A 56,452-nucleotide genomic window follows, 5' to 3' on the forward strand; every position below is an offset into this window, starting at 1 on the left:
GCCGGCGCCCGGCAACGCAGCCTCGGGCGCCGCGGCGCCGGCCGCCGCGACCCCGCCGACCCCCGCCGCGCCTGTGCCCGCGCCCGCGCCCGCCCCGCCCCCGGAGAAGGCACCGGATAAGTGACGGTGGCCCGGTTGAAGGTCAGAACCGCCGCCGCCCCCCGCGAGCGCGACGTGCCCCGGCAGGACATCCGTTCCCGTCCGACCCGCCTGAAGGATCAGGCGGCCGAGGCCGCGCGCGCGCCGGCAGCGTCGGCGGTCCACGGCGAACGCGCGATCTCCTCGGCGAGCCGCTACGGCCTCGACGCCTTCGCGTTCTTCGTCGCGAACCTGCAGACCGGGTTCGGCCCGTTCCTGGCGGTCTACTTCTCGCAGGCCAAGTGGACCCAGTCCGACATCGGCTTCGCCCTGACGGTGGGCAGCCTCGTGGCGCTCCTCGGCCAGGTGCCGGGTGGCGCCTTCGTCGACGTCGTGCGCTCGAAGCGCTTCGCCGCCGCCGTGGCGGTCATCGGGATCGCCGGCAGCGCCTTCGCGCTGGCGGTCTGGCCGAGCTTCCTGATCGTGCTCCTGGCGATGGCGCTCCACTCGGCCGCGAGCTGCGTGCTGACGCCGGCCATCGCGGCGATCAGCATCGGCCTGGTCGGGCGCGCCCGGGCCGGCGAGCGCCTTGGCCGGAACGCGAGCTTCGCCGCCCTCGGCAACGCCCTCGGCGCGGCCGGCATGGGCGCCATCGGCTACTACCTGTCGAACGGCGCCGTCTTCTACCTCACCGCCGCCCTCGGGATCCCGACGGTGATCGCGCTGGCGCGCATCCGCGCCCAGGACATCGATCCGGGCGTGTTCAAGGAGCCGGCCCAGGCGGCGGCGGCCTCGACGGCGCCCGCGTCCGGCCAGGACGGCATCCGCGCGCTCCTGACCAACCGCGGCCTCCTGTGCTTCGCGGCCTGCATGGTGCTGTTCTTCCTCGCCAACGCCGCGATGCTGCCCCTCGTCGGCAGCGTCCTGACCCTGCGGGCGAGCGAGACCGCGACCGCGTTGGTGGCGGCCTGCATCATGGTCCCGCAGGCCGTCCTCGCGGTCAGCGCCCCGGCGGTCGGCCGGGCCGCCGAGCGTTTCGGCCGCTACCCGGTGCTGCTGTTCGGCTTCGGCGCCCTCCCGGTCCGCGGCCTGCTGCTCGCCTACACGACTAACCCCTACGGCCTCGTCGCCATCCAGGTGCTCGACGGGATCTCGGCCTCGGTGCTGGGCGTGATGGTACCGCTGATCGTGTCGGACCTCACCCGCGGCACCGGCCGCTTCAACCTCGCCCTCGGTGCGGTCGGGACCGCCATGGGCATCGGCGCGGCCCTCTCGACCTCGCTCGCCGGCATCATGGCCGACCATCTCGGCAGCCACAGCGCCTTCCTGGGGCTCGCGGTCGTCGGCTTCGCGGCCTTCATGCTGGTGGCGCTGATCATGCCGGAGACGCGCCAGCCGGAGCGCGCGGCCTGACCCGGCGCGGCATCGGATTCGCTTGGGTGTTTCCAAGCCGCTCAAGCGGCGTTCAGGTTCTGCGGATAAAAGCGCGACGAAGGTGCGAGCCGGTGAAACATATGGCAACGCTCTCGCGTTGCCGCTGCGGGTCAGACTGCGCCCGCGCTGCACTCCGCCTCAGCCCGTAAGCCAAAGCCGCGCGAATACGGAATGGTCACCGCGATGGAAGAGCTGCACCGATACGCCGACAGGCCCTTCGCCTTCGTCGGACGGTATCTCCGGCGCCGCTGGCTGCCGCACCTGGTCATCCTGATCTCGGTGCTCGGCGCCGTCGGCTTCTCGGTCTCCACCGACTACGCCCTGAAGGGCGTGGTCGACGCGCTGACGAAGGGTCCCGGCCCCGACAACACCGTGATCTGGGGCGCCCTGGCGGTCCTGATCGCCTTCATCGCCGCCGACAACATGCTCTGGCGCGTGGCCGCGCTGACCGGCGCCTTCACCTTCGTGGGCATCACGGGCGACATCCGGCGCGACCTGTTCCGGCACCTGACCGGCCACTCCCCGACCTTCTTCTCCGACCGCCAGCCGGGCACCCTGGCGTCGCGGATCACGGCGACCTCGAACGCGATCTTCACGGTCGAGAACATGTTCGTGTTCAACGTGATGCCGCCGACGGTCGCGGCCTTCGGGTCGATCGCCTACATCGCCACCGTCAACCTCACCATGGCGGGCATCCTGGCGGGCGTGTTCGCCGCCGTCGTCGTGCTGATGTTCAAGATGGCCGCGGCCGGCAAGCCGCTGCACCACGACTTCGCCGCCAAGGCCGCCTCCGTCGACGGCGAGATGGTCGACCTCGTCGGCAACATGTCGCTCGTGCGCGCCTTCTCGGCGTTCAAGCGGGAGGGCCAGCGCTTCGAGGGCACCGTCGCCACCGAGATGCGCGCCCGCCGCTCGTCCCTGCTCTACCTCGAGAAGCTGCGCATCGTGCACGCGGTGCTCACCGTGCTCGCCGTGTTCGGCCTGCTCTACTGGGCGATCCAGATGTGGGAGGCCGGCCAGGCGACGAACGGTCAGGTGGTCCTCGTCTGCACGCTCGGCATCCGCATCCTCGCCGCGACCCGCGACCTCGCGGTGGCGCTGGTCGACGCGACCCAGCACACCGCCCGCCTCTCCGAGGCGCTGCACACCCTGCTCCAGCCCCACGACCTCGTGGACCATCCGGAGGCGCAGCCGCTCAGCGGCCAGGGCGCCAAGATCGAGTTCGAGCACGTCGCGTTCAGCTATCCGGACGGGCGCCCCGTCTTCACCGACTTCGACCTCGTCATCGAGCCCGGCCAGCGCGTCGGCCTCGTGGGCAGGTCGGGCGGCGGCAAGTCGACCCTGTTCTCGCTGATCCAGCGCTTCTACGACGTGCAGAGCGGCGCGATCCGCATCAACGGCCAGAACATCGAGCGCGTCACGCAGGAATCCCTGCGGGAGGCCATCACGGTCGTGCCGCAGGACGTCTCGATGTTCCACCGCTCCCTGCGTGAGAACATCCGCTACGGCCGGCCCGAGGCGACCGACGAGGAGGTCTGGCAGGCGGCCGAGGCGGCGCACTGCACCGACTTCATCAAGGCCCTGCCGGAAGGCTTCGACACGATCGTGGGCGATCGCGGCGTGAAGCTCTCGGGCGGCCAGCGCCAGCGCATCGCCATCGCCCGGGCGATCCTGAAGAACTCGCCGATCCTGCTGCTCGACGAGGCGACCTCGGCGCTCGACGCCGAATCCGAGCAGGCGATCCGTCACGCCCTCGCCAACCTGATGAAGGGCCGGACCGTCATCGCGATTGCGCACCGCCTCTCGACGCTGCAGGATTTCGACCGGATCGTCGTGCTCGACGGCGGCCGCATCGCGCAGGACGGCTCGCCCGACAAGCTGACCCATCTCGACGGCTTCTTCCGGGAGCTGATGAAGAAAGAATCCATGGCGATGGCGCTCGCCGCCGCGTGATGATCCTTCTCGCCGAGCGGACGCACCGCAGCTGTCTTTGCGAGCGCAGCGAAGCAATCCAGTGAGGCACGCGATGCCCGAGCGTGGCGCATCCCTGGGTCGCTGCGCTCGCGATGACGGTGCGGATCGAGTGACGGCCCGGCGGCCGGCGCACGCCGGCCGATCGTCGCGCGGGCACAGCCGCTCCGGTTCCCACGCCCGCCCGGCACTGCTAGATCACCGCGCGGCCGGACCGGACCTTGCATCGCCTGAGACGTCGCGAACCGGCCCGGTTCCGACGCAACGCGACGCCCGAGCCCGACCGTGCCCGACCTTGCCCACGTCATCCGGGAGATCTCCGAGGAGATGGCCCAGCGCCCCGACCGGGGCGCGGTCGCGGACTACATCCCAGAGCTCGCCCGGGTCGATCCCGGCCAGTTCGGCCTGGCGGTGATCGACGCCGAGGGGCAGGTCTTCACCGGCGGCGACAGCGAGACGCCGTTCTCGATCCAGAGCGTGTCGAAGGTGTTCACGCTCACCCTCGCCCTCGGAATGGTCGGCGACCGCCTCTGGAAACGGGTCGGCCGCGAGCCCTCGGGCAATCCGTTCAATTCCATCGTGCAGCTGGAGCGGGAGCGCGGCGTGCCGCGCAATCCCTTCATCAACGCGGGCGCGATCGCGGTCACCGACGTGATCCTCTCGGGCCACGAGCCCCGCGAGGCGCTGGGCGAGATCCTGCGCTTCATGCAGTTCCTGGCCCAGGATTCCAGCATCACCATCGACGAGACGGTGGCGGCTTCGGAGAAGCGCACGGGCTTCCGCAACACCGCGCTGGCCAACTACATGAAGTCGTTCGGCGTCCTCGACAATCCGGTCGACTACACGCTCGGCGTCTACTTCCACCACTGCGCCATCGCGATGAACTGCCGCCAGCTCGCGCGGGCCGGCCGGTTCCTGGCGCATAACGGCGTCAACCCGTCGACCGGCCACTCGGTGGTCTCGGCCGAGCGCGCGCGCCGCATCAACGCGATCATGCTGACCTGCGGCCACTACGACGGGTCGGGCGAGTTCGCCTACCGCGTCGGCCTGCCGGGCAAGAGCGGGGTCGGCGGCAGCATCCTGGCGATCGCGCCCGGCAAGGCGTCCATCGCCGTCTGGTCGCCCGGCCTCGACGCGGCGGGCAATTCCCATCTCGGCCGCATCGCCCTGGAGCGGCTGACGCAGCGCATGGGCTGGTCCGTCTTCGGCGCCTGACGGCTCCGCCGCGCGGCCCGCGTCGCGCCCCCTTGCGCGCTGCACGCTTCCGCGGCACTGCGCCGGCGGGGCGCCGCGGCGCCGAGACGAGGCTCACCGGCATGGCGACGCGTACGGCAGTCCGGGCTTCCGACGAAGGTCTCGATCCCGGCGCCATCCTGGCCCGCCTCGACCGGCTTCCGGCGACGCCGTCGGTCTGGCGCCTCGTGGTGCTGCTCGGCCTCGGCTTCTTCTTCGAGCTCTACGACCTGCTGTTCACCGGCTACGTCGCGCCGGGCCTCGTCAAGGCCGGGATCCTCACGCCGACGACCCCGGGCCTGTTCGGCGCCAGCGGCGTCGCGAGCTTCGTGGCGGCCCTCTTCACCGGCCTGTTCATCGGCACCATCGCCTGCGGCTGGCTCGCCGACCGGTTCGGCCGGCGGGCGATCTTCACGTGGTCGCTGCTGTCCTACACCGCCGCCAACGTGGTGATGGCCTGCCAGAGCGACGCCTTCGGCCTCAATCTCTGGCGCCTGATCGCGGGGATCGGCCTCGGCCTGGAGATGGTGACGATCGGCAGCTACCTGTCCGAGCTGGTGCCGAAGGCGATCCGGGGCCGGGCCTTCGCCCTGTGCCAGGGCATCGGCTTCACCGCCGTGCCGGTCGTGGCGTTCCTGTCCTACCTGCTGATCCCGGCGGCACCCCTCGGCATCGACGGGTGGCGCTGGGTGGTGCTGATCGGCGCCTCGGCGGCGATCGTGGTCTGGTGGATGCGGGCGGGCCTGCCGGAGAGCCCGCGCTGGCTCGTCGAGCACGGCCGTCTGGCGGAGGCCGAGGCGGTCCTGCGGCGGCTGGAGGCGCGGATCGCGGCCGAGCACGGCGGCGCGCTTCCCGCACCGGCCGCGCCGGAGCCGGTGCAGCCGCGCGGCGCGTTCCGCGACATGTGGGTCCAGCCCTACCGGCGCCGCGCCCTGATGATGGCGGGGTTCAACGTCTTCCAGACGGTCGGCTTCTACGGCTTCGCCAACTGGGTGCCGACCCTCCTGGTGGCCCAGGGCATCACGGTGACGTCGAGCCTCGCCTACACGGCGCTGATCGCGCTCGCCGCCCCGGTCGGGCCCCTGATCGGCCTCGCCATCGCCGACCGGTTCGAGCGCAAGCACGTCATCGTGGCCGCCGCCCTCCTCTACATCGCCTGCGGCCTGGCCTTCGCGCAGACGCGGGACGTCACCGTCATCGTGGCGCTCGGCATCGGCCTGACGCTGGCCTCGAACGTGATGTCGTACAGCTTCCACGCCTATCAGGCCGAGCTGTTCCCCACGGGCATCCGGGCCCGGGCGGTCGGCTTCGTCTATTCCTGGAGCCGCTTCTCGGCGATCTTCACCGGCTTCGTCATCGCGTTCGTGCTGCGGGAGGCCGGGACGCCGGGCGTGTTCCTGTTCATCTCGGCGGCGATGCTGGCCGCGGGCCTGCTCGTCGGGCTGCTGGGGCCCCGGACGCGGGACGTCGCGCTGGAGAAGATCGCGGGGTGAGGCCCGTGAGGAGCACAGCTCCCGGCAAGCCGAATCCGTGCTAACCTCGGGCATGGTCGCTCAGCCGAGATCCCGGATGACGGTCGACGAGTTTCTCGCCTGGGCCGAGGGGCAGCCGGGGCGCTTCGAGCTGGTCGATGGCGAGGTGTTCGCGATGTCGCCGGAGCGCGTTCGGCATGCCGAGGTCAAGGCGGCCACCTATCTGGCGCTCCGGTCCGCACTGAAGCAAGCGGGGAGCGCCTGCTACGCGCTGCCGGATGGCATCAGTGTTCGCGTCGATCGGGATACGGTCTTCGAGCCCGACGCCCTCGTTTACTGCGGGATGCGCGCTGACCCCGATGCGACCGAGATCACCGATCCCGTCATCGTCGTCGAGGTTCAGTCGCCGGGCACACGCGCGGTGGACTCGGGCCTGAAATTGACCCGCTACTTCGGTCTGGAGAGCGTCATCCACTATCTGATCGTGGATCCGGTGAAGCGTCTCGTCATCCATCACCGCCGCGCGCAGGGCGGCCTGATCGAGACCCGCATCGCGATCCGGGAGACGCTGGACCTGACGCCCCCCGGCCTGCGCCTGCCCGTGCCGGAGCTGTTCGCCGACCTCGCGCCCGCCGACGACGGCGCTTGATCCGATCCGAGGCGGATGCCACAGCGGCGCGAACGCGAATCAGGACGCCCGGATGACTGCACCCCTCGATCTCCTCGTGCTCGGCAACGCGATCGTCGACGTGATCGCCCGCACGGACGACGCCTTCCTGTCGGCGCAGGGCGTCACCAAGGGCGCGATGCAGCTCATCGACGAGCCGCGGGCCGAGGCGCTGTTCCAGGCGATGGGACCGGCGACGATCGTGTCGGGCGGCTCGGGCGCCAACACCGCGGTCGGCGCGGCGCTCCTCGGGGCCAAGACCGGCTTCGTCGGCAAGGTCCGGAACGACGAGCTCGGCGGCCTGTTCAGCCACGACCTCAAGGCGACCGGCGTCGACTTCGCCGTCCCGGCCGCCGCCGAGGGGCCGGCCACCGCCCGGTGCTTCGTGCTCGTGACGCCGGACGGCGAGCGCACGATGAACACCTATCTCGGCGCCTGCCAGGGCCTGTCGCCCGACGACGTCGACAAGGCGCTCGTGAGCGCGGCCCGCGTCGTCTATCTCGAGGGCTACCTGTGGGATCCGCCGGCCGCCAAGGACGCGTTCCGCAAGGCCGCGCAGCTCGCCCATCAGGCGGGCAACGCCGTCGCGCTGACCCTCTCGGACGCGTTCTGCGTGGGCCGCTACCGCGACGAGTTCCTCGGCCTCGTGCGGGACGGCAGCATCGACATCCTGTTCGCCAACATGGCCGAGCTGCAGAGCCTCTACGAGACCGAGGATCCCGAGGCCGCCGTGGCGGCCCTGCGCGACGAGCGCAACGCCCGCGGCCGGCACCTGCTCGGCCTCGTCACGCGCTCGGCCGACGGCGCCCTGGTGGTTCAGGGCGGCGAGGTCCGGGCCGTCGAGGCGAGCCCGGTCCAGACCGTGGTCGACACGACCGGCGCGGGCGACCTGTTCGCGGCCGGCTTCCTGGCCGGGCACGCCCGCGGGCTCGACAACGTCGCCAGCGCCCGCCTGGGCACGCTCGCGGCCGCCGAGGTCATCCAGCACATCGGCGCCCGCCCGCAGGCGGACCTGGTCGGCCTGGCCAAGGCGCGCGGGCTCCTCTGAGCCGGCGCGCCGGGCGCGCGGTCGGAGATCCGCGTCCGCGCCGATCCGGCGCGCTCAGGCCGCGCGGACGGTCGCGAGGAAGCGCGTCACCTCGTCCCTGAGGTGGCCGGACCGGTTCGACAGCTCCGAGGCTGCCGTGAGAACCTGATCGGCCGCCGCTCCGGTCCCCTTCGCCGCGTCGGCGACGCCCGTGATGGTGCTGGTGACGTCCGCTGCCCCCTGGGCGGCCTGGGAGACGTTGCGGACGATCTCCTGCGTCGCGGCGCCCTGCTGCTCCACGGCGCCGGCGATCCGCGTCGCCACCGCGCTGAGTTCCTGGACCCGACCGCCGATGCGTCCGATCGCCGTGACGGCGTCGCCGGTGGAAGACTGGATCCGGGCGACGTGGCCGCCGATCTCGTCGGTTGCCCGCGCGGTCTGACCGGCCAGTTCCTTCACCTCCGCGGCCACGACGGCGAAGCCGCGGCCCGCCGCGCCGGCCCGCGCCGCCTCGATCGTGGCGTTCAGCGCGAGGAGATTCGTCTGCTCGGCGATGGTCGAGATCAGGGTCACGACATGACCGATCTGGATCGCCGCCCCGTTCAGCTCTTGGACCAGATGCGCGGTCGCCTCCGCGTCCGCGACCGCCGACTGTGTCAGTTCCGTCGAACCCGCGACCTGGCGGCCGATCTCCTGGACGGAGGCGCCGAGCTCCTCGGCCGCCGCCGCCGCGACGCTGACGGTGCTGGCGGCGCGTTCGGCCGCGCTCGCCACCCGGATGGAGCGATCGGCGGTGTCGGCGGCTGCCTCGTTCATGGCCGAGGCCGTGTCCTGCAGCGCGGCGACGGCGGCCGAGACCGTGCCGATGATGCCGCCGACCGTGCCCTCGAAGGCGTCGGCGATCCGGTGCATGCCGCTCCGCCGCTCCGCCTCGGCCGTGGCGCGGGCCTGTGCGGCGTCGTGCTCGAGCGTGCGCGCCCGGATCAGGCCGTCCTTGAAGACCTGGACGGACGCCGCCATGACGCCGATCTCGTCCCCGCGCTCGGAACCGCCGACGGCCGCGTCGAGGTCGTCGGCCGCGAGCCGACCCATGGTTCCGGCCAGGGACCGGATCGGGCGGGCGACCCGGTGCCAGACCCACCAGACCGCCGCGCCGGTCATGAGCAACCCGATGACCGCGAGCGCGACGGTGACGGACCACGCCGTCCGGAACGCGTCCTCGGAGCGCTGGACCGAGACGTTCGTGCCCTCGGCGGTGACCTGGGCCAGATCCGCCAGGGCATCGAAGGCGGCCACGAGCGGCGGGCGGGCGGGCGCGATGGCGTCGCGGGCCGCGTTCCGGTCGCCGCGCCTGAGCGGGGCGAGGATCGCCTCCTGGGCGGTGCGATAGACCTTCCACCGCCCCTCGAACGCGTCCCAGAGCGCGCGCTCCCGGGGCGTCGTCGCGCGCGCGCGGTAGCTCTGGAAGGCCTCGGGGATGGACCGATCCATCTCGACGAACTCGGCATCGAGGTCCCGGTTCTCACCGTCGTCGACGGCGACCACCTTGCGGATCGTCGTCGTGTGGTACCGCAGCATCAGGAATCGAATCGTATGGAGATCGTTGTCCTTGCGCACCCAGACGTCGCGGGTCTCCACGGCGGCGGCTTTGATGGCCTGTATCTGCATCAAGCCGACGGCCGAGCTTGCCAGAAACAGCAGAAAGCCGACGATCGAGGGCAGTATCAGCTTCGATACGATACTTCTTCGCAGTCTCATCTCGGGTACCACAGAGGACGACACCGTCGCGTCGGGATGCATGAAGATGAAAGACAGATTTTTCCGCAACCTCTACTGCGGCAGCGATCTGCGCCGCAGATCGGCGCGGAACGCATAGCGCGTCGCCCGCCGACTCCGCGCCGCGGGTCGCGCGCCGATCCGGGCTGAAGCGGGCGGCCGCGCCCCGGGTCAGGGCCGCAGGAGAACCTTGCCCACCGCCGCGCGGCGGGTCAGGAGGCCGAAGGCCTCCGGGTACTCCGCCAGCGGGTAGACGCCGTGGACCTGCGCGGTGAGCCTGCCCGCGGCGACCCAGTCGAGGAGCCGGCGCTGATCGGCCCGGTGCGCCTCCGGCTCCCGGTCCAGGAAGGCGCCCCAGTGGACGCCCTGCACGTCGAGTTCCTTGAGGAGCATCAGGTTCAGCGGCAGCCGCGGGATGGCGCCGGCGGCGAAGCCGATCACGAGGAAGCGCCCGCGCCAGCCGAGCGCCCGCAGGGCCGGCTCCGCGTAGGCGTCGCCGACCGCGTCGTAGACCACGTCGATCCCGCCGCCCGAGATCCGGCGCAGCTCGTCCTTGAGCGTCGCCGGATCGTAGACGACGCCCGCCTCGGCGCCGTGGGCGCGGGCGACCGATAGCTTCTCCTCCGAGGAGGCGCAGGCGATCACCCGGGCGCCCATCAGCCGGCCGAGCTCGACGGCGGCGAGGCCGACGCCCCCGGAGGCGCCGAGGACCGCCAGCCACTCGCCGGGCCGCAGGCGCGCGCGGTTCGCCAGGGCGTGGAGCGAGGTGCCGTAGGTGATGGTCAGCCCGGCCGCCTGCTCGTCCGGCACGGCGTCCGGCACCGGCGTGAGCCGGGCGGCGTCGAGGGCGATCAGCTCCGCGCAGCAGCCGTGCCCGGCATGGACGATCACCCGTTCGCCCACGGACACGCCCGCGGCGCCCTCGCCCAGCGCCTCGACCACGCCGACCCCCTCGCCGCCCGGCGAGAACGGCAGGGTCGGCTTCACCTGGTAGCGCCCGGCGGTGATCAGCGTGTCGAAGAAGTTCAGGGCCGCCAGCCGCATCCGCACCAGCGCCTGCCCGGGGCCCGGCACCGGGTCGGGCCGCTCGACGATCTCCAGATGCTCCGGCCCGTCGAGCCTCGTGCACAGCAGCGCCCGCATGGCGTCCCTCCTCCCCGGCGTGTCCCGGCCGATCAGGCCCGAACCGACCGTGCGGTCAAGCCGTTCCGATCATCTCGCGGATGCGGGCGCCCAGCACCTCCACCACGAACGGCTTGGTGATGACCTGCATCCCGGCCTCGAGGGGCCCGTTGCCGAAGACCGCGCTCTCGGCGTAGCCGGTGACGAACAGGACCTTGAGGCCCGGGCGCGTGAGCCGCCCGGCCTCGGCCATCTGGCGCCCGTTCATGCCCCCCGGCAATCCGATGTCGGACACCAGCAGGTCGATGCGCACGTCGGATTGCAGCACTTTGAGGCCGGCCGCGCTGTCGGCGGCCTCGATCGCCGTGTAGCCGAGATCCTCCAGCACCTCGGTGACCAGCATGCGCACGGTCGGCTCGTCGTCGACCACCAGCACGGTCTCGCCCGGCGCGGCCCGCGGCGGCGCGCCGACGGCGGCGTGCGCGTCCTCCTCGGCGACCGCGCCGCGGTGTCGGGGCAGGTACAGGCAGACCGTCGTGCCCCTGCCGACCTCCGAGTGGATCCGCACCTGGCCGCCCGATTGCTGCGCGAAGCCGTAGATCATCGACAGGCCGAGGCCGGTGCCCTGCCCCAGGGGCTTCGTGGTGAAGAACGGCTCGAACACCTTGCCGACGATCTCCGGCGCCATGCCGCTGCCGGTGTCGGTGACGCACAGCGACAGGTACTGGCCCGGCGGCATGTCGTGGCGCCGGGCGGCGCGCTCGTCGAGCCACGCATTGGCGGTCTCGATCGCGATGCGGCCGCCCTCCGGCATCGCGTCCCGGGCGTTGATGCACAGGTTGAGGAGTGCGTTCTCGAGCTGCGGCGGGTCGACCAGGGCCGGCCAGAGGCCGGGCGGCGCCACGACCTCGACTACCACGGCGGGGCCCACGGTGCGGCGGATCAGCTCCTCCATGCCGGCCACCAGCCGGTTCACGTCGGTGGGCTTCGGGTCGAGGGTCTGGCGACGCGAGAAGGCGAGCAGCCGGTGGGTCAGCGCCGCGGCCCGTTTCGAAGCCCCCTGCGCGGCGCTGATGTAGCGGTCGACGTCCATGACGCGGCCCTGGCCGAGCCGGGTCTGGATCAGCTCCAGCGAGCCGGAGATGCCGGCGAGCAGGTTGTTGAAGTCGTGGGCGATGCCGCCGGTCAGCTGGCCGACCGCCTCCATCTTCTGCGACTGGCGCAGGGCCTCCTCGGCGGCGGCCAGGGCGTCGGCGCGCTCGCGCTCCGCGGTGAAGTCGCGGCCGACGGCGTTGATGACGCCCTCCCCGGGCCGGGCCGCCCAGCTGATCCAGCGATAGCCGCCGTCCCGGTGGCGGTAGCGGTTGTCGAAGCGCGCGAGGCTCGACCCCGCGGAGAGCTGGCGCGCGCCCTCGACGGTGCGGTCGAGATCGTCCGGGTGGACGAAGGCGATGAGCTTCGTTCCGATCAGCTCGTCCGGGCGCCAGCCCAGCACCTCGGTCCACGCTGGGTTCACCGCGGTGATCGTCCCGTCGAACAGGCAGCGCAGCATCATGTCGGACGAGAGCGTCCACAGGGCGTTGCGGTCGGCCGTGCGCTCCTCGACCTGGTGCGCCAGGGTCGCGTTCAGGTCGCGCAGCTCCGCGAGCGCCGCCTCGAGCCGGCCCTGGCTCTCCTTGAGGGCGGCGTCCGCGAGGACCCGGCCGGTGGTCTCGTTGGTGAGGATGAACAGGCCGGCGACCCGGCCCTCGGCGTCGAGAACCCGCGAGTACGAGAAGGTCCACCACGTCTCGCGCGCGCCGCGGTCGGTGTCGAGCTGCCACGGCAGATCGACGAAGCGCTCCGGGCGGCCCGCCATGGCGGCGTCGATGATCGGTTTGGCCTGATCCCAGGCATCGGCCCAGACCACGTCGAACCGCTCGCCCATCGCCCAGGGCAGCCGCGGGCCGAGCAGCGGGAAGTAGGTGTCGTTGAAGAAGAAGTGGAGGTCGGGCCCCCAGGCCAGGATCATCGATTCCGGCGAGTTGAGGACGAGCGACAGGGCCGCGCGGAACTCCGCCGGCCATGTCTCCGGAAGCCCCAGGGGATGACCCGACCAGTCGCGCGCGCGGATCATGCGCGCGGCCTCGCCGCCGCCGGAGAGGAAGGGGAAGGGGTCGGTCACGGGCTCTGAGCGATGCAGGTCATGGGCGTACGGCGTATGACCGTCTTCGGCGGCATCTCCAAGCTGCCCGGTCGCGGTTCGACGACGTCGTCTCAGCGCGCCGCCGTCCTCGCGAGCGGAGCGAAGCGACCCAGGGCTACGGGACGTCGGAAAGCGCGGCGCCGACGGGATCGCCTCGCTCCGCTCGCGAAGACGGCCGGCTGAGCCTCGGTCCGACCCGTCAATGCGCCTCCTGCCAGTTGCCCGCCGCGTTGGCCTCGACCACCAGCGGCACCTTCAGGGTCAGGGCCGGCGCCGGCGCCTCCTCCATGACGCCGCGGATGATCGGGATCGTCCGCTCCACCTCGTCCTCGGCCGCCTCGAACACCAGCTCGTCGTGCACCTGCAGCAGCATGCGCGCCCTGAGCTTCTTCGCGGCGAGGGCCGCCTCCATCCGCGTCATGGCCCGCCGGATGATGTCGGCGGCCGAGCCCTGGATCGGCGCGTTGATCGCCTGCCGCTCGACGCTGGCGCGCTCGGAGGGGTTGTTGGAGCGGATCTGCGGGTAGTGGCACACCCGGCCGAACAGGGTCGTGACGTAGCCCTTGTCGCGGCAGCTCTTCTTGGTGGTCTCGATGTAGTCCCGGATGCCCGGGAACTGCTCGAAATACTGCTTGATGAACGCCGAGGCCTCCTCGCGGCCGATGCCGAGCCGGTCGGCGAGGCCGAAGGCCGAGATGCCGTAGATGATGCCGAAGTTGATGGTCTTCGCCCGGCGCCGCAGATCGGGGGTCATCGCATTGAGCGGCACGCCGAACATCGCCGAGGCGGTCGCCGCGTGGATGTCGATCCCGTCCTCGAACGCCTTCCGGAGCTCCGGGATGTCGGCCATGTGGGCCAGCAGCCGCAGCTCGATCTGCGAGTAGTCGGCCGAGATCAGCCGGTTCCCGGGCGCGGCCACGAAGGCGCGGCGGATCCGGCGACCCTCCTCGGTGCGGATCGGGATGTTCTGCAGGTTCGGCTCGGAGGAGGACAGCCGCCCCGTGGTGGTCGCCGCCAGCGAGAACGAGGTGTGGACCCGCGCCGTCTCGCGGTCGGCATGGGCCTGGAGCGCGTCCGTGTAGGTGGATTTCAGCTTCGAGAGCTGCCGCCATTCCAGGATCTTCTTGGGCAGCTCGTGGCCCGCCTGGGCCAGCTCCTCCAGCAGGGTCGCGGGCGTGGCCCACTGGCCCGACGGCGTCTTCTTGGCCCCCGGCAGACCCATCTTCCCGAACAGGATGTCGCCGATCTGCTTCGGCGAGCCGACGGAGAATTTCTCGCCGGCATCTTCCTGGATCTCCTCCTCCAGGCGGACGAGGATCTGCGAGAAATCTCCGGACAGGCGGCTCAGCATCTCCCGGTCGACGCGGATGCCGCGCTGCTCCATCCGGGCGATCACCGGCAGCAGGGGCCGCTCCAGGGTCTCGTAGACGGCGACCCGGTGCTCGGCCACGAGGCGCGGCTTCATCATCCGCCACAGGCGCAGGGTCACGTCGGCGTCCTCGGCCGCGTAGGCAGTGGCCTTGTCGATGGCGACGCGGTCGAACGTCACCTTGTTGCGGCCGGTGCCGGCCACGTCCGAGAAGGTGATCGGCTGGTGGCCGAGATGCCGGCGGGCCAGCTCGTCCATGCCGTGGCCGCCCTTGCCGGCGTCGAGCACGTACGAGATCAGCATCGTGTCGTCGAACGGCGCGACCTCGATGCCGTAGCGGGCGAGCACCACCCAGTCGTACTTGAGGTTCTGGCCGACCTTCAGGACGCCGGGGTGCTCGAGGAGCGGCTTCAGCCGGGCGACGGCCTCCTTCAGGGGGATCTGGCCCGGCACCGGCTCGACCACGTCGGAGGGCGCGGCGCCCTCGCCGAACAGGTCGGTGGCGTCCGCCTGCACCTTGGCGGCCTGGACGTGGGCGAGCGGGATGTAGCAGGCCCGGCCGGTGGCGACGGCCAGCGAGACGCCGACGAGGCCGGCCCTGTGGGCATCGAGCGAGTCGGTCTCGGTATCGACCGCGATCACGCCGGCCTCCTCGGCCTCGGCGATCCAGGCGTCGAGCTGCTCCAGCGACGAGACCGTCTCGTAGGCGGCGGTGTCGAACGGCGCCACGGATTCCGCGGCCCGTGCCGCCACCACGTTGCCGGGCGTCGCCTCGACGGGCGCCCGGGGCTTGGCGGGCGCGTCCGGCAGGTCGAGATCGGCGAAGGGATCGATCTCGCCGCCCTCCGGCGGGGCGGCGCCCGGCGGTCGCTCGGCCCCGGCGGCCGCGGTCTCGGGATCCGGCGGCACGGAATCGCCGAAGAACGGCACCGCGTCGCTGCCGCCGGCGGCGTTGCCGTAGCCGTGCGGCCGGGCGCCCGGCAGGAGCCGCGGATCGGGCTTCACCGCCTCGGGATCGACGTGCAGCATCTGGGCGATGCGGCGCGTCAGCGTGTTGAACTCCATCGCCTTCAGGAAGCCGACCAGCTTCTCGGGATTGGGCTGAGGCACGCCGAGGTCGTCCAGCGGCACCGGGACCGGTACGTCCTCCATCAGCGCCACGAGCCTGCGCGACAGCTTGGCCTGATCGACGTTGGCGAGCAGCGTCTCCCGCCGCTTGGGCTGCTTGATCTCGCCCGCCCGCTCCAGCAGGGCCTCGAGGCTGCCGAACTCCTTGATCAGCGCCGCGGCCGTCTTCAGGCCGATGCCGGGCACGCCCGGCACGTTGTCGGAGGTGTCGCCGATGAGCGCCAGCGCGTCGCCGATCTGGTTCGGCTGCAGGCCCTCCCACTTGGCGACGATCGCCTCGACGTCGAGGTTGCGCTCGGGCCGGTAGCCGGGCTTGCCCTTGGCGCCCGACTCGAAATCGTAGAACCGCACCTGCGGCCCGACGAGCTGCATCAGGTCTTTGTCGGACGAGACGATGATGACGCCCGCGCCCCGCGCCTCGGCCTGGCGGGTGTAGGTGGCGATGAGATCGTCGGCCTCGTAGCGCTCCAGCTCCACCGCGTGCAGGCCGAAGGCGCGCACCGCGTCGCGCATCAGCGGCATCTGGCGCTTCAGGTCGTCGGGCGCGTCCGGGCGGTGGCCCTTGTAGTCGGGGAACATCTCCTTGCGGAACGAGCCCTCCGACTTGTCGAAGACGATCCCGAGATGGCTCGGCATGGTGCCGGCGGCGCCGTCCTGCAGGAACTGCGCGATCTTGGTGCAGAACAGCCGCACGGCGCCGGTGGGCAGCCCGTCGGAGGGGCGCGAATTGTACTTCTGGTCCTGGTTGATCGACTGGAAATAGGCCCGGAAGATGAAGGACGAGCCGTCGACCAGGATCACCTGATCGCCGGGTCCGACGGGCTTGGTCTCGGGGCTCGAGTCGGGCTTCGAGTCGGTCATGGGCTCAGGCGGCTCGGGGCGATCAGGAGTCGGGCGCGCGCGCGATTTCGGCGCGGCAGGCCGCGACGAGAACGGGCAAGCGCTCGTGGACGGTCCGCCAGACGATGTCCAGCTTGACGCCATGGTAGCCGTGACGAAAGACGTTTCCGATGGAGGCGATGTCGCGCCACGGCACATCCGGATGGCGCTCGCGCATCGCGTCGGTCAGCCGTCGGCTCGCCTCCGAGACGATCTCCAGGCAGCGGACGACCGCGTAGTTGGTCCGCAGGTCCGCCACGAAGGCCTCGAACGACATGCCGGCGACGAAGCGCTGAGCGGCATCGGCGTTGTCGATGATGTCCTCGCAGGCGGCGAGCGCCCGTTCAGAAGGCGGAAACCGCATCGTGCTCGGCCCGCTGACGGACGCGCGGCTTCAGGCTTTCCCGGTCGGCCACGTCGACCGGAACCGGGAACAGTTCGTCGATGAAGCGGCACAGGCCGGCATAGGTGAAAAGGTCGCGCACGCGCTCCCGGTCGATCTCGATCATCACGTCGAGATCGCTGTCGGCCTGCGCGTCGCCCCGGGCAACCGAACCGAACAAGGCCGCGTGCAGCACGCCGCGGCGGCGCAGTTCCGCCTCGTTGGCGCGCAGGATGTCGAGGGCGGCGAGCTTGTCCATGGCGGCGGGACCGGAGGGAATCGGCAGCCGCCAGCATAGCAGAAGCGCGGCAGAGGAGGATCAGGCCGCCAGCTCGCGCCCGAGCGCCTCCACCCGGCGCAGGTCGTCCACGAAGGCCGCGTAGGCCTCCGCCTTCGCCTCGTCCGGCAGCCGGAGCAGGTAGGACGGGTGGACCGTGATGAAGCCCTGGAATCGGTTGTCGTGCCGGTCGAAGCGGAACGGGCCGCGCGCCCGGGTGATCGGGATCGCCTTGCCGGTCAGCGCCAGCACGGCGGTCGCGCCGAGCGCCACGACGAGCTTCGGACCGACGAATTCGAGCTCCCGGTCGAGCCACCACCGGTAGTGGCTGACCTCGCCGGCTGTCGGCTTCTGGTGGATGCGGCGCTTGCCGCGCTCCTCGAACTTGAAGTGCTTGACCGCGTTCGTCAGGTAGCTCGCCCCCCGGTCGATCCCGGCCTCCGCCATGGCGCGGGAGAGCAGCTGGCCGGCGGGCCCGACGAAGGGCCGGCCCTGCCGGTCTTCCTGGTCGCCGGGCTGCTCGCCCACGAAGGCCACCGTCGCCCCGACCGACCCCTCGCCGAGCACGGCCTGGGTGGCCCCCGGCACCAGCGGCTCGGTCCGGCGGATGATCGCGTTCAGCTCGTCGAGGCTCTTGGGATCCTGGTCGGCCATGGCGGCGACGGCCCGGGCGGGTTCGCGGCGTGTGGGCAAGGTCGGCTCCCTCTCGATCATGGCTTCGGTGCGCCCGGCCGCCGCCCGGACCAGGGCCGGGATCGCGGCCGTCTCGGGCATGTTGTGCCAGTACTTCTTGGGCATCTCCGCCCGCATCGCCTTCAGGTTAGTGCGGGCCGGGTTGAACGTGCTCTCGTAATAGGTCTGCCAGCCGGCCTCGAAGCCGTCGCCCTCCGGAAGTTGGGCACGGTCGCCGGGCGGCCCGAAAGTCAGGGTCTCGGTGTCCCAGAGGGCCGAGCCCTCGGGCGTCAGGATCGACCAGCGCATCCCGCGGAAGCGGTCGACGAAGAACGGTGCCGCCGCCTCGAGGATGTGGTGGTCCGGCTCGAACCACGCGACGTAGCGCTCGCCGTCCGGTCCCTCCGCCCGGCGGAAGCGCAGGAAGGCGTGCATCTTGTGGAGGTCGCGCCCGATCGCCTTCGCCATCCGGTGCAGGCGGTGGACCAGCGGGTCGCTGCCGACCTCCATCAGGTGCCGCTCGCCGCGGCAGACCCGCCAGATCAGCGCGTAGAGCAGGCCGTAGCGCTCCGGATCGCGGTGGGGAATGACCTGCGGGATCAGGCCGGCGACGGCCTTCGGCAGGACGAGCGGCGTGCCGGTCGCCGGCTGGGCGTCGCTGCCGAACAGGCCGGGCGCGTCCGTCACCGACCACGTCACGGCCTCGGGCGGGACGCCCTGCGCGACGAGGCTCCGGGCGGCTTTGCGGAAACCGTCGAGATCGGCGCCGGGGCGCAGCGCGACGGCGCGCGGCGACCGCGCATCCCCCCTCTCCACGGAGGCAGACGGAAACGGCGCGGGCCCCGCCCCCATCAGAAAAGGCTCAGCTGCGCCGCGGGCTCGACCAGCCGCGTCCGCAGGTCGAGCCGGTCGGTGAGCCCGACCGGCCGATGGTCGGCGGCGACGAGGAACGGCCGCGCCCGCTTCAGGCCGGAGGTCAGCCGGGCGACGTCGTCAAGGCGCAAGGTCGCGTGGCGGCGCGCCCTGACGATCTTGTCGACCGCCCGCGCCCCGAGCCCCGGAACCCGCAGCAGCCATTCCCGGTCGGCGCGGTTCACGTCCACCGGGAACTTGTCCCGGTGCTTCAGCGCCCAGGCGAGCTTCGGGTCGATGTCGAGGGCGAGCATACCGCCCTCCGACGCGTCGGCCACCTCGTCGGGGGTGAATTCGTAGTACCGGAGCAGCCAGTCGGCCTGGTACAGCCGGTGCTCGCGCTGGAGCGGCGGTGGCTTCGGAGGCAGGATCGCGGAGCCGTCCGGGATCGGACTGTAGGCGGAGTAGTAGACCCGCTTCAGGCCGACGCTGCCGTAAAGGAGCGCGCTCTTGCGGATCAGGGCCTCGTCGGTGGTGGTGTCCGCCCCGACGATCACCTGCGTCGAGTGGCCAGCCGGCGAGAAGCGGCGCTTCTCGGCCTTGGCCTGCACGATGCGCTCGCCGATCTGCGCCATCGCCCCCTGGATCGCGGCGCCGTCCTTCTCGGGCGCGAGCCGCTCCAGGCTCGCCTCGGTCGGCAGCTCGACGTTGATCGAGAGCCTGTCGGCGTAGAGGCCGGCCTCCTCGATCAGCCAGGGGCTCGCCTCCGGGATCGACTTGAGATGGATGTAGCCGGCGAAACCGTGGTCGCGCCGGAGCGACTTCGCCACGCCGGTCAGCAGCTCCATCGTGTGGTCGGGCGACTTGATGATGCCGGAGGAGAGGAACAGCCCCTCGATGTAGTTGCGCCGGTAGAAGTTCAGGGTGAGGTTCACGACCTCCTCCACGGTGAACTTCGCCCGCCGCACGTTCGAGGAGCGCCGGTTCACGCAGTAGGCGCAGTCGAACAGGCACCAGTTCGTCAGCAGGATCTTGAGGAGCGAGACGCACCGCCCGTCTGGCGTGTAGGCGTGGCAGATCCCGGCGCCGGTGGTCGACCCGAGCCCGTCCTTGCCGGCCGCCCGCTTCGGCGCGGCCGAGGAGGCGCAGGAGGCGTCGTACTTGGCGGCGTCCGCGAGGATGCGCAGCTTCTTGGCCAGGGTCTCGTCCATCGAACAGACAATGAACAACGCGGCCGAAGGTGCAAGGCCGGCGCGGCGTTCACCCCGGGCCGCGATGCCGCACCCGTCACGCCGGCGCGTCGGGCTCGCCGGATTCGTCGGGCTCCCGGTCGACCACACGGCGGGCGAGGCCGTAGGCGAAGCCGGCCCGGGCCAGGGCGGCGAGGTCGCGGTCGCGGTGCGTCGCCCGCTGGTCCGGGCGGCGATACGGTCCCAGGCGTCGCCGCCTAGCGTAGGCCTGGGCGGCCTGCTCCTCGATCGCGTCCGCCTCCCCATCCGGCAGGGCTTCGCGCTCCGCCAGCATGGCGGCCTCCACGACGTCGCGCGGGACTCCCTTGGCGGCGAGCTTGGCCGAGACGCCGCGGGTCGAGGTGCCGCGACGCCGCAGGGTGGCGAGGCGGGTATCGGCGAAGCGCGCGTCGTCCACGAGGCCGGCCGACACCGCCCGCGCGACGGTCGCCGTCACGAGGTCGGCGAAGCGTTCGGGATCCTCGCCCCGGGCCCGCGCGCGCTTCTGGACGCGGCGCGCGAGCGTCCGGCGCAGCATCTCGGTCGAGGCGCTGTAGCGCTCTAGATAGTGGAGCGCCGCACGCTCCAGCCAGGCCGGGCTCACGGGGCCGGGCGGCTTGATCTCGCGGTCGCGACCTTCTGGCGCGGATCCTGCAACGAATGGAGATTTCACCGGTTCTTCACGATCTCGACAGGTTTGCGTTCCATGACTCGGGTATGGAACGCGCGCAACGCGACAGGCTCGGCCATGGCCCGAACCACCGTTCTTCGCCCGGCACTCCGCAGGGCCGATGGCGCCTGCGGCTGCACGGCGCGGCGGCCGTACTGATGCGGCGCGAGTGGCTCCTGGTCCTCGTGGCCCTGGGGCTCGCCGCGGCCGCGGCCGCGATCGTCTACCTGTCGCGCCCGAACACCCTGACGGTGGCGGTCGGCCCCCAGGACGGGCCCGAGGCCGCGCTGATCGAGGCCTATGCCGGCGCCCTCGACCGGGCCCGGGAGGACGTCCGTCTCAAGGTGGTGCGCTACGGCGACGTGCGCGACAGCGCCCTGGCACTCCAGCGCAACAAGGCCGACCTCGCGGTGGTGCGGCCGGACGTTTTCCTGCCCGAGAACGGGCTGACCCTGGCGATCCTGCACGACGAGGCGCTGGTCATCGCGGCGCCGGAGGCGGCCGATCTCGACGACGTGCCGGCCCTGGCGCGCAAGCGGCTCGGCATCGTGGTCCGCCACAGCGCCGACCTGTCGTTCCTCACGAACCTGCTCTCCTTCTACGACCTCGTGCCGGACATCGTGGGCGAGGACGCGCCGGAGGCCGGCCACGCCGCCGAGGCGGAGCCCGGCCACGTGGTCGTGGTGCCACTGAAGGTCGGCGACGTCACGGCCGCACTCACCGAGAAGCGGGTCGACGCGGTGGCGGTGATCGCGAGCCCGGCCTCCAAGCCGGCGGCCGCGGTCGTCCGCGCCGTCGAACTGGGCGCGCCGGACCGCAAGATCGGCTTCGTCTCGATCCCGGACGGCGACGCGATCCTGCAGCGCTTCCCCGAGCTGCAGGCGGTGACGATCCCGGCCGGCACCTTCGGCGGCCGCCCGAAGCGGCCCGACGAGGAGGTCAAGACCGTCGGCGCCTCCTATCGCCTGATGGCCCGCGGCACGGTCAGCCGCGTCGCGGTCGCCTCTGCGACGCAGCACCTGTTCGAGTGGCGCTCGCGGCTCGCCTCGACCGCGCCGGTGGCCAAGCTGATGAAGGCGCCGGACTTCGACACGACGGTGGCGGCGACCTCGGCGCGCCTGCCGAACCACCCTGGCGCCGTCGACTATTTCGAGCGCGAGCAGCAGACCTTCCTCGACCGCTACGAGGATTACATCTACCTGTTCGCCTTCTTCGGCGGCACGATCGGCTCCGGCTTCGCGTGGCTCGGCCAGCGCCTCGCCCGCAAGCGCCGGGAGCGGGTCGATTTCGTCCTCGACCGGCTCCTCGACATCATGCGCGAGGTGCGCGCGGCGACCAGCGCCGCCGAACTCGACGCGATCGCGATCGAGACCGACGGACTGGTGGCGGACGTGGTCTGCTACGCCCGCGAGCGCAGCATCGACGCGCGCACGGTCAGCGCGCTGATCCTGGCGGTCGACGGCGTCCACGCGGCCATCGCCGACGCGCGGCGGCAGACGAGCGAGACCGAGCCGCGGGCGGCGACCCGCAACCGCACGGCCCGGCTGCTCGCCCTCGATCTGCCGGCCGCGGAGTAGCGGCGGGCGCCGCATGGCTGGCGGCTTAGGGATATCATGCTAACGGGAACCATGTTCGATCCCGTCGCCGCCCTCGATACGGTTCTCGAGAACCTCGACCGCGAGGCCCGCGAGCCCACGAAGCTCCGGGCCGCGCTGGTGCCGCAGCTGCGCCGGGTGATCGAGGAGGGCCACCGGGCCGCCGAGGCGCAGCTCCTCGAGGACCGCAACGGGCTGCTGTGCGCGCAGACCCTGTCGAATCTCACCGACGCGGTGGTCCGGGCGATCCACGACGCCGTGGTCTGGCGGCTCTATCCCAACGACAACCCGTCGACCGGCGAGCAGCTCGCGGTGGTCGCCACCGGCGGCTACGGCCGGGGCACGATGGCGCCGGGATCGGACATCGATCTGCTGTTCCTGCTGCCCTACAAGCAGACCGCGTGGTCCGAGAGCGTCGTCGAGGGAATGCTCTACGTCCTGTGGGACCTGAAACTGAAGGTCGGCCACGCCACCCGCTCGGTCGAGGAGTGCCTGCGCGAGGCGCGGGCCGACATGACGATCCGGACGGCCCTCTTGGAGGCGCGGTACCTGTTCGGCACCCGGGTGCTCTACGAGGAGCTCGTGACGCGCTTCGACGCCGAGCTGGTGGTCGGGTCCGCCGCCGAGTTCGTCGAGGCGAAGCTGCGCGAGCGCGACCTGCGCGTCTCCAAGGCCGGCACCTCGCGCTACCTCGTCGAGCCCAACGTCAAGGACGGCAAGGGCGGCCTGCGCGACCTCAACACGCTGTTCTGGATCGCCAAGTACACCTACCGGGTCCGCGACCAGATCGAGCTCGTCAGCGCCGGCCTGTTCACCCCGGAAGAGTACGCGCTGTTCGAGCGCTGCGAGGAGTTCCTGTGGCGGGTGCGCTGCCACATGCACTTCGCCACGAAGCGCGCCGAGGAGCGCCTGTCCTTCGGTCTGCAGCCGCGCATCGCCGAGCGCTTCGGCTACGAGGCCCGGGGCGGCCTCTCCGGCGTCGAGCGCTTCATGAAGGCCTATTTCCGCATCGCCAAGGATGTGGGCGATCTCACCGCCATCGTCTGCGCCGAGCTGGAGGCGCGCCACGCCAAGCGCACGCCGGTTCTCGACCGCTGGATCGGCCGGTTCCGCGACCGGTTCCGGGCGACCGCCATGGAGGCGGAGGATTTCTGGATCGACCACGGCCGGGTGAACCTGCGCGCGGAGGACGCCTTCGAGCGCGACCCGGTCAACCTCATCCGGCTGTTCTGGCTCGCCGACCGGCACAACCTCGCGATCCATCCGGACGCCAAGCGGCTGGCCAACCGGTCCCTGCGCCTCGTCAACCCGTCGCTGCGCGTGGACCCCGAGGCGAACCGGCTGTTCGTCGAGATCCTGACCTCGCGGAACGCGCCGGAGGAGGCGCTGCGCGAGATGAACGAGGCGGGCGTGCTCGGCCGCTTCATCCCGGATTTCGGCCGCATCGTCGCGATGATGCAGTTCAACATGTACCACCACTTCACGGTGGACGAGCACCTGCTGCGCACGGTCGGCGTGCTGGCGGACATCGAATCGGGCCGGGCCCAGGAGACCTACCCGCTGGTCTCGCGCCTCGTGCACTCGATCCACAACCGCACCGCGCTCTACGTCGCGATCCTGCTGCACGACATCGCCAAGGGCCGCCCGGAGGACCACTCGATCGCCGGCGCCGCCATCGCCGAGAAGCTCTGCCCGCGCTTCGGCCTGAACCAGGCCGAGACCGAGACGGTGCGCTGGCTCGTAGAGCACCACCTGCTGATGTCGATGACCGCGCAGAGCCGCGACCTCTCGGATGCCAAGACGATCGAGCGCTTCGCCGCGAGCGTGCAGAGCCTGGAGCGGCTGAAGCTCCTGACCATCCTGACGGTGGCCGACATCACCGCCGTCGGCCCCGGCGTCTGGACCGCCTGGAAGGGCACCCTGGTCCGCACCCTGTACGACGAGACCGAGGTCTACCTCTCGGGCGGCCATTCCGAGATCGCCCGCACCGACCGGGTGCGCCTCGTGCAGATGGGCCTGCGGGAACAGCTGCCCGGCTGGGGCTCGGAGGAGTTCGACGCCTACGCGGCCCGCCACAGCCAGGCCTACTGGCTCAAGGTCGACGGCACGCGCCAGCTCAAGAACGCGATCTTCCTGCGCGACGTCGTGCGCGACGGGCGGACCAGCGCGACCGACGTCGCCCTCGATCCCGTCCGGGGCGTGACCGAGATCACGGTCTACTCGCCGGACCATCCCCGCCTGCTCGCCATCGTCACCGGCGCCTGCGCGGCGGCCGGCAGCAACATCGTCGACGCGCAGATCTTCACCACCACGGACGGGTTCGCCCTCGACACGATCTTCATCTCGCGCGCCTTCGAGCGGGACGACGACGAGCTGCGTCGGACCAAGCGCATCACCGCGGCGATCGAGCGGGCGCTGAAGGGCGAGATCAAGATCGCCGACCTCGTGGCCGACAAGCACCCGCCGACCAGCACCCGTGCCAAGACCTTCCCGGTGCCGCCGGACGTCATCATCGACAACGCCCTGTCGAGCCGGGAGACCGTGGTGGAGATCACCGGCCTCGACCGGCCGGGCCTGCTCTACGAGCTCACCACGGCCTTCAGCCGGCTGTCGCTCAACATCACGTCGGCGCATGTGGCGACCTTCGGCGAGCGCGCCGTGGACGTCTTCTACGTCACCGACCTCACCGGCACGCGGGTGACGCAGCCCGACCGGCAGGCCGCGATCCGGGCCGCCGTGATGGACGTGTTCGCCCACGACGTCGCGACGCTCAAGGCCGAGGGTCTGGAGGCGCTGGTGGCGGCGCCGCCGCCGCGCGAGGCGTGAGCGTACGGGTTGATTTCGCGGCCCCGTGGCCAGATATCAGCGCCGATTCCACCATCCCTCACCGATTCCTGCCCACGACTGAAACGTGATGACGAGCAACGACATGCCCCAGGATGACCAGCGCCAGACCACGGTCGAAGCCGGTGCCGGCGCGGCCCAGGATCCCGCGCCCGCGGGTCAGGGCAGCGAGTCGGCCACCGTCGATCCGGTCGCGGAGGCCCTGGCCCTGCTGACCGCCGAGCGCGACGAGCTCAAGGACCGGACGCTGCGCACCCTCGCCGAGATGGAGAACCTGCGCCGCCGGACGGAGCGCGAGGTCGCCGACGCGCGCGCCTACGCGGTGACCAACTTCGCCCGGGACGTGCTCAACGTCGCCGACAACATCCGCCGCGCCCTCGACAGCGTCCCGGCCGACGCGAAGGCCACGGCCGACGGCGCCCTGAAGGGGCTGATCGACGGGATCGAGCTCACCGAGCGCGACCTCGGCAAGACCCTCGAGCGCCACGGCGTGAAGATCGTCGAGCCGCAGGGCCAGAAATTCGACCCGAACCGCCATCAGGCGATGTTCGAGGTGCCGAACGCGGAGGTTCCGGCCGGCACTGTCGTGCAGGTCGTGCAGGCGGGCTACGTCATCGGCGAGCGCGTGCTGCGCCCGGCCCTGGTGGGCGTCGCCAAGGGCGGCCCGAAGGCAGCCGCCAACCCGGCCGACGCCGCCTGAGCGGTCCCGCGGCGCGCCCTACTGGCAGGGCAGCGCCGCGGCGAAATCCGAGATGAACTGCGCGGTCTGGCGGGTCTGGGCCGGCGCGGCCGGATCGCGGGCGACGAGCCCCGCCTCGACGCGGAGGCGGCCGTTGCAGGCGCAGGTCGGCAGCGTTCCCGCGGCCGGCTCGGGCGAGCACGCGTCGTGGTGCGCGCAGGCGAGATCCAGCGCGTCGATCGGCTTGTAGCCGGGACCGCGGCTGCCGGGGCCGCAGAAATTCCCGTAGATCAGGATGGCGCCGCGCCCGTCGGGCCCGGGTGGCACGATCTCCTGCGCCCGCGCCGGGACGGTGCAGGCTGCGAGCGCGACGGCGAGCAGCATTGTCGTGAGGGAGGTCGAGCTGGGCATGCTCACGGCCGATCCTGTCGGAGAGAATCCGCGGTCCCGCGGGGCTGCACCCGCGCGGTATCCGGCCTCACCGACATCCCTCGGCCGTGGACAGGCTCGCGCGGCCGACAGATTCGCGAAGCCGAATGCAGGGCATTGCGGCCCAGCTTGACCGCTCCGTCAAGCTATCGTCCAACGAATATTGCTCAGAATCGGTAATTCACACCGGCCCGAACCACCGCAAAGCCGGAGTCCTGTTTGCCGGCACCATAAAACGCCGGAACACTGGCGTTGTAGTACGTGGCGGCGTTCGTTCCGCGGCCGAGATGGAGGTAGAGCGCCTCCACCTTGGCGGAGAGCTTCTCGGTGAAGGCGTACTCGATGCCGCCGCCGGCCGCGTATCCGGTCCGGTCGGTCGATGGCAGGGTGTAGGGGTAGGCGCCCGCGTCGGTCGCGCGCGCCCCGCCGCCGTAAGCGAAACCGCCGGTCCCGTAGACGAGGACCCGGTCGAACGCGTAGCCGAGTCGGGCGCGGACCGTGCCGAAATAGTCGAGGCTCGGTCGGACACTGTAATACGGCGTGGTGCCGAGATAGGCGGCGTCCGCCTTGGCGAAGGCCGCGCCCTGGATGTCGGCCTCGACGCCGACGACGACGCCGGAGCCCGGCGTGAATTGGTAATTGTAGCCGATCTGGCCGCCGCCGGCGAAGCCGCCTGACCGCCCGCCGCCCGTGACAGTGCCGTAGGTCGGGTCGGTGAAGCCGCCGCTCCCGGTCGGGAACGCGTATCCCGCATTCACGCCGGCATAGAAGCCCGTCCAGGTGAAGACCGGAAGCGACGGCAGTGGCGGCGGCGGCGCGCGGCGGGGCAGGTCGGCCGCCTGGGCGGCGAGGGCCAGGCAGCCGCATGCGGCGCCCGCGAGGGCTGCGGAGGTTCGTGCGTTCATGGAAATCTCGTTCGGCGCGCGGCGGAGCCGCGGGATCAGAGGGCCAGGAGGAGCAGCCCGACGACGGTCACGGACAGGATCAGGCAGAGAGCGAGATCGAGAATGGCCGCTCCACCGCAGGTCGGCGCGGTTCGTGCGCGGTCGATACCGGAGAGGGCGATCAAGAGCGGACCTCGCGGTTCTCTCCCGTGCGTGCCGCGACCCTCAGGGTTCTCGCGGCGCGTCGGGGCCCGACGGCGCCCGAGGGTGCCGCCGCCCCGCCTGAGGGGATGGCGGGAGCGGCGGCCTGCGGCGCCCTCGGTGAACCGGCGCGGTGGACCGTTTCCGCGACGGCGACCCCGAGGACGGGCAGTGTGAGCGCGGCGACGACGCAGACGAGGCGTCGGAGCCGCGGAAGGGGATCACTCAGGCTTGCCCGTCGCGCCTGGGCGGTGGGAAGCGTGAGCGGCGGCAGGGGCATCGCCACGAGCGTTCGCGTATCAATCGTCATCGGCCGGCCCCGCATTTCGTGGGAAATTTGACCACGAAGCGGTTTTACGTGTGCAAAAATCCCACGTCAACGCGAAATCGAGGGATCAGCGTGCGCCTTCGCACGCGGTGGGATTGTGTCCCACGGGATGAGCCGTCACGATGCGGCCATGTCTGATACTGCCGATACACCGCGGGAGGGCGCCAGCCTGCACGCGCCGCTGGCGCGGCTGCTGCGCCCCCTCGTGCGCCTGCTCGTCGCCCGCGGCATCACATTCCCGGCGCTCACCGACCTGCTGCGCGAGCTCTACGTGAACGTCGCCGAGTACGACTTCGCCCTCGCCGGAAAGGAGCAGACCGACAGCCGCGTCTCCCTGCTCACCGGCATCCACCGCAAGGAGGTCCGGCGCCTGCGGGGCGCCGGTGCTCCGGTCAGCGCCGTCCCGGCGGTCGTCTCCCGCACCAGCCGGATCATCGCCCGCTGGATCGCCGACCCGGCCTTCACCGACGCGCAGGGCCAGCCCCTGAAACTTCCGCGCACGGCCGAGGGCGGCGCACCCTCGTTCGAGTCGCTGGTCGCGGGCGTGACGCGGGACCTGCGGCCGCGCGCCGTCCTCGACGAGTGGCTCGATCGCGGGCTGGCCTTCACGGATCCGCAGGACCGGATCGTGCTGGCCGAGGCCGCCTACGTACCGAGGGGCGACGGCGCCGAGGGGCCCCAGCTCTACTATTTCGGCCGCAACCTGCACGACCACATCGCCGCGGCCGTCGCCAACATCTTCGGAGACGCGCCGCGCTTCCTCGAGCGGGCGGTCCACTACGACGGGCTGTCCGAGGACCTCGCGACCCGGCTCGAGGCGCGCGCCCGCGAGATCGCCATGGAGGCGCTGCAGCAGGCCAACCGGGAAGCGCACGCGGCCTGCCAGACCGATCCCGGCGGCACGCATCGCTGGAACTTCGGCCTGTACGTCTACACCGAAGCGGCGCCGCCGGCGCGGCGAGCGGACGAGCGGTGAGAGGCCGGCCGGTGCGCGCCACGCTCAACCGCCGGTTCGTCCTGCGCCTGCTCGCGGGCGCCACGACCGTGCTGCCCGGCACCGTCCGGTCGCAGGAATCCCCGCGCGATCAGGGCATCGGCGGGACCGGCATGATGCGGACCGACGCGCCGAAGAGCGGGCCCCTCGGCGAGGGCGACCGCGGCATCGGCGGCACCGGCGTGATCGGCACGATCCGACGCTTCGGCTCGATCGTCGTCAACGACCTGCGCATCGCCTATCCGCCCGAGGTGGAGGTGCATATCGACGGCACGGCCGCGAAGGCCGCCGACCTGAAGATCGGTCAGGTCGTCCACGTGGTGGCGCGGCCCGAGGGCGGCGGACTCGCCACGGGGCGGATCGACGTCACCAGCGAAGTGGTCGGGTCGGTGGAGTCGGTCGCGCCCGGGCGGCTCGTGGTGCTCGGCCAGCGGGTTTCCATCGCAGGTCTCGGCGGCGTGTGGCAGCCGGGCGCGCGGGTCGCGGTGAGCGGGCTGCGCCGGCCCGACGGCGTGATCGTGGCGAGCCTGATCGAGCCGCGGGACACCGGGCCCGACCGCGTCGCCGGCCCGGTGCGGCGGGTCGCGGGCGGCCTCGGGATCGGCGGCCTCCGCCTCGCGGGCGCCGACGCCCTGCCGCCGGGCCGGCGCGCCCTGGTGACGGGCCGTGCGGCGAACGGCGTGCTCACCGTGACCAACGCCGCGCAGGTCGGCCTGCCCTTCCCGCCGGGTCTGAAACAGGTCTCGATCGAGGCCTATATCGGCCGGGATAGCGGCAGGCTCGACGTCGGCGCGGGCTACGCCGTCGCGGGCCGCCCCGGCGCGCAGGTTCCGCGCACCGGGAGCGTGCGGGCGGTGCTGACCGCGGCGATCGCGCGGGACGGGGACCTGACGGTGGAGCGGCTGCGGATCGAGGACCGCATCGCGCCCGAGCCGCAGCGGCCGGACGCCCCGCGGTTCGAGCGGGAGCGCGACCGGCTCGACCTCCGCAACCTCCCCGACGAGGCGCCCGGCCGCTTCGGCGCCGAGCCCGGAGGCCGCCAGGGCGGCCTGGGCGGCATCGGCGAACCGCGCGGACCCGCGATCGACACTCGGCCGGGGGGCGCGGTCGTCCCCGGATCGGAGGGCACCGGCGGATTCGGAGCGCCGCGCGGCGGCTTCGGCGGCACGCCGCCGGCAGGCCCCGGGGCGTTCCCGGGCGGCCCCGGGGGCTTCGGCGGCTCGCCCGGGGGCCCCGGCCCGGGCCCGGGCGGAGGCGGCTTCGGCGGCGGTGGTTTCGGCGGCGGTGGTTTCGGCGGCGGTGGTTTCGGCGGCGGCGGTTTCGGCGGGCCTGGCGGTCCTGGCGGCGGCCGGCGCTAGAGCCGCGCCCGGTCGGGACGACAATGTAGCCGGGCCCGTGCCGGGCGAGGCGCGGGTCCCCCCTGCGGGAGAGGGGTGTGGGGCGGCTGTCTCGACCGGATCGGCCTTCGTCCCGCACCGTCGCAACGCTTCGGAGGCGGCTCTAGAGCAGACCGCGCGGGACGGAGGGACTTCAGCCCTCCGCCTCCCGGTCGAGCAGCGCGCGCTTGCGCGCGACGCCCCAGCGATAGCCCGACAGGGCGCCGTCCGAGCGGACGACACGGTGGCAGGGGATGGCCACCGCGACGGGGTTCGCCCCGCAGGCCTGCGCGACCGCGCGCGTCGCCGTCGGCAGGCCGATCGCCCGGGCGATCTCCGCGTAGGTCGCGGTGGATCCCACCGGGATCTTGCGCAGCGCCGTCCAGACCCGCTGCTGGAACGCCGTGCCGCGGATGTCGAGGGGCAGGTCGAGGCCGGTGCCCGGCGCCTCCACGAGCCCGATGACCCGCGCCATCCAGCCCTCGAAGGCCGGGTCGCCGCCCTCGATCTCCGCGGCGGGGAAGCGGTCCTGGAGATCGTGCAGGAGCGGCTCGGGCGCGTCCCCGAGGAGGATCGCGCAGACGCCCGCCTCGGTGGCGGCGACGAGGATCGCGCCGAGGCTGCAGGCGCCGATGCCGAACCGGATGCGCAGGCCCGCGCCGCCCGTCCGGTAGGCGGCGGGCGCCATGCCGAGGCGAGGCGCGGCCGCCGCGTAGAACCGGCTCGCGGCAGCGTAGCCGGCCTCATACAGCGCCTCCGTCACCGAAGCGGCCCCGGGCAGCCGCCGCGCCACGGCGGCGGCACGGTGGGCTGACGCGTAGGCTCTGGGGGTCACGCCGGTGGCGTCCTTGAACACCCGGTGGAAGTGGTAGGCGCTCAGGCCGGCGGCGCGGGCGAGCGCGGCGAGGGACGGAACCGTCTCCGCCGTCTCGATCAGGCGGCAGGCGCGGGCGACCGCCTCGGCCCGGCGCTCGGCGAGGGCGGGCTCGTCCGGGCGGCAGCGGCGGCACGGCCGGAAGCCGGCAGCCTCGGCCTCGGCGCAGGTCCGGTGGAAGCTGACATTCTCGGGCCGCGCCGCGCGCGCGGCGCAGCTCGGGCGGCAGTACACGCCCGTGGTGCGGACCGCGTACACGAAGGTGCCGTCGGCCCGCGGGTCGCGGGCGGCGAGGGCGGCCCAGCGCTCGGCATCGCCGGGGTCTGTCGCGGGAACGGGGCTCATGGCAGCCGTACTATGCGGCTTGGCGCGGGCCTTGAGGAGGGGCATGACGGGGCCTGCCGGGTGGTGGATGACGCGTGCGGCACTCTGCCGGTCCGCCGCTCCGGCATCCCGCGCCTTGCGGCCGAATTCGACATCGGCGGCCGCCGAAACGGGCGACCCGCCTCACGAGTGCGTCATGGCTTCGAGCACGCCCGATCACATCCATGTCGGCCAGGACGGCTGGCTGTTCCTGAAGACGGGCACGAACGACGTGCTCGGCCAGTACGAGCGGCCGGAGGAGACGACCGAGCTGATCTGGCAGTGGCGCAGCCTCGTGACGACGCGGGAGCGGCGCCTGCGCGCCCAGGGGATCCTGTACCGCCACGTCGTCGCTCCGGAGAAGCTGATGATCTACGATCACCGGCTCGACGGGCTCACCATCCGGCCGGGCGCGTCGCCGGCCTACCGCCTCCTCCACAGCGAGCCCCCGGCGGGCCGCTTCCCGGGTCCGGTCGGGCTGTACGCGGCCTGGCGCCGGCGGAAGCGCTGGCGGCAGACCTGCATCGATCTGGTGAAGCCGATGCGGACGCAGCGCGACGCGGCCGACCTCTACTGCCGGACCGACACCCACTGGTCCGCCGACGGCTGCTATCTCGCCTACGCGGAGATCTGCCGGGCGCTGGGCGCCGAGCCGCGGCAGGACCTGCGGGACCGGCCGTCCTTCGAGACCGACCACGACGGCGATCTGGGGAGCGCCTTCGATCCACCCCGGCGGGCGCGCTCGCGCACCGTCCTGATGCAGCAGGACGCGGTCCGGACCTACGGCAGCCCGATCGTCGAGGCCCGGGAGAAGGCCGGCCTGCTGCACACGCTGCATGTCGGCGCGCACGTGATCTACGGGAACACCGAGGCCACCGACCCGCGCCGGCTGGTCTTGTTCGGCGATTCCTTCTCGCACGTCATGCCGTACATGCTGACGATCATGCTGGCCGAGACGTTCCGCGAGGTGCACTTCGTCTGGAGCACCTCGCTGGACTGGCCGTATATCGAGCGCGTCCGGCCCGACATCGTGCTGACCGAGGTGGCCGAGCGCTTCATGGTGCAGCTGCCCGACGACACCTTCTCGGTGGAGCGCTACGCGCAGGACCGCTTCGGGGCCGAACTCGCGGCCGCGGGCGCCTGACGGGCGAGCCCGGAACTCCGGAGGGCGAACACGCCGCCTCCCGACTTCGCCAGTCCGGGATTGCCGAGCGGGATCCGGAGCGCGAGCGGGCGCCCGGCATGGCTGCGACCGGAACTGTCCGTTCCCGGCTCGCCGGCCGTACCCCTCACGCCTGCAGCTTGGCCACCAGCGCGTCCGACAGGGCGAAGTTCACGTAGACGTTCTGGACGTCGTCCTGATCCTCGATCACCTCGACGAGGCGGATGAGCTTCTCGCCGGTCTCGTCGTCGACATTGATGGTGTTCTGCGCCTTCCAGATCAGGCCCGTGCGCGCGGGCTCGCCGAAGCGCGCCTCGAGGGCCTTGGTGACCTCGCCGTAGGAATCCTGGGCGCAGATGACCTCGTGTCCGTCCTCGCCGGAGCTGACGTCGTCGGCGCCGGCCTCGATCGCCGCCTCCAGCATCGTGTCGGCGTCGGCCACGGAGGCTGGGTAGGCGATCACGCCGACGCGGTCGAACATGAAGGCGACGGCCCCGGTCTCGGCGAGGCTGCCGCCGGACTTGGTGAAGGCCGAGCGCACGTCCGAGGCGGTGCGGTTGCGGTTGTCGGTCTGTGCCTCGACGATCAGCGCGGCGCCGCCGGGCCCGTAGCCCTCGTAGCGGATGTCCTCGTAGTTCTCGCCGTCGGCGCCGGCGGCCTTCTTGATGGCGCGCTCGATATTGTCCTTGGGCATGTTCTCGGCGCGGGCCGCCAGGATCGCGGCGCGCAGGCGCGGGTTCATCGCCGGGTCGGGCGTGCCGAGCTTGGCCGCCACCGTGATCTCGCGGGCGAGCTTGCCGAACACCTTCGAGCGGACCGCGTCCACCCGGCCCTTCCGGTGCATGATGTTCTTGAACTGCGAATGGCCTGCCATGACGGTTCGGACTTTTGTTCGTTGGCGCGGGCGGGCGTGCGGGACCCCGCCGTCGCGGCTGTGAGGTCGCGCCGTATATAGGCCGCCGCCTTCGGACGAAGCAACGCGGCCGCTGCCGGTCGGCGCGACACGGGCCGACACGGCCCCGCGGGCTTCGCAATCCCGTGACCGCGGAAAAAGTCGCCGTCTCGGGCGTTGGCGCTGGACTTCACGCGCAGCTGGGAACTCGATGTCGAGCCGGAACGGACGCAGCACGGTCATGGTCACGGGCGCGAGCGCCGGCGTCGGCCGGGCTGTCGCCCACGAATTCGCTCGGCACGGCTGGAACGTGGGGCTGATCGCGCGCGGCCCGGCGGGGCTGAGGGGCACGATCCGCGATGTCGAGCGGGCCGGCGGCCGGGCCCTGGCCTTTGCGGCCGACGTCGCCGACGCGGAGGCCGTCGCCCAGGCCGCCGACGCGCTGGCCGAGGCGTTCGGCGGCATCGACGTCTGGGTCAACAACGCGATGGTGACGGTCTACGCGCCCGTTCAGGAGACGAGCCCGGACGAGTTCCACCGCGCCACCGCGGTGACCTATCTGGGGCAGGTGCACGGCACGCTGGCGGCCCTCCGCCACATGGTCCCGCGCGACCGTGGCACGATCGTGCATGTCGGCTCGGCGCTCGCCTACCGGTCGATCCCGCTCCAGGCGAGCTACTGCGCCGCCAAGGCCGCCGTGCGGGGCTTCGTCGATTCCCTGCGCAGCGAGTTGCTCCACGACCGCAGCCGAGTCCGCCTGACGATGGTACAGCTTCCGGCCGTGAACACGCCGCAATTCGACTGGGCGCGCTCGCGGCTGCCACGCAAGCTCGAGCCGGTGCCGCCGATCTACCAGCCGGAGGCCATCGCCCGGCACGTCTTCCGCGCGGCGCACGACGCGCCCCGGGAAATGTGGATCGGGGCCTCGGCCTGGAAGGCGATCATCGGAAACATGCTGATCCCGGGCTGGATCGACGGCTACCTCGCCCGGCACGGCTATCGCGGGGAGATGACCGGCGTGCAGGCGCAGAAGAACCGACCCGACAACCTCTACGACCCGGTGGACACCGATCCCGGCGCCCACGGCCGCTTCGATGCCCGCGCGACCAGCGACGTCGCGGCGGCCGACCCGCGCTGGCTCAAGTTCGGGATCGCGGCCGCGCTCGGCCTCGTGGCCGGGACGATGCTGTTCGCCACCGAGGCGCACGGGCGGGCGGACGCCCGCGCCGATCGCCGGCCGGGCCGACGCTAGGACACGGGCCAACGCGGGTTTCAAGGAGGATCCGATGCCGGGCACGAACCGTCGCGATCTGGTGCGGGCCGCGCTCGCCGGAGGGGCCGTCCTGGGTCTCGGCGGCCGCGCCCGCGCCACCGCACCCTTCGGCGGAGCGCAGGCGCCGGGCTTCTACCGGACACGTATCGGCAGCTGCGAGGTCACGATCCTCAACGACGGGGCGCGCAGCTTCCCGATGCCGGACCGCTTCGTGCGCAACGTTCCCCGGGACGAGGCGCTCGGCGCCGCGCGGGCGGCCTACATGCCCCCCGGCCAGGTGACGGTGCCGTTCAACCCGACGCTGATCAACACGGGCGCGAAGCTCGTCCTGATCGATACCGGCAACGGCCCGGTGCCGGGCGCGCCCGTCGGCCGCCTCGCGGCGAACCTCGCGGCGGCCGGGATCAGGCCCGAGGACATCGACCTCGTCCTGCTCTCGCACCTCCATCCCGACCACACGAACGGCCTCAAGCGGGCGGACGGGTCCCTCGCCTTCGCGAACGCCGAGATCCGGGCCGCCGCACCCGACTGGGCGTTCTGGATGAGCGACGCCAACATGGCCCGCGCCGCCGACCCGGTCACGCAGGGCTACTTCGCCAACACCCGCCGGGTGCTCGGCGACCTGAAGGACCGGATCGGCACCTTCGCGTGGGACGAGGAGATCGTGCCCGGGATCACCGCCCTCGCCGCCCCCGGCCACACGCCGGGCCACACGGCCTTCGCGGTCGCCTCGGGCGCGGACCGTCTGCTGATCCAGTCCGACGTGACCAACATCCCGGCCCTCTTCCTGCAGCACCCGGACTGGCACGTGATGTACGATCACGACGCCGATCAGGCGCAGGCGACGCGCCACCGCTTCTACGACACGGCCGCGTCCGAGAGGGCCCTCGTGGTCGGCTACCACTTCCCCTTCCCGTCGCTCGGCCACGTGGAACGGGACGGACCGGGCTACCGGCTCGTGCCCATCGCCTGGACCGGCGTGCTCTGACCGTCCTGGGATTCGTGCCACCGGATCAGGGAGGCCAGATCCACGACCCCGCCCGGCCATTCGACGCCCGCGAGGTGCCGGTGCGGCCGGTCCGGCTCGCCGAGATCCGAGACGGCCGAGAAGGCGCCGTCGAGCCGGTGGCTCTCGGTGTAGCGGCTCCGGGTCGCCAGGACCGGCAGCCCGGCGGCCCGGGCCGAGCTGATGCCGGCGGCCGAATCCTCGAAGGCCACCGCCTCGGAGGCCGGGATCTCCAGGCCGGCGAGCGCCAGCAGGAACACGTCGGGGGCGGGCTTCTTGCGGCTCGCCTCGTCGCCGGCCGCGATCACGTCGAAGGGCGCTGCGTCCGGCGGGAAATTGGCGGCGAGGAGCCGGTCGACGTTCGGGCGGCTCGTCGTGGTGGCCACCGCGAGCCGGATTCCCGCGGCCCGGGCCTCGGCGATCAGCCGGGCGATCCCGGGGCGCAGCGGCAGGCCGTTCCGCGCGACGAGGTCGCCGTAGGCGCGCGTCTTGATGGCGTGGATCTCCGGCGCGCGGGCGTGGAGCGCGGCGGCTTCCGCCGGGTGCTCGGTGTCGATGTAGTGGGCGAGCCGCTCCTTCCCGCCCATGACGGCCAGCAGGTCGGCGTAGAGCGCCTCGTCCCACCGCCAGGGCAGGCCGAGCTCCGCGAAGGCGCGGTTGAACGCCTGCCGGTGCAGGTCCTCGGTCTCGGCGAGGGTCCCGTCGACGTCGAAGATCAGCGCCCTCAGCACGACAGGTCGCGACCGGAGGCGCCCTCCGCGCCCTCGCGGATCGCCGCGATGCGCTCGGCGTAGGCGTCCGGGCCGCCGCTGAACACGGCGTTGCCGGCCACGAACGTGTCGGCCCCGGCGCGGCTCGCGACCTTGACCGTCTCGGGGTCGATCCCGCCGTCGACCTGGATGCGGATGTCCCGGCCCGCCACCATGGCGCGCACCCGCGCCACCGATTCCATGGCGCCCTTGATGAAGCTCTGGCCGCCGAAGCCGGGATTGACGGTCATCACCAGCACGAGATCCACGAGGTCGAGCACCGGCTCGACCATGGCGGCCGGCGTGCCCGGGTTGATCGCCACGCCGGCGCGCTTGCCGAGGTCGCGGATGGTCTGGAGCGAGCGGTGGATGTGCGGCCCGGCCTCGGCGTGGACCGTGATGCCGTCGGCCCCCGCCTGCGCGAAGGCCGCGAGGTACGGATCGGCCGGCGCGATCATCAGGTGCACGTCGAAGTACTTCTGCGTGTGCGGCCGGAGCGCTTTCACTACCGGCGGGCCGAAGGTGATGTTGGGCACGAAATGCCCGTCCATCACGTCGAGATGGATCCAGTCGGCCCCGGCCGCGTCCACGGCGCGGGTCTCCTCGGCCAGCTTCGAGAAGTCGGCGGACAGGATCGACGGGGCGATGACGGGTGCGAGCATGGGAGGCTTTCGGGGTCAGCTCAGGCCAGCCGGCGGCGGCGCTCGACGAGTTGCATGATCATCGGCGTCAGGATCAGCTGCATCGCCAGGTCGAGCTTGCCGCCGGGGATCACGATGGAGTTGGCCCGGCTCATGAAACTGTCGTGAATCATGGAGACGAGATACGAGAAGTCGATCCCCTTCGGGTCCTTGAAGCGGATCACGACCATCGATTCGTCGGCGGTGGGAATCCAGCGGGCGATGAACGGGTTCGACGTGTCGACCGTCGGCACCCGCTGGAAGTTGATGTCGGTGAACGAGAATTGCGGGCAGATGGTCTGCACGTAGTCGGGCATGCGCCGCAGGATCACGTCGGTCACCGCCTCGGTGGAGTAGCCGCGGAACGAGCGGTCCCGGTGCAGCTTCTGGATCCATTCGAGGTTGATCACGGGCACGACGCCGATCTTCAGGTCGGCGTAGCGGGCGATGTCGACGTCCTGGTCGGCCACGCAGCCGTGCAGGCCCTCGTAGAACAGGAGGTCGGAATCGGGCGGGAACGTCTCCCAGTCCGAGAAGCTGCCCTCCGGGATGCCGTAGGCCTGCGCGTCGTGCTGGTCGTGGGCGTAGTGACGGGTCCGGCCCGTCCCGGACTCGGCGTAGCTGCGGAACACCGCCTCCAGCTCGGGCAGGAGGTTGGCCCGCGGCGCGAAGTGGGACAGCGTCGGCTCGTTCGCCATCATCGCCCGCATCGTGTCGCGGTCGAAGGCGTGGAAGCCGTCACCCTCGATGAAGACCGCCCGCACGTCCTCGCGGCGGAAGATCTGCTCGAAGGTGTTGCGCACCGAGGTGGTCCCGGCCCCGGAGGAGCCGGTCACCGATATGATGGGGTGCCGCGCCGACATGCCTTTACGACTTCACGGTGCGGCTATGACCGCATCAGGCCGCGCTGGCCGAAGAGCGGCGAGCGGCCGGCATCGGGCTTGCCGCCGGCATAGTAGGTGGCGACGCACGCCACTTCCTCGGTCGAGCCGCAGACCAGCGGCGCCCGCTCGTGGATCCCGGTGGCCACGAGGTCGAGGATCCGCGTCTGGCCGTCGGTCGCCGCGCCGCCGGCCTGCTCGACCAGCATGGCCACGGGCGCGACCTCGTAGAGCAGCCGCAGGCGGCCGCGGGCGTAGTTCTTCCGGGCGTCACCCGGGTAGAGGAACACGCCGCCGCGGGTCAGCACGCGCTGGATGTCGGCCACCAGCGAGGCGAGCCAGCGCATGTTGTAGTCCTTGTCGCGCGGCCCCTCGGTGCCGCGCTGGCAATCCTCGATATAGGCCTTCACCGGCGCGTCCCAGTGCCGGGCGTTGGAGGCGTTGATGGCGAATTCCTTGGTGGAGGCCGGCACCGACATCGCCGGGCTCGTCAGCTTGAACCGGCCCTCGGCGCGGTCGAGCACGTAGGACTGGGTGCCCTCGCCCAGTGTCAGGATCAGCGCCGTGGCCGGGCCGTAGGTGACGAAGCCCGCGGCGATCTGCGTCGAGCCGGGGGTGGTGAACGAGGCCAGCGGGTTCGCCGGATCCTTGATCGACGGCCGGATGCCGAAGATCATGCCGACGGCCATGTTCACGCCGATGTTGGAGGAGCCGTCGAGGGGGTCGATGGCGACGGCGAGCGGGGCGTCCGGGTTCAGACGCATCACCTCCTCGGCCTCCTCGGAGGCGACCTCGGCGACCGGCGCGCCCCGCAGCGCCGCGGTCACGCTCTCGTGAGCGATGACGTCGAGGGCCTTCTGGACGTCGCCGTCGCTGTTGTGATCGCCGGCCGCCGCGAGGTCGCCACCGAGCGCGCCGCGCCCGATCCGCTCGCTGATCTCCACCGCCGACCGCGCCACGGCCGCGACCACCGCGGCGGCGTCCTTCAGCGCCGGATTGGCGTCCACGGCCTGCGCCAGGCAGGTCTCGAGGGGCGTCCCGATCGCCGCTGAAATTGCCATCGGCCTACTCCTCCTGCTCGGATCCCGTCCGCGGGGATCGCGCGTTCCGCGCCGGCTCTGTAGCGGCCGCTCGGCTGCCAAGATAGCGGTCTCTGTCTCCGGATCGACAGGAACCCGCGGCGGGGCCTTCAAGATTTCTGTGCGATCTTGTGCCATAGGACGAAAAAAACGAGATGTCCGCCATGCGCAACCTCTCCCTCAAGCAGCTTCAGGCGGTCGCTGCCGTGGCCCGCCTCGGCACCATGACCCGGGCTGCGCAGGAGCTGAACGTCACCTCGGCCGCCCTCTACGCGCGCATCCGCCAGTTGGAGGAGGAGGCCGGGCTGCTGCTGTTCGACCGGACGCCGGGGGGCCTCAAGCCGACGGATGCCGGCCGCGAGATGCTCTGGGCGATCGACAGCATCAACACGGTGCTGGAGACCTGCACGGACCGCCTGCGCACCCTGCGCGGCGCGGAGGGCGGGCGCGTGGCGCTCGGCGTCGTCTCCACCGCCAAGTACTTCGCCCCGCAGGTGATCGCGGGCTTCGTCAAGAAGCATCCCGGCGTCGAGATCAGCCTGTCGGTGCGCAACCGCGGCCAGACCGTGGAGGCGCTGCGCGGCTACGAGATCGACTTCGCCCTGATGGGCCGCCCACCCCGGGACTTCCCGATCGAGGCCGCCACCTTCGGGCCGCACCCGATCGTGCTGATCGCGCCGCCCGGCCACCCCCTGGCGGGCCGGACCGACCTGAACCGCGAGGACCTCGCGGACCAGCCGTTCTTCCTCCGCGAAGAGGGCTCGGGCACCCGCATGGTCTTCGAGGAGTTCATGAGCGGCGTCCTGGTCAAGCGGGCGCCGCTGGACATCGACACCGGGTCGAACGAGACCATCAAGCAGGCGGTGATGGCCGGGCTCGGGATCGCGCTGCTCTCGGTGCATTCCGTGGCGGCCGAGCTGGAGAGCGGGCGCCTCGTCCTCCTCAACGTCAGGGGCCTGCCGATCCGGCGCGACTGGTACGCGGTCCGGCGCGCCGACAAGGTGCTGGGTCCGGCCGCCTCCGCGGTCTGGTCCTACCTGATGTCGGAGGGCGCGCGCTGCCTGCCGGGCGTCGCCCAGAGCGGTCTGGTGCTGGCCGGAGCCAAGGCATGAGCGCCGCTGCCGGCGTCGTCGTGGCCGGGGCCGGGCAGGCCGGCTTCCAGCTCGCCGCATCCCTGCGGGAGGGCGGGTTCCGCGACCCGATCACCCTGGTGGGCGACGAGACCGCCCTGCCCTACCAGCGGCCGCCCCTCTCGAAGGCCTACCTCGCCGGCAAGACCGACCGGGAGGGCCTGTTCCTGCGCCCGCCCGGCTTCTTCGCCGAGCACGCCATCGCGCACCGCCCGGGGCTCCGCGCCGTCGCGGTCGACCGGGACGCGCGCCGCCTGCAGCTCTCGGACGGCACCGACCTCCCCTACGACCACCTCGTGCTCGCCACCGGCGCGCGCAACCGCCCCCTGCCCGTCCCGGGCGCCGAACTCGCGGGCGTGCGCCAGCTGCGCGGCCTCGCCGATGCCGACGCCCTGAAGGCGGCGGTCGCCGAGGCCCGGGCGATCGTGGTCATCGGAGCCGGCTTCATCGGTCTCGAATTCGCCGCCGTGGCGGCCGCGCGCGGCCTCCCGGTGACGGTGATCGAGGCGGCCGAGCGGCCCATGGCCCGGGCGGTCTCGTCCGAGATGGGCGAATTCTTCCGCCGCGCCCACGCCGCGCTGGGCGTGCGCTTCGCCTTCGGGACGGGCGTGACGGCGATCGTCGGGCGGGACGGCCGCGCCACCGGCGTCGCCCTGGCGGACGGCAGCGAACGCGCGGCCGACCTGGTCCTCGTCGGGATCGGCGTCCTGCCGAACCGGGAACTCGCCGCGGAGGCCGGCCTGCCGGCCGAGGACGGCGTGCGGGTCGACGCGTTCCTGGCGACGCCCGACCCGACCATCTCGGCGATCGGCGACTGCGCCCGCTTCCCCATCCCCTTCGCCCACGGGGTGACGCCGGACGGGACGGTGCGGATCGAGTCCGTGCAGAACGCCATCGACCAGGGCCGCTGCCTCGCGGCCCGCCTCACCGGCAAGCCCGCCGCCTACGGCGCGCTGCCGTGGTTCTGGAGCGACCAGGGTCCGCACAAGCTGCAGATCGCGGGCCTGTCGGGACCCGGCGATGCCGGCGTCGTCCGCGGGACCGGCGACACGTTCTCGGTCTTCCGCTTCCGCGACGGGCGCCTGAGCGCGGTGGAATCCGTCGACCGCGCGGGCGACCACATGATCGCGCGCCGCCTGCTCGCGGCCGGGACGCCGCTGACGCCCGACCAGGCGGAAGATCTAGGCTTCGACCTCAAGGCGCTGGCGATGGGGCGGGTCTGAGAGCTGCTCCGCGTCATCGCGAGCGTAGCGAAGCGACCCAGAGCAGCGCGACATCGGGAGGCGTGGCGCGACACTGGATTGCTTCGCTGCGCTCGCAAGGACGACCTCGCGCGGTTCAGACTAACTCTCGGAAAACCATGGAATCGCTGGACGCCGCTCTGAATCGTCCGAGCACCATGTCCTTTCCCGGGCGCCTGGAGCACCAGCGGAATGCGACTCGGGATCCAGCGCGAAACGTCGCGAAGCGTCGATATGCGGTGCCGCTTTCGCGGCGCTTCGTGTGCTGGTTCCCGGATCGCCTTCCACTGCGTTGCGGGCGTCCGGGAAAAGACGCGCTCAGCCGGTGAACGGGACTGGTCCCGGCTTCTGCCGCAGGGCGATGGCGGTGGCGATCCCGAGCGCCAGGATGGTGACGGCGCATCCGAGCAGCGCCCCGAGCTGCCCGAACCGGAGCAGCGCCTGCCCGATCACCGCGACGCCGAGCGCCTGGCCGCAGAAGAACGAGAAGGCGTGCAGCGCCACCGCGGAGGCGCGGGCCTTGGGCGCGACCTCGGTGACCTGCGTCTGGTAGGTGTTGTGCAGCATGTAGAAGCCGAGGCCCATGGCGGTGAGCGCGGCGCAGTCGACCTGCCAGGAGCCCGCGAGCCCGACCACGGTGAGCGACGCGCCGCAGATCAGGCCGCCGCCGATCAGCATCCGCGGAAGGCCGAGCAGCCGGACGAGCAGCCCGACCAGGGCCGAGTAGAGCAGGCCGCCGACCGCGAACCCCGCCAGAACCAGCCCGGCCTCGCGCGGGCCGCCCTCCCCCCGCGCCTCGATCAGCGGGGCGAGGTGCGGGAACACGCCGAAGATCGCGATGGCCTCGATGAACACCGCCGAGAACAGCACCCGCGCCCGGGGATTGCCCAGGATCGTGCGGTAGCGCGTCACCGCCTCGCCGAAGGCGGGGCGGCGGGCCGGGGCCCGGCCGGCCCGGTCGAAGCCGAAGACGGTCGCCGCGCAGGCCAGGGCCGCCACCGCGGCGGTGACCGCGAAGACGCCGCGCCAGCCGATCGCCGCCTCGATCAGGCCCGCGAAGGTCGAGCCCGAGAGCTGGCCGAGGATCACCGCCACGAGGAAGCGCCCGATCGCCACCTGGCGACCCTCCATCGGCACGCGGTCGCCCAGGAGCGCGAGCGAGAGCGGGATGCATCCGCCCGCGGCAGCGCCCGCGAGCATGCGGAGGCCGAACAGGCTGCCGATATCCGGCGCGACGCTGCACAGGGTCAGCGCGACGGCGAGCACCGCGAGGCAGGTGCTCATCACCCGCTCCTTGCCGAGCGCGTCGCCGATCGGGCCGAGCACCGGCTGGATGAACGCGTAGGGCAGCGCGAAGGCGGTGGAGAGGAGCGCCACCGTGTGGGCGTCGCTCGCGAGATCCCGGGCGAGCACGCCGACGAGGGGCTCGACCGAGCGGAGCGCGAAGGTGCTGCCGAACCCCGCGCAGGCCAGCACGACGATCAGGCGCGGGATCGACGTGGCCGGCGCCGCGGCGACGGCCGCGCTGGACGGGAGAGCCGGCTCTGTGCTGTCGGTCATGGCACGCTTCGCGACGCGGGCGGGATCAGACCCGCGGCATCGCATCTCCCTCGCCGGAGCGGAACCCCGCCGCGCGACAGATCAGTGCGCGTAGAATGCGGGATCCGGATTGTCGGTCGGGTGCGCGAAGGCCCAGCGCAGGGCCGACGACAGCGGCACGTTGTAGGTCAGGCCGCGCGGCGGCACGGGCTTCAGGAACCAGCGGTCGTAGAGCACCGTGATCTCGGGGCTCCGGTAGAGATCGGCCGTCGCCCGGTCGACCACCGCCTTGAAGGCCGGGTCGTCCTTGCGCAGCATGATCCCGTAGGGCTCCGGATTGGACAGGGTCTCCTCGCTGACCACGTAGGCGGCGGGCTCCTTGGACTGGGCCGCGACCACGCTGAGCTGGACGTCGTCCATGACGAAGGCCGCCGCCCGGCCGGTCTCGACCATGAGGAACCCCTCCGGGACGTCCTTGGCGGCGATCACCGTGATCCCGAGCTTGCGCTCGTTGTTGGCCTTGATCAGCATCAGGATGTTGGTCGAGCCGGCGACCGACGAGACCGTCTTGCCGCGCAGGTCGTCCAGGCCGGCGATGTGCTGGTCCTTCCGGGAGACGAAGCGGGTCGCCGTGAGGAAGTGCGTGTTGGTGAAGTCCACCTGCTTCTTGCGCTCGGCGTTGTTGGTGGTCGTCCCGCACTCCAGATCGATCGTGCCGTTGGTCATCAGCGGGATGCGGGACGAGGAGTTGACGAACTCCATCCCGACCTCGAGGCCCGGCATCTTCAGTTCGCGCTTCACCGCGTCGGCGATCCTCAGGCAGATGTCGACCGCGAAGCCGACGACCTTCTGGTTCTGGTCCAGGTAGCTGAACGGGGTCGCGGTATCGCGCACGCCGAGGACCAGCCTGTTGCTGTCGTGGATCTTCCTGAGCGTGCCGGTGAGATCGGCGGCCCGCGCGGCCCCGGCGGGGGCGCCGAGGAGGAGCGCGGCGATGAGGGGAGCGAGCAGACGCATGGGCCGACGGGTTCCGGTCGCGCGAGGGGCCGCCCGCGGGGTGAACCGGCGGCGGGAGACCGGACCGCGCGCCGGGGCCGGCCCCCGGCGCGAGCCCCAGCAAGAGTCCGGCCGCGGTCAGGTCGACGCCGCCTGGTGCGCCTCGGCGAGCTGCGCGTCCGCGGCCGCGACCTTCCGCGAGGCCGGGCGGGACCGGATGCGCTCCACGTAGGCCGCCAGCACCGGGTCGGGCGCGACGAGGCCGAAGCCCGTCGTCCAGCCGAGGGCGCCGCCCCACAGCACGTCGGCGGCGCTGAAGCGCGCGCCGAGGAGGTACGGGCCGGGCGTCAGGGCCTCCTTCACCCGGGCGATGACGCTGTCGTAATCGGCGTAGGCCGACATGGCGCGCGGGCCCGGCTCCCGCTTCAGGTACCGGTCGATCACCGCGGGCTCGAAGCAGGAGCCGTAGAACACCATCCAGCGCAGGTAGGTGGCCCGGTCGGGCTCGGTCGGTGCCGGGGCGAGCCCCGCCTCGGGGAACAGGTCGGCCAGGTAGAGGTAGACGGCCGCCTGCTCGGTCACCAGGGCGTCGCCGTGGCGGATCGCCGGCACCTTCGCCATCGGGTTCACGGCGCGATAGGCGTCCTGGAGGTGCTCGCCGGCGCGCATGTTGAGCGCGTGCAGCCGGTACGGGACCCCGAGTTCCTCGAGCAGCACGCGCACGCCCGACGAGCGGGTGTTGGGCGAATGATAGAGCTCGATGTCAGGCATAGTGGTTGTTCCGCCCCGTCCGAGGATTGTCGATTCGTTGGCGTCCACGCTCTTACCCGCTGACCAACGGGTCAACCGCGGACCGGAGCGCCACTTCCTCAGGGACCGGAATCGCGGCAGGAACGTTGGGCGATTGTGCGTTGCCGCGCGTTGGGCTTCCGACCGGCACGACGCGAGCCGGGGGTTACGAGTTCTGATGGCGAAGATACTGCTGGTCGAGGACCACGAAGAGATCTGGGATTTCCTCTCGCGCCGCCTCAAGCGGCGCGGCTACGAGGTGATGCTCGCGCATGACGGCGAGGCCGGCGTCCGGCAGGCGCGCTCGGGCCAGCCCGACGTGATCCTCCTCGACATGAACCTGCCGGTCCTCGACGGCTGGTCGGTCGCCCGGACGCTGAAATCCGGCACCGACACCCGGGCGATCCCGATCATCGCGCTCACGGCCCACGCCATGTCGGGCGACCGCGACAAGGCCATCCAGGCCGGCTGCGACGACTATCACCCGAAGCCCGTCGATTTCTCGAAGCTGCTCAGCCAGATCAGCGCCGCCCTGGGCGAGACCGCGCAGGCGAGTTGACCCGGTAGCGGACGCGCGACCTGCGGCCCCGAGATCTGCGGCCCCGAGACCTGATGTGAGTGGAGCGTGTCCGTGAGCGAGGATCCCGTCACTGCCCAGCGCCTGCGGCAGGGCCTGCCGATCTTCGTGGCGCTGGCGTCGCTCCTCCTCGTGGTCGCCACGATGGCGGCCCTTTACCTCGGGCGCGAGATCCTCGTGCCGGTGACGCTGGCGATCCTCCTGAGCTTCGTCCTCGTGCCGGCGGTGCGGATGCTGCGGCGGTTGCGCGTGCCCCGCGCGCCCGCGGTCCTGCTCGTCGTGGTGATCGTCTTCGGCGCGCTGTTCGGCATCGGCAGCCTGATCGCCAGCGAGGCGTCCCAGCTCGCCTCCGACCTGCCGCGCTACACCCAGGTGATGCGCACGAAGATCAAGGATCTGCGCGGGGCGACGGCCGGGACCGGCACGCTCTCGCGGATCGTCGACATGGTGCAGGATCTCAGCGCCACCCTGCAGCCGCCGCCGGCCGCGGAGGTCCGCGGCGAGCCGGGATCGCGCACGCACCCGCTCACGGTCGAGCTCACCCCCGCCCGCGCCAGCGTCGTCGACACGCTTCAGACCTTCGCGGGCCCGATCCTGCACCCGCTGGCGACGACCGGCCTGATCCTGATCTTCACGATCTTCATCCTGCTCCAGCGCGAGGACCTGCGGAACCGGGCGATCCGGCTCGCCGGCGGCTCGGGCGACCTGCGGCGCACGACGGCGGCGATCGACGACGCCACGAGCCGGCTGAGCCGGTTCTTCCTGGCCCAGCTCGCCCTCAACATCGCCTTCGGGCTGGTGATCGGCATCGGCCTCTGGCTGATCGGCGTGCCGAGCCCGACCCTGTTCGGCGTGCTCGCCGCGATCCTGCGGTTCGTGCCCTATATCGGCGCGGCTATCAGCGCCCTGCTGCCGCTGATCCTCGCGGCCGCCGTCGATCCCGGCTGGAGCATGGTGATCGCCACCGCGGCCCTGTTCCTCGTGGTCGAGCCGATCTGCGGCCACGTCATCGAGCCGCTGCTCTACGGGCACTCCACCGGCCTCTCGCCGGTCGCCGTCATCCTGGCCGCGACGATCTGGACGTTCCTGTGGGGCCCGATCGGCCTCGTGCTGGCCACGCCCCTCACCGTCTGCCTCGTGGTGCTCGGCCGGCACGTGGAGCGGCTCTGGTACCTCGACGTGCTGCTCGGCGATCAGCCCGCCCTGTCGCCGCCCGAGATCTTCTACCAGCGCATGCTGGCCGGCGACCCGGTCGAGGCGATCGATCAGGGCTGGCAGTTCCTGAAGGAGCGCGCCCTCGTCACCTACTACGACGAGGTCGCGCTCGCGGGCCTCCTGCTGGCGCAGGAGGATCTGTCCCGCGGCACACTGGATCGGGAACGACAGGCGGAGGTCGGTGCCGCGATCGGGACGGTGGTGGACCGCCTCGGCACAGCGCCGGTCGGGCGCCGCGCCCGGCGGGGATCCGGCCGCGGCCCCGACACCGAGACCGCGGCGGCGCTCGCCGCCGTCGGGCCCGACCGGCAGGTGGCCGGCATCGTCCTCGAGCGCGAGGATCTCGCGCCCAACTGGCGCGGCGAGACGCCGGTCCTGTGCGTGTCGAGCCGCGGCCCGTTCGACGAGGCGGCGACGCTGATGCTGAGCCAGATCCTCGCGCGCCACGGGCTGGCCTCGCAGATCCTGTCCATGGCGGCGATCCGCGCCGGCGAGCGGCCGGAGAACCCGGACGGCCTCGCGCTGATCTGCTTCTCCTACCTGGAGCCGGTGAGCCTGTCGCAGATCCGGTTCACCGTCCGGCAGGCCCGGGCCGCGGTGCCGGGTGTCCGCATCCTGGTCGGCTTCTGGCGCGAGCGCGATCCGGCGACCCTGGAGCGGCTGCGCCGGGCGACCTCGGCGGACTTCCTGGTGACGTCGCTGAACGAGGCGCTGTCGGCGGTGCTGGGCGCCTGCCGTGAGGCCGCGCCGCCCCGGCTCGTCCCGGCCCCCGTGGGCGCGCCCTCCGAGGCCGCGCGGCCGGCCGCGGCATGAGCCCTTCGCGCGACACCGCCGCTGGGGATACAAGGTCGACTTCGGCCGTCCGACCGCTAGTCTCGCGCACGCCTCGCGTGATCGACCGGGCGCAGAGGTCTTTCCCGGCCAGGAAGGTGACGACCGCCTCGCATGTCTGAGACGCCAGAAACACCGCCCTCCGGGCCGAGTCCCCCGATCCGGGACGGCGCCCCGAGCGACATCACCGATCGCAAGAGCGACATCTTCTTCGCGGCCGTCGAGACGACGCGGATGCCGATGATCGTCACCGATCCGCGCCAGCCCGACAACCCGATCATCTTCGCCAACCGGGCGTTCCTGGCGATGACCGGCTACACGCCGGAAGAGCTGATCGGGCGCAACTGCCGCTTCCTCCAGGGTCCCGACACCGACCGCGAGAGCGTCGCGCAGGTCCGCGCGGCGATCGCCGAGAAGCGCGAGTTCGCCACCGAGATCCTGAACTACCGCAAGAACGGCTCGACCTTCTGGAACGCCCTGTTCGTCTCGCCGGTCTACAATGCCGACGGCGAGCTCGTGTACTACTTCGGCTCGCAGCTCGACGTCTCGCGCCGCCGCGATGCCGAGGAGGCGCTGGGCCAGGCCCAGAAGATGGAGGCGCTCGGCCAGCTCACCGGCGGCATCGCGCACGATTTCAACAACCTGCTGCAGGTGATCGTCGGCTACGTCGACATCCTGGCGGCCGGCCTGGAGAAGCCCGACGCCGACCGCGCGCGGCTCGGCCGCGCCACCGAGAACATCCGGCAGGCGGCCGAGCGCGCCACGACGCTGACGCAGCAATTGCTGGCCTTCGCCCGCAAGCAGCGGCTGGACGGCCGCGCGGTCAATCTCAACACCCTGATCGAGGGGATGGGCGAGATGGTCGCCCGCTCGGTGGGCGAGGCCGTGAAGGTCGAACTCGACCTCGCGCCCGATCTCTGGAACTGCCGCGTCGACCCGACCCAGGCCGAGGTCGCGATCCTGAACGTGCTGATCAACGCCCGCGACGCGATGCCGGAGGGCGGCACCGTCCGGATCTCCACCGAGAACAGCGAGATCGCCGCGCGCGGCCGGGAGATCGGGCCGCTGCGCGACGGCCGCTACGTCAGCATCGCCATCAGGGACAGCGGCACCGGCATCCCGCCCGCCGTGCTCGCCCGGGTGATGGACCCGTTCTTCACCACCAAGGAGGAGGGCAAGGGGACGGGTCTCGGCCTGTCGATGGTCTACGGCTTCGCCAAGCAGTCGGGCGGCGCCGCGCAGATCGAGTCGGCGGTGGGGTCCGGCACGACGGTGCGCCTGTCGTTCCCCGCGACCGACGGCGACGTCAACGCCCCCGCGAAGGTCTCGCTGCGGGCCGTGGACCGCCAGGGCACCGAGACGATCCTGATCGTCGACGACCGCGAGGACGTGGCCGAGCTCGCCCGCACGATCCTGCGCGACTTCGGCTACACGACGCTGGTGGCGAGCAATGCCCGCGAGGCGCTGGAGATCCTGGATTCGAGCGGGAAGGTCGATCTGCTCTTCACCGACCTGATCATGCCGGGAGGCATGAACGGGGTGCTCCTGGCCCGCGAGGCCCGGCGCCGCCAGCCCAAGCTCAAGGTCCTGCTCGCCACGGGCTACGCGGAGGCGAGCCTGGAGCGAACCGATATCGGCGGCTCGGAGTTTGATCTCCTGAACAAGCCCTACCGGCGCACGGAGCTGGTCCGCCGCGTGCGCGCGATCCTCGACGGTCCGACCGGGGTGGGCTGAGCTTCGGGAGACGGCCCATGTCCCAGGGCGACAAGTCGAAATACACCGACAAGCAGAAGCGCAAGGCCGAGCACATCGCCGACTCGTACGAGTCCCGCGGCGTGCCGGAGAAGGAGGCGGAGGCCCGGGCCTGGGCCACCGTGAACAAGGACGACGGCGGCGGCAAGAAGCCGGGCGGCTCAGGCCGCGGCAAGGCCACCGGCCACCCGGCCGCCCACAAGGGCGGCGCGTCCGGCGGCAAGGCCTCGGCCGGGCGGACGGCCGCCGAGCGCTCCGCCTCCGCCAGGAAGGCCGCCGCGACCCGCAAGGCCAACGCCGCCGCTCGGGCCTGACCGCCCGTCGCGAGCCGGGCCTCCGGCCTCCGTGCCGGTGCGGGGTCGATCTCAGTCCCGCCGCTCGGCGAGCTTGACCAGCGCGTGCAGCAGCCGGTTCGCTGGCGTCGGGATCCCGTGCGCCGCGCCCCGGCGCACGATGGTGCCGTTGAGGTGGTCGATCTCGCTCGGCCGGCCGCGGGCCAGGTCCTGGGCGGTGGACGAGCGCTGTCCGGCCATGGCGGTGCTGAGCGCCATCACGTCGTCGAGGATGCCGGGCGACACGGACACGCCCTCGGCCTCCGCGACGCGCGCGCATTCCTGGACGACGTCCGCGATGACCGCGGCCACGCCCTCGCCCTCCACTAGGCAGCCGTAGGGCAGCTGCGTCAGGGCCGACAGGGCGTTGTAGGCGCAGTTGATGATCAGCTTCGCCCAGAGCGCGTCGACGGCCGTCTCCGAGACGGTGGTCGGGATGCCGGCCGCCGCGAACGCGGCGGCGACGCGCCCGCTCGTCTCGGACGCGCCGAGGATCAGGTCGCCGCGCCCGTTGTGCCGGACGTGGCCGGGGCCGGCCATCGCGGTGGCGACGTAGACCGCCACCGGCACCACCGGCCGGCCCAGCACGGCGGCGAGCCGCTCGGCGTTGTCGACGCCGTTCTGGAGGCTGAGGACCGTGGCGGCCGGATCGAGGTGGGGGGCGATCATCGCGCCCGCCGCCTCGGTGTCGCCCGACTTCACGCAGACCAGCACCAGGTCGGCGCCCGACACGCCCGCCCCCGTCTCGGTCGCCCGGACGGGCACGGAGGCCGTCCCGGCCGCGCTCTCCAGCACGAGACCGTCCTTCTCCACCGCCTCGACCAGGGCGGGACGGCCGATCAGCGTCACCGCGTGGCCGGCCCGCGCCAGGAGGAACCCGTAGTAGCAGCCGACCGCACCGGCCCCCACGACGGCGACGGTCGTGGCGGGGCTCACGGCGGGGCTCACGGCGCCACCGCGGCGGCGCGCTCGGGATGGAAGGGCGCCGCGCCCGCCTCAGACGCGCGGACATGCTCCAGCAGCGCCTGGGCCGGGTGCCGCAGCCGCACGCCGTCGACCAGCTTGGCCTGGGAGCGGCAGGAATAGCCGTCCGCCAGCAGGGTGCAGCCGGGCGCCTCGGCGACGTGGCGGGCCCAGCTCAGGCCGTAGATCGCCTCGGAGGTGGCGCGGTGGCGCGCCTCGTGGCCGTAGGTCCCCGCCATGCCGCAGCAGCCGGCGGCCGGCACCTCGAGCCGCAGGCCGAGATGGGCGAACACGGCCTGCCAGTCCCGCACCGCGCCCGGCGCGTTGGTGCGCTCGGTGCAGTGGGGCAGCAGCCGCATCGTGCGCCCGCCCTGCCCCGGCGCGATCCGGTCGAGCCGGGCGGCGAGCCATTCCTGCAGGAGGTGGACCTTCGGGAGATCGCCGCCCAGCGCCTGCGCGTACTCGGACCGGTAGGTCAGCGTCATCGACGGGTCGATCCCGACCAGGGGCACGCCGTGCCCGGCGAGGTCGCGCAGCATCGCGGCGTTCGAGCGGGCGACGGCGGCGAACCGCGCCAGGAAGCCGTGTACGTGCAGCGGCTTGCCGTTCGGCCGGTAGGGCACCAGCCAGGGCCGGAAGCCGAGGGCGGCGAGGAGGTCGCAGCTGTCGGCCACGACTTCCGCGTCGAAGTGGCTGGTGAAGGCGTCCTGCACCACCAGCACGGACCGCGCGCGCTCCCGCGGGTCCAGCCGGGCCAGGGCGTCCGGGGTCGCGACGGCGACGCCGCGTTCCGCCAGTTGCGCCGCGAGCGCGACGGGCGACAGGGCCGGGATCGCCACCAGCCCGGCCCGGGCCAGGATCAGCCGGGCCAGCGGGTTGGCCAGGACCGCATTGAAGAGGCGCGGCGCCCGCGCCGCCAGGGGCAGCAGCGGCTCCAGCGCCGCCACGAGATGGTCCTTCAGCGGCCGCGCGTAGCGCGTGTGGTAGAGCGCCAGGAACTTCGCCCGGAAGGTCGGCACGTCGACCTTGATCGGGCAGGACCCCGTGCAGGACTTGCAGGCGAGGCAGCCGTCCATCGCCTCCTTGACGGCGTGGGAGAAGTCGTCGGCCTCGGACCGGCCGCGGAGGCGGCTCCGCAGGGTCGCCGCCACGTCGGAGAGCCACCCGGCGGGCTGCCGCGCCAGCTCGGCGGCCGGGTCGACCCCGGCCTCCGCGGCGCGGCGCAGCCACTCGCGCATCAGCGAGGCGCGACCCTTGGGCGAGTGGCGCCGCTCCCGCGTCGCCTTCCAGGACGGGCACATGGCCTCGTCCGCGTCGAAGCTGAAGCAGGCGCCGTTGCCGTTGCAGTGGAGCGCTTCGTCGAAATCCTCCCGGACCGGCGCCGGGATGGTGCGGTCCCGCTCGCCCCGGCGCGGCACGCCGTCGATCCGGGTCAGGCCCGCGCCCCTGGCCGAGGCGATCTTGCCCGGGTTCATCCGGTCGTCCGGGTCGAAGGCGCGCTTGACCGCCTCCAGCGCCGGCATCAGCGGCCCGAACGTCGCCGGCACGAATTCCGAGCGGAAGCCCTTGCCGTGCTCGCCCCAGAGCAGGCCGCCGTACTTGGCGGTGAGCGCGACCACCCCCTCCGTGACCTCGCGGATCAGACCGTTCTGCGCCGGGTCCTTGAGGTCGATGGCCGGCCGCACGTGCAGCACGCCGGCATCGACGTGGCCGAACATGCCGTAGCGCAGCCCCTTGCCGTCGAGGAGCGCGCGGAATTCCGCGATGAAGTCGGCGAGCCGCTCCGGCGGGACCGCCGTGTCCTCCACGAACGGGATCGGGCGCGCGTCGCCCTTGGCGGCGCCGAGCAGGCCCACCGCCTTCTTGCGCATGGTCCAGAGCCGCTCGATCGCGTCGCCCCGGGCGATGGTGAAGCCGAGGCGCCTCGTGTCGGTGCCGCGCTCGGCCTCCAGCGTCCCGGTGAGCCGCGCGAGGGCCGCCTCCACGGTCGCGGCGTCGTCGCCGACGAACTCCACAAGGTTGATGCCGTCCACCGGCCGCCCGGCCGGATCGTCGGGGAAGAAGGCCCGCACCTCGGCCCAGATCGGGTCCTTGCGGGCCAGCGCCAGGACCGTGGAGTCGATCGTCTCAACGGAGGCGGCGCCGAACGGCAGCAGCGCCTGCGCGTCGCGCAGCGCCGCGTCGAAGTCGATGTACGAGAGCGCGACCAGCACGGCGGCCTTGGGGATCGGCAGCACGTTCAGCCGCGCCTCGGCGATCAGCGCCAGCGTCCCTTCGGAGCCGCAGATCACGCTCTTGAGGTCGAACCGGCCGCCCGCGTCGCGCAGATGCGCGAGGTCGTAGCCGGTGAGGCAGCGGTTGAGCTTGGGGAAGCGCTCGGCGATGAGCGCGGCGTTCTCGGTGACGACGGCGTCGACGGCGCGGTGGATGGCGCCGACGCGGTCGTCGCGGCCCTTGGCGGCGTCGAGCCCGGCCGGGTCCAAGGGCTCGGCGGTCCAGACCGTGCCGTCGGTGAGCACGCAGGTCAGCGCGAGGACGTGGTCCCGGGTCTTGCCGTAGAGGCACGAGCCCTGCCCGCAGGCATCGGTCGAGATCATCCCGCCGATCGTGGCGCGGTTCGAGGTGGAGAGCTCCGGCGCGAAGAACAGGCCGTGCTTGGCGAGCTCCCGGTTGAGCTGGTCCTTCACCACCCCCGGCTCGACTCGGACGACGCGGTTCGCGACGTCGATCTCCAGGACGCGGTTCATGTGCCGGGAGGTGTCGACCACGAGGCCGTGGCCCAGCGACTGGCCGTTGGTTCCGGTCGCCCCGCCCCGGGGCCGGATCACGATCTCGGCGAAGCGCGGATCCGCGAGGAGCTTGGCGACGCGCACGAGGTCGTCGCGGGTGCGCGGAAAGGCCACGGCCCCCGGCGCCACCTGGTAGATCGAATTGTCGGTGGAGAAGACCGTGCGGTCGGCGTCCGAGAGCGTCAGGTCGCCCTCGAAGCCGCGCAGGCGCAGCTCGGCGCAGGCCGCGGCGTAGAGCGGCACGGCCTCTGTGTGGCGGGTCAGGACCGGGATCATCCGCGCCTTCTACACCCGGCGGATCGCGGGAGACCATCGGCGACGGGACGGGGCGCGCTGGCACCCGGCTTGCCACGCACCCGCGACCTCCTGCGACCTCCCGCAATCTCCGGAACGGATGCCCATGAACGCGAGCCTCGAACGGGTCAGGGATGCCCTGGCCGAGCTGATCAAGGCCGCCCTCCTCTCGGACGACGGCCTGAGCGACGCCTGCCGCGCGGCCGGCCGCGCCAGGCTCGCCGCCCTCGCGAGCGATCCGCCCGAGCCCGAGAGCCTGCGGATGGACGGCGCCTGGACGCTCGCCGTCCAGGCGGCGGAGAGCCCGGAGCTCGCGCCGCTGGAGGGACGGGTGAACCTGACCCTGCCGCGCGCCTGCCCCTTCACCCTGGACGAGCTCCTCGCACCCGACCTCGACGTGGATCAGGCCGTGGCGCGCATCCGCAAGGGCGCCTCGACCGGCTGATCGCGCCTGTTGAGGAGTGCCGGCACGGCGTTGCCGCGCGCGGGCCGGACACCCATGTTAGCCTCACAGGACCGACGCCTCGGTCCCGCGCCCGCACGCGGGTACCGTCTATCGCAGAACTCTCCGGCACCCCCCTTTTGGCACGACGCACCACCGCCCCGGCGGCCGAGCCCGCCGCTCCGCAGCCCTTCCCCACCCGTGAGCAGATCCTCGCCTTCGTGGCCGAGTCGAAGGAGCGCGTCGGCAAGCGGGAGATCGCCAAGGCCTTCGGCATCAAGGGGGCCGCCAAGATCGACCTGAAGCGCGTCCTCAAGGAGATCGAGGAGGACGGCGCCCTGGACCGCGGCCGCGGCGGCCTCGCCCCGGCGGGCCATCTGCCGCCGGTCGTGCTGGCCGACATCCGCTCCCGCGACCGCCACGGCGATTTCCTGGCGATCCCGGTGGATTGGACCGGAGCCGGCAAGCCGCCCGCCATCGTGCTGACGCAGCCCCGCGGCCCCCGGAAGGGCAACCGCCCGGCCCCGGGCATCGGCGACCGCGCCCTGATCCGGGTCGAGCGCGACGCGGAGGGCGGCTACACCGGCCGGGTCGTCAAGGTCATCGGGAAGAACAAGGCCGAGATCATCGGTGTCTACCGGGCCGGCGCGCAGGGCGGCCGGATCGTGCCCGTCGAGAAGCGCGCGCAGGGCCGCGAGATCCTGATCCCGCCCGGCGAGGAGGGGCAGGCCCGCGACGGCGACCTCGTCAGCGTCTCGCTGGAGCGCGAGACGCGGTTCGGCCTGCCGAAGGGGCGTGTGCGGGAGCGGCTCGGCTCGCTCGGTTCCGAGAAGGCGGTGAGCCTGATCGCGCTGCACCTCCACAACATCCCGCACGTCTTCGCCGACGCGACGCTGGCGGAGGCCGATTCCGCCAAGCCCGCCACCCTGAAGGGCCGCGAGGACTGGCGCGACCGGCCCCTCCTGACCATCGACCCGCCGGACGCCAAGGACCACGACGACGCCGTCATGGCCGAGGCCGATCCCGACCCGGCCAACCCCGGCGGCTTCATCCTCACCGTCGCCATCGCGGACGTGGCCGCCTATGTCCGGCCGGGCTCCAGCCTCGACCGGGAGGCGCTGGAGCGGGGCAACTCGGTCTACTTCCCCGACCGGGTCGTGCCGATGCTGCCCGAGCGGATCTCGAACGACCTCTGCTCGCTCCGCGAGGGGGAGGACCGGCCGGCGCTGGCGGTGCGCATGGTCATCGCCGCCGACGGCGAGAAGCGCCGCCACGGCTTCCACAGGGTGATGATGCGCTCCCGCGCCAAGCTCGCCTACGCGCAGGCGCAGGCCGCCATCGACGGGCGGCCGGACGACGCGACCGGGCCGCTCTTGGAGACGGCGCTCCGCCCTCTCTGGGCGGCCTACGCGGCCCTGCGCGCGGCCCGCGACCGCCGCGGGCCCCTGGCCCTCGACCTGCCCGAGCGCAAGGTCCTCCTGAGCCCCGAGGGCGCGGTCGACCGGGTGATCGTGCCGGAACGCCTCGACGCCCACCGACTGATCGAGGAGTTCATGATCCAGGCGAACGTCGCCGCCGCCGAGACCCTGGAGCAGGCGCGCCAGCCGCTGATCTACCGCGTCCACGACGAGCCCGCCCTGGAGAAGATGCGGGCGCTCGGCGAGGTCCTGGCCTCGGTCGGCATCAAGCTGCCCAAGGAAGGGGCGCTGCGGCCCGCCCTGTTCAACCGGATCCTCGCCACCGCGGCCGAGACCGAGCACGGGGTCTTCCTCAACGAGGTGATCCTGCGCAGCCAGGCCCAGGCCGTCTACGCGCCCGAGAATCTCGGGCATTTCGGCCTGAACCTGCGCCGCTACGCGCATTTCACCTCGCCGATCCGGCGCTACGCCGACCTGATCGTGCACCGCGCGCTGATCACCGCCTGCCGGCTCGGCTCGGACGGGCTCGCGAGCGACATCTCCCTCGGCGAGCTGGCGCAGATCGGCGAGCAGATCTCGGCGGCCGAGCGCCGCGCCATGGCGGCCGAGCGCGAGACGATCGACCGGCTCATCGCCCACCACCTCGCCGACCAGGTCGGCGCGACCTTCGCGGGCCAGATCGCCGGCGTCACCCGGGCCGGCCTGTTCATCAAGCTCGACGAGACCGGCGCGGACGGCTTCGTGCCGGTCTCGCAGCTCGGCGCCGACTATTTCCGCCACGAGGAGGGCCGCCACGCCCTGGTCGGCGAGCGCACCGGGGAGACGTTCCGCCTCGGCGACCGGGTCGAGGTGCGGCTCGTGGAGGCCGCGCCGGTGGCCGGGGCGCTGCGCTTCGAGCTGCTCAGCGAGGGCCGGACCCGCTCCGGCGCCCGGTCCGCCGGGCCGGGGAAGAAGTCCGGCGGGCGGCCCTTCAAGGCCGCGCCGCCCGGCCGCCCCGCCGGCATCCGCAACACCGGGTCGCGCCACCGCGGCTCGCGCCGCTGACCCGGGCGGTGTAGAGCCAGGGCATGGCCGCCGACGCGATTCCCGAGCGCACCCGCCTGATCCCCGCGATGGCCCGCGGCTTCGTCGGCCGCTGCCCGCATTGCGGCCAGGGCCGGATCTTCGGCCGCTTCCTCAAGGTGCGGCCGGAATGCGACGTTTGCGGCCTGGAGTTGCACCACCACCGGGCCGACGACCTGCCGCCCTACGTGGTGATCTTCATCGTCGCCCACATCGTCGGCTACCTCATCCTGGAGACCGAGAGCGCCTACGACGTGCCGCTCTGGATCGAGATGGGCGTGTGGCCGGTCTTCACCCTCGTCTTCGCGCTGGCCCTGCTCCAGCCCGTGAAGGGCGCCGTCGTCGGGCTGCAATACGCCCTTGGCATGCA

General features: G+C 72.3%; 47 protein-coding genes (1 of these 47 cut by a window edge). 24 read left to right on the forward strand and 23 right to left on the reverse strand.

Going from position 1 to position 56,452, the window contains the following annotated elements; translation table 11 throughout:
• The first annotated feature begins 120 nt into the window (after window positions 1-120).
• The 6 genes from ACLBX8_RS16445 (at window position 121) to ACLBX8_RS16470 (ending at window position 7,903) form a co-directional block, all read left to right on the forward strand.
• A complete protein-coding gene (locus ACLBX8_RS16445) occupies window positions 121-1,491 on the forward strand; it encodes an MFS transporter (RefSeq protein WP_447699392.1) in 1,371 nt (456 codons plus the stop codon).
• A 204-nt stretch (window positions 1,492-1,695) separates the two neighbouring features.
• On the forward strand, window positions 1,696-3,465 hold the full coding sequence (locus ACLBX8_RS16450) for an ABC transporter ATP-binding protein (RefSeq protein ID WP_026604824.1): 1,770 nt from the start codon (window positions 1,696-1,698) through the stop codon (window positions 3,463-3,465).
• Window positions 3,466-3,768: 303 nt separating this feature from the next.
• Window positions 3,769-4,698, forward strand: a complete 930-nt coding sequence (locus tag ACLBX8_RS16455) for a glutaminase (protein WP_020092523.1) — start codon at window positions 3,769-3,771, stop codon at window positions 4,696-4,698.
• 101 nt (window positions 4,699-4,799) lie between these two features.
• Entirely contained in the window at window positions 4,800-6,209 is a 1,410-nt protein-coding gene (locus tag ACLBX8_RS16460; RefSeq protein WP_447699393.1) for an MFS transporter, read from the forward strand.
• A gap of 76 nt (window positions 6,210-6,285) precedes the next feature.
• Window positions 6,286-6,837, forward strand: a complete 552-nt coding sequence (locus tag ACLBX8_RS16465) for a Uma2 family endonuclease (protein ID WP_447699394.1) — start codon at window positions 6,286-6,288, stop codon at window positions 6,835-6,837.
• Window positions 6,838-6,889: 52 nt separating this feature from the next.
• Window positions 6,890-7,903, forward strand: coding sequence for an adenosine kinase (locus ACLBX8_RS16470; protein WP_447699395.1), 1,014 nt, complete (start codon window positions 6,890-6,892; stop codon window positions 7,901-7,903).
• A 54-nt stretch (window positions 7,904-7,957) separates the two neighbouring features.
• On the opposite strand, the gene ACLBX8_RS16475 is transcribed toward ACLBX8_RS16470, so the two are convergent.
• Complete coding sequence (locus tag ACLBX8_RS16475) at window positions 7,958-9,610, reverse strand: methyl-accepting chemotaxis protein (RefSeq protein WP_447715567.1); 1,653 nt, start codon at window positions 9,608-9,610, stop codon at window positions 7,958-7,960.
• Between ACLBX8_RS16475 and ACLBX8_RS16480 the strand changes: the two genes are divergently transcribed.
• Window positions 9,492-9,758: a hypothetical protein gene (locus ACLBX8_RS16480; RefSeq protein ID WP_447715574.1), complete on the forward strand. Its 267-nt coding sequence runs from the start codon at window positions 9,492-9,494 to the stop codon at window positions 9,756-9,758. The genes ACLBX8_RS16475 and ACLBX8_RS16480 overlap by 119 nt on opposite strands.
• A 71-nt stretch (window positions 9,759-9,829) precedes the next feature.
• Here ACLBX8_RS16480 and ACLBX8_RS16485 read toward each other — a convergent pair whose 3' ends face one another.
• From ACLBX8_RS16485 to ACLBX8_RS16520, 8 genes are all read right to left on the reverse strand, one after another.
• Window positions 9,830-10,801 (reverse strand): NADPH:quinone oxidoreductase family protein, encoded by a 972-nt coding sequence (locus ACLBX8_RS16485; protein ID WP_020092528.1) that lies wholly within the window; start codon window positions 10,799-10,801, stop codon window positions 9,830-9,832.
• Between the two features lie 55 nt (window positions 10,802-10,856).
• On the reverse strand, window positions 10,857-12,944 hold the full coding sequence (locus ACLBX8_RS16490; RefSeq protein ID WP_447715521.1) for an ATP-binding protein: 2,088 nt from the start codon (window positions 12,942-12,944) through the stop codon (window positions 10,857-10,859).
• Window positions 12,945-13,164: 220 nt separating this feature from the next.
• On the reverse strand, window positions 13,165-16,323 hold the full coding sequence (gene polA / locus ACLBX8_RS16495) for a DNA polymerase I (protein WP_447699398.1): 3,159 nt from the start codon (window positions 16,321-16,323) through the stop codon (window positions 13,165-13,167).
• 22 nt (window positions 16,324-16,345) lie between these two features.
• On the reverse strand, window positions 16,346-16,705 hold the full coding sequence (locus ACLBX8_RS16500) for a HepT-like ribonuclease domain-containing protein (protein WP_427508707.1): 360 nt from the start codon (window positions 16,703-16,705) through the stop codon (window positions 16,346-16,348).
• Window positions 16,686-16,982 carry a nucleotidyltransferase family protein gene (locus ACLBX8_RS16505; protein WP_100251448.1) on the reverse strand — a complete coding sequence of 99 codons (297 nt, stop codon included), beginning with the start codon at window positions 16,980-16,982 and terminating at the stop codon, window positions 16,686-16,688. The genes ACLBX8_RS16500 and ACLBX8_RS16505 overlap by 20 nt, the downstream gene beginning before the upstream one ends.
• Window positions 16,983-17,042: 60 nt before the next feature.
• Window positions 17,043-18,524 carry a UdgX family uracil-DNA binding protein gene (locus ACLBX8_RS16510; RefSeq protein ID WP_447699399.1) on the reverse strand — a complete coding sequence of 494 codons (1,482 nt, stop codon included), beginning with the start codon at window positions 18,522-18,524 and terminating at the stop codon, window positions 17,043-17,045.
• The gene (locus ACLBX8_RS16515; RefSeq protein ID WP_447699400.1) at window positions 18,524-19,735 is read right to left on the reverse strand and encodes a putative DNA modification/repair radical SAM protein; all 1,212 of its coding nucleotides are present in this window, start codon (window positions 19,733-19,735) and stop codon (window positions 18,524-18,526) included. The genes ACLBX8_RS16510 and ACLBX8_RS16515 overlap by 1 nt, the downstream gene beginning before the upstream one ends.
• Before the next feature lie 76 nt (window positions 19,736-19,811).
• Complete coding sequence (locus tag ACLBX8_RS16520; protein WP_447715522.1) at window positions 19,812-20,357, reverse strand: regulatory protein RecX; 546 nt, start codon at window positions 20,355-20,357, stop codon at window positions 19,812-19,814.
• Window positions 20,358-20,581: 224 nt separating this feature from the next.
• Between ACLBX8_RS16520 and ACLBX8_RS16525 the strand changes: the two genes are divergently transcribed.
• The 3 genes from ACLBX8_RS16525 to grpE all read left to right on the forward strand — a co-directional run bounded on the left by ACLBX8_RS16525 (window position 20,582) and on the right by grpE (window position 25,562).
• Window positions 20,582-22,000 (forward strand): TAXI family TRAP transporter solute-binding subunit, encoded by a 1,419-nt coding sequence (locus tag ACLBX8_RS16525; RefSeq protein WP_091679401.1) that lies wholly within the window; start codon window positions 20,582-20,584, stop codon window positions 21,998-22,000.
• A 51-nt stretch (window positions 22,001-22,051) separates the two neighbouring features.
• A complete protein-coding gene (locus tag ACLBX8_RS16530; protein WP_020092537.1) occupies window positions 22,052-24,844 on the forward strand; it encodes a [protein-PII] uridylyltransferase in 2,793 nt (930 codons plus the stop codon).
• A 103-nt stretch (window positions 24,845-24,947) separates the two neighbouring features.
• The gene (gene grpE / locus ACLBX8_RS16535) at window positions 24,948-25,562 is read left to right on the forward strand and encodes a nucleotide exchange factor GrpE (protein ID WP_026604829.1); all 615 of its coding nucleotides are present in this window, start codon (window positions 24,948-24,950) and stop codon (window positions 25,560-25,562) included.
• An 18-nt stretch (window positions 25,563-25,580) separates the two neighbouring features.
• Here grpE and ACLBX8_RS16540 read toward each other — a convergent pair whose 3' ends face one another.
• The 3 genes from ACLBX8_RS16540 to ACLBX8_RS16550 form a co-directional block, all read right to left on the reverse strand.
• Window positions 25,581-25,952 carry a hypothetical protein gene (locus ACLBX8_RS16540; RefSeq protein WP_447715568.1) on the reverse strand — a complete coding sequence of 124 codons (372 nt, stop codon included), beginning with the start codon at window positions 25,950-25,952 and terminating at the stop codon, window positions 25,581-25,583.
• 185 nt (window positions 25,953-26,137) lie between these two features.
• Complete coding sequence (locus ACLBX8_RS16545; RefSeq protein WP_447699402.1) at window positions 26,138-26,875, reverse strand: outer membrane protein; 738 nt, start codon at window positions 26,873-26,875, stop codon at window positions 26,138-26,140.
• Between the two features lie 35 nt (window positions 26,876-26,910).
• The gene (locus tag ACLBX8_RS16550; protein ID WP_020092541.1) at window positions 26,911-27,039 is read right to left on the reverse strand and encodes a hypothetical protein; all 129 of its coding nucleotides are present in this window, start codon (window positions 27,037-27,039) and stop codon (window positions 26,911-26,913) included.
• 474 nt (window positions 27,040-27,513) lie between these two features.
• Here ACLBX8_RS16550 and ACLBX8_RS16555 point away from each other — a divergent pair, with 474 nt between their 5' ends.
• Window positions 27,514-28,359, forward strand: a complete 846-nt coding sequence (locus ACLBX8_RS16555; protein ID WP_091679406.1) for a DUF6502 family protein — start codon at window positions 27,514-27,516, stop codon at window positions 28,357-28,359.
• An 11-nt stretch (window positions 28,360-28,370) separates the two neighbouring features.
• Window positions 28,371-29,735 carry a DUF5666 domain-containing protein gene (locus ACLBX8_RS16560; RefSeq protein ID WP_447715523.1) on the forward strand — a complete coding sequence of 455 codons (1,365 nt, stop codon included), beginning with the start codon at window positions 28,371-28,373 and terminating at the stop codon, window positions 29,733-29,735.
• A gap of 172 nt (window positions 29,736-29,907) precedes the next feature.
• Here the strand turns inward: ACLBX8_RS16560 and ada are convergent, their stop codons facing one another.
• Window positions 29,908-30,972, reverse strand: coding sequence for a bifunctional DNA-binding transcriptional regulator/O6-methylguanine-DNA methyltransferase Ada (gene ada / locus ACLBX8_RS16565; RefSeq protein ID WP_447715569.1), 1,065 nt, complete (start codon window positions 30,970-30,972; stop codon window positions 29,908-29,910).
• 175 nt (window positions 30,973-31,147) lie between these two features.
• Between ada and ACLBX8_RS16570 the strand changes: the two genes are divergently transcribed.
• Window positions 31,148-32,134: an alginate O-acetyltransferase AlgX-related protein gene (locus ACLBX8_RS16570; protein WP_447715524.1), complete on the forward strand. Its 987-nt coding sequence runs from the start codon at window positions 31,148-31,150 to the stop codon at window positions 32,132-32,134.
• A 145-nt stretch (window positions 32,135-32,279) separates the two neighbouring features.
• On the opposite strand, the gene ACLBX8_RS16575 is transcribed toward ACLBX8_RS16570, so the two are convergent.
• Window positions 32,280-33,026 (reverse strand): YebC/PmpR family DNA-binding transcriptional regulator, encoded by a 747-nt coding sequence (locus ACLBX8_RS16575; RefSeq protein WP_056526849.1) that lies wholly within the window; start codon window positions 33,024-33,026, stop codon window positions 32,280-32,282.
• Window positions 33,027-33,255: 229 nt separating this feature from the next.
• Here ACLBX8_RS16575 and ACLBX8_RS16580 point away from each other — a divergent pair, with 229 nt between their 5' ends.
• Entirely contained in the window at window positions 33,256-34,296 is a 1,041-nt protein-coding gene (locus ACLBX8_RS16580; protein ID WP_447699406.1) for an SDR family oxidoreductase, read from the forward strand.
• Window positions 34,297-34,330: 34 nt separating this feature from the next.
• Window positions 34,331-35,305, forward strand: a complete 975-nt coding sequence (locus ACLBX8_RS16585; protein WP_447715525.1) for an MBL fold metallo-hydrolase — start codon at window positions 34,331-34,333, stop codon at window positions 35,303-35,305.
• Here the strand turns inward: ACLBX8_RS16585 and ACLBX8_RS16590 are convergent.
• The 4 genes from ACLBX8_RS16590 to ACLBX8_RS16605 are packed head-to-tail and all read right to left on the reverse strand — an operon-like array spanning window position 35,266 to window position 38,694.
• Window positions 35,266-36,054, reverse strand: a complete 789-nt coding sequence (locus ACLBX8_RS16590) for an HAD-IA family hydrolase (protein ID WP_447699408.1) — start codon at window positions 36,052-36,054, stop codon at window positions 35,266-35,268. The genes ACLBX8_RS16585 and ACLBX8_RS16590 overlap by 40 nt on opposite strands.
• On the reverse strand, window positions 36,048-36,734 hold the full coding sequence (gene rpe / locus ACLBX8_RS16595) for a ribulose-phosphate 3-epimerase (RefSeq protein WP_020092550.1): 687 nt from the start codon (window positions 36,732-36,734) through the stop codon (window positions 36,048-36,050). The genes ACLBX8_RS16590 and rpe overlap by 7 nt, the downstream gene beginning before the upstream one ends.
• A gap of 20 nt (window positions 36,735-36,754) precedes the next feature.
• Entirely contained in the window at window positions 36,755-37,615 is an 861-nt protein-coding gene (locus ACLBX8_RS16600) for a phosphoribulokinase (protein WP_012320495.1), read from the reverse strand.
• 23 nt (window positions 37,616-37,638) lie between these two features.
• The gene (locus ACLBX8_RS16605) at window positions 37,639-38,694 is read right to left on the reverse strand and encodes a class 1 fructose-bisphosphatase (RefSeq protein ID WP_091679427.1); all 1,056 of its coding nucleotides are present in this window, start codon (window positions 38,692-38,694) and stop codon (window positions 37,639-37,641) included.
• 182 nt (window positions 38,695-38,876) lie between these two features.
• Here ACLBX8_RS16605 and ACLBX8_RS16610 point away from each other — a divergent pair, with 182 nt between their 5' ends.
• Window positions 38,877-39,824 (forward strand): LysR family transcriptional regulator, encoded by a 948-nt coding sequence (locus ACLBX8_RS16610; protein ID WP_026604832.1) that lies wholly within the window; start codon window positions 38,877-38,879, stop codon window positions 39,822-39,824.
• A complete protein-coding gene (locus ACLBX8_RS16615) occupies window positions 39,821-41,065 on the forward strand; it encodes an NAD(P)/FAD-dependent oxidoreductase (RefSeq protein WP_447715526.1) in 1,245 nt (414 codons plus the stop codon). Before ACLBX8_RS16610 ends, ACLBX8_RS16615 begins: the two co-directional genes overlap by 4 nt.
• A gap of 336 nt (window positions 41,066-41,401) precedes the next feature.
• Here ACLBX8_RS16615 and ACLBX8_RS16620 read toward each other — a convergent pair whose 3' ends face one another.
• The 3 genes from ACLBX8_RS16620 to ACLBX8_RS16630 all read right to left on the reverse strand — a co-directional run bounded on the left by ACLBX8_RS16620 (window position 41,402) and on the right by ACLBX8_RS16630 (window position 44,389).
• Complete coding sequence (locus ACLBX8_RS16620) at window positions 41,402-42,643, reverse strand: MFS transporter (protein WP_199866114.1); 1,242 nt, start codon at window positions 42,641-42,643, stop codon at window positions 41,402-41,404.
• 81 nt (window positions 42,644-42,724) lie between these two features.
• Complete coding sequence (locus ACLBX8_RS16625) at window positions 42,725-43,639, reverse strand: amino acid ABC transporter substrate-binding protein (RefSeq protein ID WP_447715527.1); 915 nt, start codon at window positions 43,637-43,639, stop codon at window positions 42,725-42,727.
• 117 nt (window positions 43,640-43,756) lie between these two features.
• A complete protein-coding gene (locus ACLBX8_RS16630; protein WP_447715528.1) occupies window positions 43,757-44,389 on the reverse strand; it encodes a glutathione S-transferase family protein in 633 nt (210 codons plus the stop codon).
• Window positions 44,390-44,585: 196 nt separating this feature from the next.
• On the opposite strand from ACLBX8_RS16630, the gene ACLBX8_RS16635 reads away from it, so the two are divergent.
• The 4 genes from ACLBX8_RS16635 (at window position 44,586) to ACLBX8_RS16650 (ending at window position 49,096) form a co-directional block, all read left to right on the forward strand.
• Window positions 44,586-44,966, forward strand: coding sequence for a response regulator (locus tag ACLBX8_RS16635; RefSeq protein ID WP_020092557.1), 381 nt, complete (start codon window positions 44,586-44,588; stop codon window positions 44,964-44,966).
• A 72-nt stretch (window positions 44,967-45,038) separates the two neighbouring features.
• Window positions 45,039-47,012, forward strand: coding sequence for an AI-2E family transporter (locus tag ACLBX8_RS16640; protein ID WP_447699414.1), 1,974 nt, complete (start codon window positions 45,039-45,041; stop codon window positions 47,010-47,012).
• Between the two features lie 132 nt (window positions 47,013-47,144).
• The gene (locus ACLBX8_RS16645; protein WP_020092559.1) at window positions 47,145-48,764 is read left to right on the forward strand and encodes a hybrid sensor histidine kinase/response regulator; all 1,620 of its coding nucleotides are present in this window, start codon (window positions 47,145-47,147) and stop codon (window positions 48,762-48,764) included.
• 17 nt (window positions 48,765-48,781) lie between these two features.
• Window positions 48,782-49,096 carry a plasmid stabilization protein gene (locus tag ACLBX8_RS16650; protein ID WP_331293704.1) on the forward strand — a complete coding sequence of 105 codons (315 nt, stop codon included), beginning with the start codon at window positions 48,782-48,784 and terminating at the stop codon, window positions 49,094-49,096.
• A gap of 51 nt (window positions 49,097-49,147) precedes the next feature.
• Here ACLBX8_RS16650 and ACLBX8_RS16655 read toward each other — a convergent pair whose 3' ends face one another.
• Both ACLBX8_RS16655 and ydiJ read right to left on the reverse strand, forming a co-directional pair.
• The gene (locus ACLBX8_RS16655; protein ID WP_447715529.1) at window positions 49,148-50,050 is read right to left on the reverse strand and encodes a ketopantoate reductase family protein; all 903 of its coding nucleotides are present in this window, start codon (window positions 50,048-50,050) and stop codon (window positions 49,148-49,150) included.
• A gap of 8 nt (window positions 50,051-50,058) precedes the next feature.
• The gene (gene ydiJ, locus ACLBX8_RS16660; protein WP_447715530.1) at window positions 50,059-53,142 is read right to left on the reverse strand and encodes a D-2-hydroxyglutarate dehydrogenase YdiJ; all 3,084 of its coding nucleotides are present in this window, start codon (window positions 53,140-53,142) and stop codon (window positions 50,059-50,061) included.
• A 124-nt stretch (window positions 53,143-53,266) separates the two neighbouring features.
• On the opposite strand from ydiJ, the gene ACLBX8_RS16665 reads away from it, so the two are divergent.
• The 3 genes from ACLBX8_RS16665 to ACLBX8_RS16675 all read left to right on the forward strand — a co-directional run.
• On the forward strand, window positions 53,267-53,605 hold the full coding sequence (locus ACLBX8_RS16665) for a hypothetical protein (RefSeq protein ID WP_447715531.1): 339 nt from the start codon (window positions 53,267-53,269) through the stop codon (window positions 53,603-53,605).
• Between the two features lie 137 nt (window positions 53,606-53,742).
• Window positions 53,743-56,064: a ribonuclease R gene (gene rnr, locus ACLBX8_RS16670; protein ID WP_447715532.1), complete on the forward strand. Its 2,322-nt coding sequence runs from the start codon at window positions 53,743-53,745 to the stop codon at window positions 56,062-56,064.
• Window positions 56,065-56,087: 23 nt separating this feature from the next.
• A protein-coding gene (locus tag ACLBX8_RS16675) for a DUF983 domain-containing protein (RefSeq protein ID WP_447715533.1) crosses the window boundary here: on the forward strand, window positions 56,088-56,452 show its 5' portion. It continues 100 nt past the right edge of the window; 365 of the gene's 465 nt are visible here — the first part of the coding sequence; it begins with the start codon at window positions 56,088-56,090; its stop codon lies beyond the right edge, outside the window.

The sequence above is a fragment of the Methylobacterium sp. D48H genome (genome assembly GCF_053345715.1).

What these genes read in the sequence shown, in the direction of transcription:
- ACLBX8_RS16450 (WP_026604824.1), top strand. Translation starts at nt 1,696, where the DNA reads ATGGAAGAGCTGCACCGATACGCCGACAGGCCCTTCGCCTTCGTCGGA.
- ACLBX8_RS16460 (WP_447699393.1), top strand. Translation starts at nt 4,800, where the DNA reads ATGGCGACGCGTACGGCAGTCCGGGCTTCCGACGAAGGTCTCGATCCC.
- ACLBX8_RS16465 (WP_447699394.1), top strand. Translation starts at nt 6,286, where the DNA reads ATGACGGTCGACGAGTTTCTCGCCTGGGCCGAGGGGCAGCCGGGGCGC.
- ACLBX8_RS16470 (WP_447699395.1), top strand. Translation starts at nt 6,890, where the DNA reads ATGACTGCACCCCTCGATCTCCTCGTGCTCGGCAACGCGATCGTCGAC.
- ACLBX8_RS16485 (WP_020092528.1), bottom strand. Translation starts at nt 10,801, where the DNA reads ATGCGGGCGCTGCTGTGCACGAGGCTCGACGGGCCGGAGCATCTGGAG.
- polA (WP_447699398.1), bottom strand. Translation starts at nt 16,323, where the DNA reads ATGACCGACTCGAAGCCCGACTCGAGCCCCGAGACCAAGCCCGTCGGA.
- ACLBX8_RS16500 (WP_427508707.1), bottom strand. Translation starts at nt 16,705, where the DNA reads ATGCGGTTTCCGCCTTCTGAACGGGCGCTCGCCGCCTGCGAGGACATC.
- ACLBX8_RS16505 (WP_100251448.1), bottom strand. Translation starts at nt 16,982, where the DNA reads ATGGACAAGCTCGCCGCCCTCGACATCCTGCGCGCCAACGAGGCGGAA.
- ACLBX8_RS16510 (WP_447699399.1), bottom strand. Translation starts at nt 18,524, where the DNA reads ATGGGGGCGGGGCCCGCGCCGTTTCCGTCTGCCTCCGTGGAGAGGGGG.
- ACLBX8_RS16515 (WP_447699400.1), bottom strand. Translation starts at nt 19,735, where the DNA reads ATGGACGAGACCCTGGCCAAGAAGCTGCGCATCCTCGCGGACGCCGCC.
- ACLBX8_RS16525 (WP_091679401.1), top strand. Translation starts at nt 20,582, where the DNA reads ATGCGGCGCGAGTGGCTCCTGGTCCTCGTGGCCCTGGGGCTCGCCGCG.
- ACLBX8_RS16530 (WP_020092537.1), top strand. Translation starts at nt 22,052, where the DNA reads ATGTTCGATCCCGTCGCCGCCCTCGATACGGTTCTCGAGAACCTCGAC.
- grpE (WP_026604829.1), top strand. Translation starts at nt 24,948, where the DNA reads ATGCCCCAGGATGACCAGCGCCAGACCACGGTCGAAGCCGGTGCCGGC.
- ACLBX8_RS16540 (WP_447715568.1), bottom strand. Translation starts at nt 25,952, where the DNA reads ATGCCCAGCTCGACCTCCCTCACGACAATGCTGCTCGCCGTCGCGCTC.
- ACLBX8_RS16545 (WP_447699402.1), bottom strand. Translation starts at nt 26,875, where the DNA reads ATGAACGCACGAACCTCCGCAGCCCTCGCGGGCGCCGCATGCGGCTGC.
- ACLBX8_RS16555 (WP_091679406.1), top strand. Translation starts at nt 27,514, where the DNA reads ATGTCTGATACTGCCGATACACCGCGGGAGGGCGCCAGCCTGCACGCG.
- ada (WP_447715569.1), bottom strand. Translation starts at nt 30,972, where the DNA reads ATGAGCCCCGTTCCCGCGACAGACCCCGGCGATGCCGAGCGCTGGGCC.
- ACLBX8_RS16570 (WP_447715524.1), top strand. Translation starts at nt 31,148, where the DNA reads ATGGCTTCGAGCACGCCCGATCACATCCATGTCGGCCAGGACGGCTGG.
- ACLBX8_RS16575 (WP_056526849.1), bottom strand. Translation starts at nt 33,026, where the DNA reads ATGGCAGGCCATTCGCAGTTCAAGAACATCATGCACCGGAAGGGCCGG.
- ACLBX8_RS16580 (WP_447699406.1), top strand. Translation starts at nt 33,256, where the DNA reads ATGTCGAGCCGGAACGGACGCAGCACGGTCATGGTCACGGGCGCGAGC.
- ACLBX8_RS16585 (WP_447715525.1), top strand. Translation starts at nt 34,331, where the DNA reads ATGCCGGGCACGAACCGTCGCGATCTGGTGCGGGCCGCGCTCGCCGGA.
- rpe (WP_020092550.1), bottom strand. Translation starts at nt 36,734, where the DNA reads ATGCTCGCACCCGTCATCGCCCCGTCGATCCTGTCCGCCGACTTCTCG.
- ACLBX8_RS16600 (WP_012320495.1), bottom strand. Translation starts at nt 37,615, where the DNA reads ATGTCGGCGCGGCACCCCATCATATCGGTGACCGGCTCCTCCGGGGCC.
- ACLBX8_RS16605 (WP_091679427.1), bottom strand. Translation starts at nt 38,694, where the DNA reads ATGGCAATTTCAGCGGCGATCGGGACGCCCCTCGAGACCTGCCTGGCG.
- ACLBX8_RS16610 (WP_026604832.1), top strand. Translation starts at nt 38,877, where the DNA reads ATGCGCAACCTCTCCCTCAAGCAGCTTCAGGCGGTCGCTGCCGTGGCC.
- ACLBX8_RS16615 (WP_447715526.1), top strand. Translation starts at nt 39,821, where the DNA reads ATGAGCGCCGCTGCCGGCGTCGTCGTGGCCGGGGCCGGGCAGGCCGGC.
- ACLBX8_RS16620 (WP_199866114.1), bottom strand. Translation starts at nt 42,643, where the DNA reads ATGACCGACAGCACAGAGCCGGCTCTCCCGTCCAGCGCGGCCGTCGCC.
- ACLBX8_RS16625 (WP_447715527.1), bottom strand. Translation starts at nt 43,639, where the DNA reads ATGCGTCTGCTCGCTCCCCTCATCGCCGCGCTCCTCCTCGGCGCCCCC.
- ACLBX8_RS16630 (WP_447715528.1), bottom strand. Translation starts at nt 44,389, where the DNA reads ATGCCTGACATCGAGCTCTATCATTCGCCCAACACCCGCTCGTCGGGC.
- ACLBX8_RS16635 (WP_020092557.1), top strand. Translation starts at nt 44,586, where the DNA reads ATGGCGAAGATACTGCTGGTCGAGGACCACGAAGAGATCTGGGATTTC.
- ACLBX8_RS16645 (WP_020092559.1), top strand. Translation starts at nt 47,145, where the DNA reads ATGTCTGAGACGCCAGAAACACCGCCCTCCGGGCCGAGTCCCCCGATC.
- ACLBX8_RS16650 (WP_331293704.1), top strand. Translation starts at nt 48,782, where the DNA reads ATGTCCCAGGGCGACAAGTCGAAATACACCGACAAGCAGAAGCGCAAG.
- ydiJ (WP_447715530.1), bottom strand. Translation starts at nt 53,142, where the DNA reads ATGATCCCGGTCCTGACCCGCCACACAGAGGCCGTGCCGCTCTACGCC.
- ACLBX8_RS16665 (WP_447715531.1), top strand. Translation starts at nt 53,267, where the DNA reads ATGAACGCGAGCCTCGAACGGGTCAGGGATGCCCTGGCCGAGCTGATC.